Source organism: Streptomyces sp. S4.7, assembly GCF_010384365.1.
GTDB lineage: Bacteria > Actinomycetota > Actinomycetes > Streptomycetales > Streptomycetaceae > Streptomyces.
Genome location: NZ_CP048397.1, coordinates 4,795,108 through 4,852,010 on the forward strand (window position 1 = coordinate 4,795,108; position 56,903 = coordinate 4,852,010).

Consider the following 56,903-nt stretch of genomic DNA (forward strand, 5'->3'; position numbering starts at 1 on the left):
GCACCATCGAGGCGTCCCTCGGTGACGGCGTCAAGAAGGTCTACGAGTCGGAGCTCGGCCCGATGAAGAAGCTCCGCCGGGTCGCCGGTGTCGTCGCCGAGGCCGCGGACGGCGCACAGCCCGTGGCGGTCTGACAGCCATGAGCCGTCCCTCCGGGGTGCGCACCCCGTCCCCTCGCGCCATCGCATTCGTGGAGAGCCCGGTCCAACTCCTGAACGTGCTGGAGTGGGCGCGGGCGAGCGCGACCGGTGAGGAGCTCACCGTGGTCGTCCTGTCGCCGACCGACCCCATGTCGCGCGGCCAGCTCCGGCGGATGGCCGAGCTGGCCCGCGACGCGGGCTTCACCGTGCGCTGGCAGGAGGCCCGCGGCGGCGCGAGCGCGCCGCTGCGGACGATACGGGAGCTCGCTCCGCTGCTGCGCAGGGCGGAGCGGATCGTCATCGGGGACCCGTTCTCCCGCTACGTACAGCTCCTGCTGACGCTCGTCAGCAGCAAGGAGCTGACCGTGGTGGACGACGGGACGGCGACGATGGAGTTCATCGCGCAGCTCGTCCACGGCGAGCCGCTGGTGCGCTGGCACCGGCGCGGCGGCAGGCGCGGGCCGCGCGAGATGGTCCTCGCGCCGGTCTCCGCCGTCGCGCGGCGCCGGCTCACACCGTCGCGCACCCGCAGCGTCGAGGTGTTCACCTCGATGCCCGTGGAGGCGCCGCCGGGCATCACGGTCACGGCCAACACCTTCGAGTGGACCAAGGCCACCTTCGGGCCGCCCCGGATCACCAAGGGCGCCGACATGGTCGGCACCTCGCTCGTGGAGACCGGCGTGGTCGACCTGGAGCGGTACGTGACGGCGGTCGGCTCGCTCGCCCGCGGCCACGGCGCGACCCGGTACTTCGCCCACCGCAGGGAGAGCGTGGAGAAGCTGCACCGGCTCGCCACCGAGACCGGTCTGGAGATCGTCCGGCCCGATCTGCCGCTGGAGCTGATCGCACGGCGCGGCCCCATCGGGTCGACCGTGCTGAGCTTCCCCTCGACGGTCGTGCACACGCTGCCGCTCGCGCTCGCCGGTACAGGTGTGCGGGTGGCGGTGTGGGACATCGCGCCGGAGTGGCTGAAGGACAACGCCTCACCGCGTGCCCACGGCTTCCTTTCCGGTGTCACGGGCACGGCCAGGGACGTAACCAGGCTGCCGAGGCTGCCCGCCTCCGCGTGAGGTGGCGGGCAGCCGCAGCCCGCGGGACGCGCACAGGGATCGCACGGCCGGTCGTCACTGTCCGTCACCAGTTCGCAACGGAAATGCGAGCTTACCCACCCCGAGAAGCGGCTATTCGCTCACGGTCCGGTTTTCTTAGGCCTTTCGGGCTGAAGTTTTGTTGATCGTCGGGCAGGCGCCCCCCCGGGGGGCCTACCCTTCAACAGGTGAACCAGTTGATGTCCCGCGAGTCCGAAGCCGACCTCTCAGGTGAGTCCGGCGCGGCGGCGCTGCCCGGCAAGCTGTCCGAAACGCTGCGTACCGAGCTGATCGCCTTCCGCAGAGACATGCACATGCACCCGGAGCTCGGCAACCAGGAGTTCCGTACCACCGCCGCGCTCAAGCACCGCCTTGAGCAGGCCGGACTCGTTCCGCGGGTACTCAACACCGGCACCGGACTCTTCTGCGACATCGGCACCCGCGACGGCGCCACCGCCGCCTCCGGCGTGCGCCCCATGCTCGCGCTGCGCGCGGACATCGACGCGCTCCCCATCCCGGACACCAAGGCCGGGGTGTCCTACCGCTCCACCGTGCCCGACCGCGCGCACGCCTGCGGTCACGACGTCCACACCACCGCCGTCCTCGGCGCCGGTCTGGTCCTCGCCGCGCTCGACCGCGAGGGCCTGCTGCCCCACCCCGTGCGGCTGATCTTCCAGCCCGCCGAGGAGGTGCTGCCCGGCGGCGCGCTCGACGCCATCGAGTCCGGCGTCCTGGAGGGCGTCGGCCGGATCATCGCGGTGCACTGCGACCCGCGCGTGGACGTCGGCACGATCGGTCTGCGCACCGGCCCGATCACCTCGGCCTGCGACCGGCTGGAAGTCACCCTCGACGGCCCCGGCGGTCACACCGCCCGCCCGCATCTGACCACCGACCTGGTCACCGCCGCCGCGAAGGTCGCCACCGAGGTGCCCGCGCTGCTGGTCCGCCGCGTCGACGCCCGGTCCGGGCTCGCGCTCACCTGGGGCCGTATCGCCGCCGGCCACGCCTGCAACGTCATCCCGCAGCACGCCGAACTGTCCGGCACCGTCCGCTGCCTGGACCTGAAGTCCTGGCGTGAGGCGCCGGACCTGGTGCACGCGGCGATCGACGAGATCTCCGCGCTCTACCACGCCAAGTCGCAGATCAACTATGTGCGCGGGGTCCCGCCGGTCGTCAACGACCTGATGATGGCGGAGCTGCTGCGTGACGCCCAGACCGCGCGCCGCGGCGTGCAGTCGATCGAGGACACCGAGCAGAGTCTCGGCGGCGAGGACTTCTCCTGGTACCTGGAGCAGGTCCCCGGCGCGATGGCGCGGCTCGGCGTACGGACTCCGGGAGACTCCGCCCGGCACGATCTCCACCGGGGCGATTTCGACGCGGACGAACGGGCGATTCAGGTCGGGGTGGAGCTTTTCACCGCCGCCGCGCTCATCGACGGCGACCGTTCGTAACCGGCCGTGCCCCTTCCCGTAATCGGACGTCGCACATCCTGTTCGCGACGATCCGATAACGGCTTCCGTACAGGGCTTTATCTGACATCTACGCGCGTTACGATCGCGGCGAAACCAGCGCCGGAAGAGGCGCTTAGGTCGCTTTGAAGGAGCCTCCCTTGCGCCGGATCACCAGGATCGCAACCGTGGGCGTCGCGTCCGCGGCGCTCGCGCTGACCGCCACCGCGTGTGGCAACACCTCCTCCTCGGACGCCGCGTCCGACTCCAAGGAGAAAAGCGTCGCCATCGCGTACGACATCGGCGGCCGCGGTGACCAGTCCTTCAACGACGCCGCGTACGCGGGTCTCGCGAAGGCCGAGAAGGACCTCAAGGTCAAGGGCAACGACGCCGAGCCGTCCGACGGCGAGTCCGACGCCGACAAGGTCCAGCGCCTGACCGAGCTGGCCCGCTCCGGCAACAACCCGGTGATCGGCGTCGGCTTCGCCTACGCCCCGGCCATCAAGAAGGTCGCCCCGAAGTTCCCGAAGACGACCTTCGGCATAATCGACGACTCGTCGGTGACCGGCAAGAACATCGCCAACATGGTCTTCAACGAGGAGCAGGGCTCCTACCTCGCCGGTGTCGCGGCGGCCAAGGCCACCAAGTCCAAGACCGTCGGCTTCATCGGCGGTGTCGAGACCCCGCTGATCAAGAAGTTCGAGGCCGGCTACGCGCAGGGCGTCAAGGACACCGACCCCTCGGTGAAGGTGCTCTCCCAGTACCTGACCCAGCCCCCGAACTTCGACGGCTTCTCCAAGCCCGACCTCGGCAAGGCCGCGGCGCAGGGCCAGCTCGACAAGAAGGCCGACGTGATCTATGCGGCGGCCGGTCTGGCCGGCTCCGGCTCGATCGAGGCCGTCTCGGCCGCGGGCAAGTGGAACATCGGCGTCGACTCCGACCAGTACAAGCAGGCCGGTCTCGCCCAGTACAAGGACAGCATCCTGACCTCGGTCACCAAGGACATCGCCGACGCGGTGTTCAACCTGATCAAGTCGGTCGAGGACGGCGAGCCGCAGAACGGTGAGATCCGCTACGGCCTCGACAAGGACGGCGTCGGCCTCACCGACTCCAACCCGGCCTACGTCAAGCTGACCGACGTGACCGCCGCGGTGGACAAGGCCAAGCAGGAGATCGTCGACGGCAAGATCACCGTCAAGACGGCTCCGTAACCAGTGTTGTGCACGGGGCCCGGAGCGACGGCGACATCCGCCGCGTTCCGGGCCCCGGTCGCGACGGCGGTACCCGTTTCTCCCCAAGATCTACGCTCACGATTCGGCAGCGCTACGCGTGTAGACGCCCCTCCGGCGCGATAGCTTCACCCCCGCCCTGCCCTCCGCCCCGCCCCAGCTCCTGTCCGGCCAAGGAGAGTGCGTCATCAACGCGTCCAGCAGCCCCCCCGCCGTAGAACTGCACGGCATCACCAAGCGGTTCCCCGGCGTCGTGGCCAACCACGACATCGCCATCACCATCGGCAAGGGCACCGTCCACGCCCTCGTCGGTGAGAACGGCGCCGGCAAGTCGACCCTGATGAAGATCCTGTACGGCATGCAGAAGCCGGACGAGGGAACCATCACCGTCGACGGCACGCAGGTCACCTTCAACAGCCCCGCCGACGCCATCGCGCGCGGCATCGGCATGGTGCACCAGCACTTCATGCTGGCCGACAACCTCACCGTCCTGGAGAACGTCGTCCTCGGGGCCGAGAAGCTGCACGGCATCGGCCAGGGGGCGCGGCGGAAGATCAACGAGATCTCCCAGGCGTACGGCCTCGGGGTCCGCCCCGACGCCCTCGTCGAAGACCTCGGCGTCGCCGACCGCCAGCGCGTGGAGATCCTCAAGGTCCTCTACCGGGGCGCCCGCATCCTCATCCTCGACGAGCCCACCGCGGTCCTCGTCCCGCAGGAGGTCGACGCGCTCTTCGACAACCTGCGCGAACTCAAGGCCGAGGGCCTCACCGTCATCTTCATCTCGCACAAGCTGGGCGAGGTGCTGTCCGTCGCCGACGACATCACCGTCATCCGGCGCGGTACGACCGTGGGCACGGCCGACCCCGCCAACACCAGCACCAAGCAGCTCGCCGAGCTGATGGTCGGCAGCGAACTCCCCTCGCCCGAGACCCGCGAGTCCACCGTCACCGACGTCCCCGTGCTCAAGGTCGTGGACCTGCGGCTCACGGCCACCGACTCCGACGGCGTCGTACGCGAGGTGCTCTCGGACATCGGCTTCACCATCCACCGCGGCGAGGTCCTGGGCATCGCGGGCGTCGAGGGCAACGGCCAGACCGAGCTGATCGAGACGCTGATGGGGCTGCGTGACCCGGACGGCGGAGTCATCACCCTCGACACCGCCGACATCTCGCACGCGCCGACCCGCAAGCGCCGCGAGGGCGGCATCGGCTACATCCCCGAGGACCGGCACCGGCACGGACTGCTGCTGGAGGCGCCTCTGTGGGAGAACCGCATCCTCGGCCATGTGACCGAACGCCCCAACAGCCGGGGCGGACTCCTCGACCCCAAGGCGGCGCGCACCGACACCAAGCGCATCGTGGTCGAGTACGACGTCCGCACCCCCGGGATCGACGTCACGGCCGCCTCCCTGTCCGGCGGCAATCAGCAGAAGCTGATCGTCGGCCGCGAGATGAGCCACAGTCCGAAGCTGCTGATCGCCGCCCACCCGACGCGCGGCGTCGACGTCGGCGCCCAGGCCCAGATCTGGGACCAGATCAAGGCCGCCCGCCGCGACGGGCTCGCGGTGCTGCTGATCTCCGCCGACCTGGACGAGCTGATCGGGCTCTCCGACACCCTGCGCGTGATGTACCGCGGCAGGCTCGTCGCCGACGCGGACCCCGCGACCATCACCCCGGAGGAGCTGGGCACCGCCATGACCGGCGCCGCCACCGGCCACCTAGAGGCAGCCCCGGAGGACGAGGCCCGATGAAGAAGTTCGACAAGGACCGGCTGATCCTGGGCCTGGCCGGCCCGGTGCTCGCGCTGGTCGTCGCCATCGCCCTCACCACGGTGGTGCTGCTCGTCTCGGGCACCAACCCGTGGGAGCCGTACCGCATCATGTTCGAGTCGGCGAGCTACGTCGACGTACAGGTCCTGATCGTCAACCAGGCCGGTACGTACTACCTCGCCGCGCTCGCCGTCGCCGTCGGCTTCCGGATGAACCTCTTCAACATCGGGGTCGACGGCCAGTACCGCCTCGCCGCGATGATGGCGGCGCTCGTCGGTGCCAGCGTGAACCTGCCCGGCCCGCTCCAGATCGCGCTCGTCGTCATCACGGCGATGCTCGTCGGCGCCTTCTGGTCAGGCATCGCGGGCATCCTCAAGACCACGCGCGGGGTGAGCGAGGTCGTCTCCACGATCATGCTCAACTCGATCGCGACCAGCCTCGTCGCCTGGCTGATCCTGCCGAAGAACTTCGGTGAGCAGCCCGTCGGCTCCAACAACCTGACGACCGGTGAGATCCCGGAGTCCGGCTGGTTCCCCGGACTGTCCATGGGCGCCGAGGCCGGCGAGATCTACGGCTTCACCTTCGTCGCCGCGCTCTGCGGTGTCATCTACTGGTTCGTCCTCGGCCGCACCCGCTTCGGCTTCGACCTGCGCGCCACCGGCGCCAGCGAGAGCGCCGCGCAGGCCTCCGGCGTCGACGCCAAGAAGATGATCCTCACGTCGATGCTGATCTCCGGCGGGATCGCCGGTCTGGTCGGCATGCCGACACTGCTGGGCGACACCCACACCTACAGCCTCGACTTCCCCACCGGGATCGGCTTCACCGGCATCACGATCGCGCTGCTGGGCCGCAACCACCCGCTCGGCATCGCCTTCAGCGCGCTGCTGATCGCGTTCCTCGACAAGTCGTCCGCCTCTCTCGACCAGTTCGGGTACGAGAAGGAGATCGCGACGATCATGCAGGGCCTGATCGTGATCTCGGTCGTGGTCAGCTATGAACTGGTCCGCCGCTACGGGCTCCGCCGCCAGCAGCAGAAGGTCGGCGAGGAGCTCGCGGCGGGCGCCGCGATCCGCACCGAGGCCGACTCCGGACCAGGCACCGGGCCGGGCTCCGATTCCCTTTCCAAGAACGACAAGGGGGCTGCCCTGTGAGTACCAGCACCGTTACCGCAGCGAGTGCGGCTCCCAAGAAGGGCGGCGGGCGGCGCAAGCTCACCCTGCCCGTCATTCTGCTGATCATCTCCGGCGGACTCGCGCTGATCTCCCTGGTCCGGCTGATCAGCGGCGCCGAGGACATCACCTCCGTGGGACAGGTGGCCGGCGCGCTCGAACTCGCCGTACCCATCGGCCTCGCCGGACTCGGCGGCCTGTGGGCCGAACGCGCGGGCGTCATCAACATCGGACTCGAAGGAATGATGGTCCTCGGCACCTGGTTCGGTGCCTGGGCCGGCTTCCAGTGGGGCCCCTGGGTCGGTGTCCTGTTCGGCATACTCGGCGGGGCGCTCGGCGGTCTGCTGCACGCGGTCGTCACCGTCACCTTCGGCGTGAACCACATCGTCTCCGGTGTGGCCATCAACATCCTCGCCGTCGGCGTGACCCGCTACCTCTCCAACTTCACCTTCGCCCACGAGGAGGGCGGCTCCTCCAAGCAGTCCCCCCGCATCGACTCGATCACCGAGATCACCATTCCAGGACTCGCCGACGGGCTGGCCGATCTCCAACAGAAACACTGGTTCCTGATCTCCGACATCGCCGGCGTGCTCGGCGGTCTGGTGACGGGCCTGTCCCTGCTGACGATCGTCGCCCTGCTGCTGATCCCCGCCACCTGGTGGATCCTGTGGCGTACGTCCTTCGGGCTGCGCCTGCGCTCCTGCGGTGAGAACCCGATCGCGGCCGAGACGCTCGGCGTCAACGTCTACAAGTACAAGTACATCGCCGTCACCGTCTCCGGCGGCCTCGCCGGACTCGGCGGCGCGTTCCTCGCCATCGTCGCGACCGGCATCTACCAGGAGAACCAGACCGGCGGGCGCGGCTACATCGGTCTCGCCGCGATGATCTTCGGCAACTGGATGCCGGGCGGCATGGCGCTGGGCGCCGGACTGTTCGGCTTCACCGACAGCCTCAAGCTGCGCGGCGGCGCCGAGAACGTGCACGCCATGCTCCTGCTGCTGGCGATCCTGCTGGTGCTCGTCGTGGGCTGGCAGCTCTACAAGCGCAGGTACGTCTCCGCGGTGATCTCGGCGGTCGTCTCCGCGCTGCTGTTCACCTGGTACGCCCTGGTGGACCAGGTCCCGAGCCAGTTCGTCGACGCCGCGCCGTACGTGACGACCCTGCTCGTCCTCGCCCTGTCCGCACAACGGCTGCGGATGCCCAAGGCCAACGGCATGGCGTATCGCAGAGGCCAGGGCACATGACCGGCGCCGACGCCGCCACCGGCGGCGTGGACTGGGAGGCCCTGCGCGCGGCGGCCCGGGACGCCATGTCCCGTGCCTACGCGCCGTATTCGGGCTACCCGGTCGGCGCCGCCGCCCTGGCGGACGACGGCAGGACGGTCACCGGCTGCAACGTCGAGAACGCCTCGTACGGCCTCGGCCTGTGCGCCGAGTGCGGGCTCGTCTCCGCGTTCCACGCGACGGGCGGCGGCCGGCTCACGCACTTCACCTGCGTGGACGGCGCGGGCGCGCTCCTGGTGCCGTGCGGCCGGTGCCGCCAGCTGCTGTACGAGTTCGGCGGCCCCGGCCTGCTGCTGGACACCCCGGAGGGGGTCCTCCCGCTCTCCGAGATGCTGCCCCAGGCCTTCGGCCCGCAGCACCTCTCCTAGAAATCGAGGCACACCATGGACGTCATCTCCGTCATCCGTACCAAGCGGGACCGCGGTGAGCTGAGCCCCGAGCAGATCGACTGGGTCATCGACGCCTACACGCGCGGTGACGTCGCCGACGAGCAGATGTCGGCCCTCGCCATGGCGATCCTGCTCAACGGAATGAACCGCACGGAGATCGCCCGCTGGACCGCCGCCATGATCGCCTCCGGCGAACGCATGGACTTCTCGTCGCTGTCCCGCCCCACGGCCGACAAGCACTCCACGGGCGGCGTCGGCGACAAGATCACGCTGCCGCTCGCGCCGCTGGTCGCCGCCTGCGGCGCGGCCGTCCCGCAGCTCAGCGGACGCGGCCTCGGCCACACCGGCGGCACCCTCGACAAGCTGGAGTCCATCCCCGGCTGGCGCGCCCGGATCTCCAACGCCGAGATGCTGGCCGTGCTGGACTCCGCCGGCGCCGTGATCTGCGCCGCCGGTGACGGACTGGCCCCGGCCGACAAGAAGCTGTACGCGCTCCGCGACGTCACCGGCACCGTCGAGGCGATCCCGCTCATCGCCTCCTCGATCATGTCCAAGAAGATCGCCGAGGGCACCGGCTCACTGGTCCTGGACGTCAAGGTCGGCTCCGGCGCCTTCATGAAGACCGTCGAGGACGCCCGCGAACTGGCCTCGACCATGGTCGGCCTCGGCACCGACCACGGCGTACGCACCGTGGCCCTGCTCACCGACATGGCCACCCCGCTCGGGCTCACCGCGGGCAACGCCCTGGAGGTGCGCGAGTCGGCCGAGGTCCTCGCGGGCGGCGGCCCGGCCGACGTCGTGGAGCTGACGCTCGCCCTGGCCCGCGAGATGCTGGACGCCGCCGGTCTGCCGGACACCGACCCGGCCAAGGCCCTGTCCGACGGCTCGGCCATGGACGTCTGGCGCCGCATGATCGTGGCCCAGGGCGGCGACCCGGACGCGGCGCTGCCCGTGGCACGTGAGCGTCAGGTGGTCACCGCCCCGTCCTCCGGGGTGCTGACCCGGCTGGACGCGTACGACATCGGCGTCGCCGCCTGGCGCCTCGGCGCGGGCCGCGCCCGCAAGGAGGACGTCGTGCAGGCGGGCGCGGGCGTGGAGCTGCACGCCAAGCCGGGGGACACCGTGACGGCGGGGCAGCCGCTGCTCACCCTGCACACCGACACCCCCGAGAAGTTCGACTACGCCCTCGCGTCGCTGACGTCCGCGTACGACATCGCCCCGGCCGGGACCGCGTTCACCCCTGCACCGATCGTCCTCGACCGGATCGCCTGACGGGCCCGCCCGCCGGGCGGCCCTCGCGCACCGTGTCCGGTGCACTGCGATGAGTTCCGGCACCCGTGCCGGTCTCAATGGATGTGGAAGCCACCAAGACGATCCTCCTCGCACTGCGCGGACCGATCACCGCCGCCGATGTCCCCCAGCTCTGCGACCAGCTCGCCGCACGGCTGAGGGACAGCGACGCCACCGACGCGGTCTGCGACGTCGGCGCGCTCGGCAGGCCGACCGCCGTCACCCTCAACGCCCTGGCCAGACTTCAGCTCGTCGCCCGCAGGCGCGGGTGCCGGATCCGGCTGACCGGCGCGGGGCCCGAACTGCTGATGCTGCTGGAGCTCGTCGGCCTGACGGATGTCTTGCGGGCCGGCGGGCCCGGCGGCGGCCCGGTCGAAACGGGTCCCGACCCTCCGCCGGTCAGATCGGCGTGAGGCTCTGCTCGGCCCAGATCGTCTTGCCCGTGTACGTCTGACGGGTGCCCCAACCCTGCGTGAGCTGCGCGACCAGGAGCAGCCCGCGCCCGCCTTCGTCGGAGACCCGGGCGCGGCGCAGATGGGGCGCGGTGCTGCTGCCGTCGGCGACCTCGATGATCAGGTTGCGGTCGCGGATCAGCCGCAGGCGGATGGGGGCGTCGCCGTAACGGATCGCGTTGGTGACCAGCTCGCTGACCACCAGCTCGGTGATGAACACGGCGTCGTCCAGTCCCCACTCGCCCAGTTGCCGGCAGGCGTCCTTACGGACCTTGGCGACGGCGGCGGCCTCGTGCGGCACGTCCCAGGTGGCGACATGGGCCGCGTCCATGGCACGGGTACGGGCCATCAGCAGCGCCACGTCGTCGGCCGGGCGGTCCGGGTCGGGGAGTAGCGTCCGGAGCACGGTGTCGCACCTCTCCTCCAGGGATTCGGCGGGACGTGCCAGCACCTCGCGCAGCGTGTTGGCACCTTCCTCGGGGTCACGGTCGCGGGCCTCGACGAGACCGTTGGTGTAGAGCGTCAGGACGCTGCCCACGGGCAGCTCCAGCTGCGTGGTCTCGAAGGGCAGGCCACCGACTCCCAGGGGCGGGCCCACGGGTATGTCGATGAACTCCACCCCGCCCTCCGGGGTCATCAGGGCCGGTACCGGATGCCCGGCACGGGCCAGGGTGCAGAGCCGGGTGACCGGGTCGTAGACCACGTACAGCATGGTGGCGCCGATGTCGCCGGAGGGGACCTCCGCGCTGTCGGCCTCGGCGGAGAGCCGGATGACGAGATCGTCCAGATGGGTCAGCAGTTCGTCCGGCGGGAGGTCGACGTCGGCGAGGGTACGGACGGCGGTGCGCAGGCGCCCCATGGCCGCCGACGCCTGGATGCCGTGGCCGACCACGTCGCCGACGACCAGGGCGACGCGGGCGCCGGAGAGCGGGATCACGTCGAACCAGTCGCCGCCGACGCCCGCCCGCGCGCTGGCGGGCAGATACCGGGTGGCGATCTCCACCGCGGCCTGCTGCGGCGGCCGTCCCGGCAGGAAACTGCTCTGGAGAGTGAGGGAGGTGCGGCGCTCACGGCCGTAGCGGCGGGCGTTGTCGATGCACACCGCGGCCCGCGCGGTGATCTCCTCGGCCAGCAGCAGATCGTCCTGTTCGAAGGGCTCCGGGCGACGGTGGCGGGAGAAGGTGACGGCGCCGAGGGTGATGCCCCTGGCGCGCATCGGCACGGCGAGCACCGAATGGAAGCCGTACTTCCGCACCCTCTCGGCCCGATCCGGGGCGTTTTTCTCCCATACGGCCAACTTGGCCGGGGTGACCTCCCGGATCAGTGGCCGCCCCGGGGACAGGCACTCGGCGGCCGGCGAGCCCCTCGGGTAGGCGGCCACCGCCCCCTGCGCGACCACGGCCTCGGGGCAGCCCTCCAGGACGGACCGGCAGGCGACCCGGCGCAGTCTGACGGGGCTGCTCAGCGGACCGGCGCGGAGGTCCTCGCCGTCCTCGATGGAGGGAACCAGGTCGACGGTGACGAAGTCGGCGAGCCGCGGGACGGCCACCTCGGCCAGCTCCTGCGCGGTGCGGTCGAGGTCCAGGGTGGTGCCGATACGGACGCTGGCCTCGTTGATCAGGACCAGACGGTTCCGGGCCCGGTGCTCCTCGGTCATGTCCCGGCCGGAGGCGAGTACGCCCCGCACGCTGCCGCCGGGGTCCAGAACCGGCGCGAGGGAGATCGTCCAGGTGCTCCGGCCCCGGCGATCCGCCAGTTTGAGGAGTGCCTGCACCTGGTCCGGCTCGCCGGTCTCCAGCACCCGGCGCATGTGCCGCTCCGTCCGGACGGCCTGCGGGTCGGCCACGATCTCCGAGACACGCAGGCCACGCATCGCCTCCTCGGACAGACCGACCGCCCGCTCCATGTCCGAGTTCGCGAGCCGCAGCCGCAGGTTGGCGTCGTACAGCGAGGCCGTGGCCGGGGACCCGGCGAACGCCCACTTCACCAGCTCGACGTCCTTCGAGGGCGACGAGTCCGGGGCGAGGGCGGAGAACAGGAACCACCCGCCCTCGGCGTCGTCGCTGTCCTGGGTCCGGCGGTGGGCCAGCAGACGCACCGTGAGGCTGTGACCGTCCTGGTGGAGGAGCGTCACCGACCCGTCCCACCTGCGCAGTGACGCGGCGAACGGCGGCGACTCGGCGGACGGCTCCCCGGCGAGCAACTCGCGTGCCTGCCGCCCGACGATCTCCTCGGAGGTATAGCCGAGCAGCCGCCGAGCGCTCTCGTTCCACCCTGTGACAGTGCCGCGCGGGTCCACCGTGACTCTGGCGGTACCCGCTGCCGCGGCGGCGTCCTCCGGCCACGGCACCCGGTTCTTACTGGCGGTTCCGATTGGCGTCATCGTGCCCTTCCCACCGACACCCCGATACATCCACCATGGGCCGGGCCCCGCCCAGGAGCAAACGCAGCCCCGGACGCCTGTCTAGGCCGGGCTCCCGTCCTTCTCCAGGCGCGCCGGGAGATCGAACAGCGGGAACCACCGCTCGGTGTCCAGGAACGATGTGATCCCCCTGACCTTGCCCTCCTCGATCTCGATGACCATCAGCGCCCACGGTGTGAACCCTTCGCCGTCCCGCGCCGGGTGGTAGTGCGCGAACGCGGGCGTGCCGTTGGCGACCGTCGGCACCAGCCGGGAGCCGCGGCAGACCTCGCCGACACCGAGCATCCAGCCCACGATGTCGTCGTGCCCGCGCAGCCACAGGTCGTACGGGGGCATGGAGAGCGTCGCGTCCTCATGGAGGAGCGCGGTCAGCGCCTTCATGTCATAACCCTCGAACGCGGCCACGTAACGCTCCAGGAGCGCCTTCTGCTCCTCGTCGAGCGGGTCCGAGGCGTCCGTCGAGGCCGGCCGCGACTCGGCGATCGTCGCGCGGGCCCGCTGGAGCGCGCTGTTCACCGAGGCGACCGTCGTCTCCAGCAGCTCGGCGACCTCACTGGCCTTCCACGCCAGCACCTCGCGCAGGATCAGCACGGCACGCTGCTTCGGCGGCAGATGCTGGAGGGCGGCCACGAAGGCGAGCCGGATCGTCTCCCGCTCGACCGCCGTCTCCGCCGGGTCGACCACCGACGGCAGGACCCGGCCGTCGGGGACCGGCTCCAGCCAGGTGACCTCGGGTCGTGAGTTCAGTTTCGCCTGGGACACGGGGGTCGCCTCGTTCAGATCCATGGGCCTGGCACGCCGATTGCCCGCGTTGAGCATGTCGAGGCAGACGTTCGTCGCGATGCGGTAGAGCCACGAGCGCAGCGACGACCGGCCCTCGAACTTGTCGAAGCTCCGCCAGGCGCGGACCATCGTGTCCTGCACGGCGTCCTCGGCCTCGAAGGCCGAGCCGAGCATCCGGTAGCAGTATCCGGTCAGCTCCGTCCGGTGCTTCTCCAGCCGGGAGTCGAGATCCTGCGTCGTAGCCGTATCACTCATCGATGGTCACCCCAGTAGCCCCCTTCGAACCCAGTCCTTCGGAAGCTACCGCAGCCCACTGACAATCGGTGCGCCACGGCGAGAACTGCCTGGTCCGCCCAGGGGTGTGGGTCGCGGGCCGCCCCGTTCGGGGTGACCGGCACCGGTTCTACCGTCCGGCCGCCGCCAGGGCCCGCTCCTCCACGCGTGCGGCGTGCGTCCCGTACAGCGTCACCGATACCACCCCGAGCACCGCGAGCAGTCCGAGCCCGACCGTCGCACCCCAGCCGCCGGTGTGGAACGCCACGGCGCCCAGCGTGCCTCCGACGCTGCTGCCCACGTAGTACGCGCTCTGGTAGAGCGCCGACGCCTGTGCGCGGCCCGTCTTCGCCGTACGGCTCACCGCCGACGAGGCGACGGCGTGGCCCGCGAAGAAGCCCGCCGTGATCAGGACCAGACCGAGCAGTACGGCGGCGAGCGAGTCGGTCAGCGACAGCAGCAGACCCGCCGCCGTCGTCCCGACCGCCAGGTACAGCGCGCCGCGCCGCCCCAGCCGCTCCACCAGCTTCCCGGCCGCGGCCGAGGAGAGCGTGCCGACCAGATAGACCAGGAAGATCGAACCGATCACGCCCTGCGGCAGGTTGAACGGGGCCTCCACGAGCCGGTATCCGATCGCCGTGTAGACCGCGCCGAAGACCGTCATGAAGAGCGCGCCGATCGCGTACAGCCTGCGCAGCAGCGGATCCGCCAGATGACGGCCCACGGTCCGCGCCAGCGCACGCGGGTCGAGCGTTCCGGGCGTGAAGTGGCGCGCCTTGGGGAGCAGTACGCGGAAGGCCACCGCGCACACCAGCGCGATCAGCCCGACCGCCGCGAGCCCGGCCCGCCAGCCCCACAGCTGACTGACCCAGCCGGCCACGATACGGCCGCTCATACCGCCGATGCTGTTGCCCGCGACGAACAGCCCGATCGCCCCGACCAGCGCCCTGGGCCGTACCTCCTCCGCGAGATACGCCATCGCGGAGGCGGGCAGCCCGGCCAGCGCCGCGCCCTGGACCGCGCGCAGCGCGATCAGCCACTCCAGATTCGGCGCGAACGGCACGAGCAGCCCGACGACCACCGCGACCGTCAGAGAGACCGTCATCAGCGTGCGCCGCCCGAAGCGCTCGGACAGCGCGCTCAGCGGCAGGACGAACAGCGCGAGCGCGCCCGTGGCCGCCGACACCGTCCAACTGGCCTGCCCGGCCGTCACGCCGAAGTCGGCGGAGACGGCGGGCAGCAGCGCCTGCGTGGAGTAGAGCAGCGCGAAGGCCGCGACCCCGGCGGCGAAGAGACCGAGGCTCATGCGCCGGTAGCCGGGCCGGCCGGGGGAGAGGGATTCGTCGGCCGGGGAGGCCGGGGGCGCGGAGGCGAGGGCACCCGTGGTGACGGGCGCCTCTGTACTGACGTAGGGCATACGACGAACGTACGGACACCCATCTCATGCGTCCAATGCATGGAATCGTCATAATCGTTCCCATGGTGCATCAACGCAGGCCCGGGCCCCGGCTGTCATCAAGCAGTTACGCACAAGACATCGCCCCGTCGATCCCGGCCGCCGCCGCACCGTCGGCCGCGGCGTCGAACGCGCCGCCCACCCGTCTCGACCCCGAGTCCTGGTCCGCGCTGCTGGCCCCCCGACTGGCCCAGTTCGCGGGCGTCGCGCGCCACGAACACGTCACCCGTGCCGCACAGGACATGAACGTCCCGCAGTCCACGCTCTCGCGCGCGATGGTCCGCCTCGAACAGGACCTGGGTGTCGCGCTGTTCGCCCGCAAGGGCCGTACCGTCTCGCTCACCCCCGCCGGCCGCGCCTTCCTCACCTCCGTGGAAGGCGCGCTCGCCGAGGTGGAGAGGGCGGCCGAGGCGGTACGGGCCGACGCCGACCCCGCGTCCGGCAAGGTCGCCTTCGGCTTCCTGCACACGATGGGTTCGGAGACCGTGCCCGAACTGATCCGCGCCTTCCGCGCCGACCATCCGCGCATCCGCTTCCAACTCGTCCAGAACTACGGCGAGGCGATGCTCGAACGCCTGCGCGCGGGCGACCTGGACCTCTGCCTCACCTCGCCGGTCCCCGAGGCCCCCGACCTGGTCGCCCGCCGCCTGGACGAACAGCGGCTGCGCCTCGTGGTCCCCGACGACCACCGGCTGGCCGGCCGCCGACGCATCCGTCTCGCCGAGGCGGCCGACGAGACGTTCGTGACCCTCGAACCGGGCTACGGGCTGCGCCGGATCACCGACGATCTCTGCGAGGTGGCCGGGTTCCGGCCACGAATCGCCTTCGAGGGCGAGGAGGCCGAGACCCTGCGCGGCCTGGTCGCGGCCGGCCTCGGGGTCGCCCTGCTGCCGCCCCCGGCGGTGGCCCGCCCCGGCGTCGTGGAACTGACGGTCACCGCGCCCCGCGCCGTGCGCGAGGTCGGCGTCGCCTGGCTCGACGGCCACCCCGACACCCCGCCGGTGGCGGCCTTCAAACGCTTCCTGCTCTCCCGCCGGGGCCATCTGCTGCCCGGCTGACCCCGGTCGACGCCCCTGGGGCCGGTCTTCACACTGGCGTCGTCCGCCCGCGGGGCGGGGCTCACGGCGTCCGGTGCGTGCGATCGCAAGACGGAGGACCGCTCTCGTACTGGGCGTTCTCGAAGACAGGACCTAAGGCCGCAACGACCGCCCGAAGCCCGCCGCGAGCGGCATCCGCAGGCCCAGCGGCGGCGGCGCGGCCAGCGCGTCGGCCACGGGCCGTGAGTACGTGCGCGAGAGCAGTGCCCCCAGGACGAAGTCCCGGGCCAGCGCCAGGACTTCACTGTGGTGCTGGCGCAGCGCGTGGCCGTCAGAGTGGACCTCGAAGCGGCAGGTGTGCCGGTTCGCCCTCCGGGCGCGCTCCGCGAGCCGGAGCGACAACTCGGGGTCGCTGCGCTCGTCGTTGGTGCCGTGCACGATCAGCACCTGCCTGCCCGCGAGCTGGGTCACCGGCTCCGGCTCCGCACCCGCCGCCTCGTCCGGCAGCCAGGGCGCCATCGCCAGCACCGAGCTGACGGCCGGATGCCCGGCGGCCCGCAGCGCGGCCCGCCCGCCCATACCGTGCCCGGCCAGACAGACCGGTACGTCGCCGTAGCGCCGTACGACCTCCGCCGCCGCCCACCCCGCGTCCGCCGAGAGCTGCGCGTCGGCGCCGTTCCAGCCGCGCGAGCGGTAGCGGACCATGTGCACCAGCAGCCCCTCGGCGGCGCCCGCGCGGGCCAGTGTCCGCGCCAGCGGCAGCATCGACGCGTAGGCGACGGTGGAGGGCCCGCGGGCGGAGACCGGCTCGCCCGGCGGCAGTACGAGAACGACCCCTCCCACCTCCGGCGGCGAGGTCGGAGCGGAGACCGCCCGCCCCAGCCGCGCCTGTGCCTCACCACGACGTCCGCGCACCCCAGCGCCGCGGCCCGGCGCGCGCCCGCCCGGGCCGGGAACTGCCTGCTGTCCCATAGCAGAACAGTCTCAGAAGGTGAGGTGTACGCCACCCGTACGCACGGTCACTGTTACGTATCGGCGAGAGGCGATCTACGCGCGTAGGCTATAAGGTGCGCAGATGACGAGCCAGACCTACCGACCTCCTACGGCCGACCAGATCCGCCGCGCCCCCAAGGTGCTCCTCCACGACCATCTCGACGGGGGCCTGCGCCCCGGCACGATCGTCGAACTCGCCCGTGCGACGGGCTACGAGGGACTTCCCGAGACCGAGCCCGACAAGCTCGGCCTCTGGTTCCGCGAGGCGGCCGACTCGGGCTCGCTGGAACGGTATCTGGAGACCTTCGCGCACACCTGCGCCGTCATGCAGACCCGCGACGCGCTGTTCCGGGTCGCCGCGGAGTGCGCCGAGGACCTGGCGCTGGACGGTGTCGTCTACGCGGAGGTGCGGTACGCCCCCGAGCAGCACCTGGAGGGCGGCCTCAGCCTCGAAGAGGTCGTGGAGGCCGTCAACGAGGGCTTCGAGGAGGGTGAGCGCCGTGCCCGTCAGGCGGGCCGCCGGATCCGTGTCGGCGCCCTGCTGACCGCGATGCGGCACGCGGCCCGCGCCCTGGAGATCGCCGAACTCGCCAACCGCTACCGGGACTCGGGCGTCGTCGGCTTCGACATCGCCGGCGCGGAGGCGGGCTTCCCGCCCACCCGTCACCTCGACGCGTTCGAGTTCCTGAAGCGCGAGAACAACCACTTCACCATCCACGCGGGCGAGGCGTTCGGCCTCCCGTCGATCTGGCAGGCCCTCCAGTGGTGCGGCGCCGACCGGCTCGGCCACGGCGTGCGCATCATCGACGACATCGAGGTCGCCGACGACGGCTCGGTGACACTGGGCCGCCTCGCCTCCTACGTACGCGACAAGCGCATCCCGCTGGAACTCTGCCCGAGCTCCAACCTCCAGACGGGCGCCGCCGCCTCGATCGCGGAACACCCCATCGGGCTGCTGCGCAAACTGCATTTCCGGGCGACCGTGAACACGGACAACCGGCTCATGAGCGGTACGAGCATGAGCCGTGAATTCGAGCTGCTGACCGAGGCGTTCGACTACACGCTCGACGACATGCAGTGGTTCTCGGTCAATGCGATGAAATCAGCATTCATTCCTTTCGATGAACGACTGGCCATGATCAACGACGTGATCAAGCCCGGATACGCCGAGTTGAAATCCGAATGGCTGTTCAAGCAGACCGCCACGACCAGCGAGTCTCAGGGCTGAGTAGGACGATCACTGCTCCGGGGAAGCGGGCCGGGACACACCCTCCGGCTCGCTTCCGGGTGTTTGCGGGCGATACGCGGCGATGACTAACTTGCAGGGCCGCTCGAATTCCCCATTCCCCAAGGGACGTAACTCCTCATGAAGCAGACCGCCGCCAAGACCCTCGGCGTCGCCGCCCTCGGTGCCGCCTTCGCCGCCGCCGCAGCAGGCAGCGCGTCCGCCGCGCCCACCGCTCCGGACGCCGGCGGCGCTCTCGACAGCGTCACCAAGAACCTGCCGACCGAAGGTCTGACCAAGGGCCTTCCCAACGGGACCTCCGAGGGCCTGACCGCCGCGCAGGACGCGGTCGGCAGCGGCGTCGGCACGGTCCGGCAGGTCGCCCCCACGGCGCTGTCCGCCGTCACGACCGCCAACCCCCTCACGGGCCTGCTGGGCGGTCTCCCGGTCGGCACGCTGCCGGTGGGCTGACCCGCTGCCCGCCGTCGATCACCGGGCCGGCCACGTGTTGTGCCATCGACCGCCGGGCGGGCTCATCGAGCCCGCCCGGCGGTCGAGTCGCCTACCAAGCCGTCTCCGCCGCGCGCTTCTCGCTCGGCAGGAACACCCACAGCGCGAGGTAGAGCAGGAACTGCGGGCCGGGCAGCAGGCACGAGGCCAGGAAGATCACACGCATCGTGTTCGCGGAGGTGCCGAAGCGTCGTGCCAGCGCCGCGCACACTCCACCGATCATGCGTCCCTGACTCGGGCGGGCAATCGCGGACATGATGGGCTCCTTCGCGAGTCCGTCGCGGGAGCCTCTCGTCGTGCTCCCGATGACTCAATGGTGGCCCGGAACGGCAGGACAAAGCGTCGCTCTACGGGGCGATGCCGACCCTGGTAATCGTCGGGGTCGCCCCCTGAGGCCCCTGAGGAGCCTTTTCCCGCAGGGCGCGCGGTGGCTCGGCACCCGTCCCGCGCGGTGCCGGCGACGGCGCCGTCCGCCGTCCCCGTCCGCGCCGACGCCGCAGCCGCGCCCGCCCCGCCGGGACGAACAGCAGATGCGCGACGCCCACCCCGGCCGTGTTGAGCAGCAGCGAGTCCACGTCGACTACCTGTCCGGGGATCCCGGTCTGGAGCAGTTCGATCCCCAGCGAGACGAACGCCCCGGCCGCCATCGTGCGGGCCAGCGAGGCCAGCGGGGAGACGGTCAGCTTGCCGCCCGCCATGGGGAGGAGAACCCCGAGGGGGGCCAGCAGCAGAAGCCCTTCGCCGATCCGGCGGACAGCCTGGAGCGGACCGAGGGCGAGATCGGCCTTGATACCCGCGAGCGGCTCGAAGTTCGCCGCCGTCATCCACACCACGTCCAGCGGGCGCAACGTCAGCCACGCGACGAGCAGCAGATGCACGAGGAGGAGGACGACCCCCGCCACGCGGAAACGGAAAGCGGCACTGCCGCCCGAACCTTGGCGCTGCACGAACCCCAAGACGCGGCCACCGCCGGGAACGGTTCCGGAGAGTTCCAAATGGAGGGCCACGTGAGACGGGGGTCACCCGGAAGGAGCCGGCCGGCCCCCCGCACCGGGCGCGTCCTGCCCCGCCGGGCCCGCCTCCTCAGGAAGCGGACGGCAGCGGACCCGTCGTGGGCAGAGCCGACTCGGGGCTCCGCTTGGTGTCGTCGTCGCACCGGTACCCGCGCGCGCCGTACGCCCCCGGCCCGCCCAGCACCACCGAACCGTCCGTCGCCGCGCCCTCGATGAGCGTGCACACGATCTGCGCCAGCGCGGCCGTCGGCAGGTCCTCCGGCTGGCGGTTCAGCCGCAGCGTCCCCAGAGGATCGCCCGCGCGCGCCCCGGCGACCGTCAGGGGCCCGCGTACGTACGACTCGAAGCCCGCGTCCCGCTCCGGGGAGGACGGCTCCTCCGCCAGCTCGTCCAGGAGCGCCTGCGCCACCTGTACGCGGTCGCCGAGCGCCTTCTCGGCCGGGATGGACGCCGCTCGCTCCACCGGCGCCAGCTCCGAGGCGCACACCAGATAGACCCTGACCGCCACCCCCGGCTGCGCCTGGGTGGTCAGATTCCCCTCCGACACCTCGCACGGCACCCGTGAGGGCGCGGCGCCCGCGTTCACCGGCACCGTCGTCGTCCTGATCCCGCAGCCCGTCGCGAGCCCCGCCAGCGCGAGCGTGCCCGCGAGTACGGCGAGGGACCGGCCGACCGGTGTTCCGGACCTCACTGCGCCCCGCCTCCCTCTCCGCGTCCGTGATCGTCGTCGAAGCCTTCCGGGAAACCCTCGGAGGGGTCCTCGGATATCTCGTGCGGCAGCCGCAGGACGAAGACCGCGCCCCCGTCGGGGGCGTTGGCCGCGGTGATGTCGCCTCCGTGGATGTGCGCGTTCTCCATCGCGATCGACAGGCCCAGACCGCTGCCCTCGGACCGCGGCCGTGACGCGCTCGCCTTGTAGAAGCGGTCGAAGACGTGCGGCAGCACGTCCTGGGGAATGCCCGGCCCGTTGTCCCGTACCTCGATGACCAGCTCCTGGCCGACCGTGCGCACCGACACCCGCACCGGCGAACCGCCGTGCTTGAGCGCGTTGCCGATCAGATTCGCCATAATCACGTCGAGCCGGCGCGGATCGAGGCGGGCCATCATTCCGCGCTCGGCGTCCAGCTCCACCGCGTCCAGCCAGGCCCGCGCGTCGATACAGGCGGTGACCTGGTCGGCGACGTCGACGTCGTCGAGGACGAGCCGGGCGGTGCCCGCGTCGAAGCGGGTCACCTCCATCAGGTTCTCCACCAGATCGTTGAGCCTGCGGGTCTCGCTCACAACCAGCGTCACGGCGGGCGCGATCATCGGGTCGAGGGTGTCCGCCTCGTCCTCCAGCACCTCGGTCACCGCCGTCAGCGCCGTCAGCGGGGTGCGCAGCTCGTGCGACATGTCGGCGACGAAGCGGCGGCTCGACTCCTCACGCGCGCTCATGTCGTCGATCTTCTTCTGGAGGGAGGCGGCGGCGTTGTTGAACGTCCTCGACAGATCGGCCAGTTCGTCCGTCCCCGACACCCGCAGCCGGGTGTCGAACTTGCCCTCGCCGAGCCGCCGCGCCGCGTCACCGAGCCGCTGCACCGGCTTCAGCACGGTCGTCGCCGCCGCCTGCGCGAGCAGCGCGGACCCGATGAGCGCCAGGCCCGTCGCGATGGCCAGCGACCACGCCAGCGCGTTGAGATCCTCCCGCTCCTGTTCCAGCGAGAGGAAGACATAACCGGTCGGCCCGCCACCGACGATGCGGGTGCCGCCCACCAGGTAGGGCGTTCCCCCGCGCTGTGTGCGCTGCCAGAAGACGTGGTACGGCGAGGAGTTGCCCGACGTGACCTTCTGCCGGTCGTTCACCGCGGTCCGCAGCGACTGGGGCACGTCGTCCAGCGTGAACGCGTCCTGGTCGGAGACCCCGGCCACCGGCTTGTCCTCGGCGCGCTCACCGATCAGCAGCACACTGAACCCCGAGCCGCCGTCGGCCATCTGCCGCGCCGTGTACTCCAGCTCGGGCTGGGTCGGCCGCAGCGGCAGCCGGGCGGCCTTGTCCCGCATCTCCTGCTTGAACTCCTTGAGTGCGGCCGTCTGCGTACGGGAGAGCACCGACTCGCGGTTGAGCCAGTACGCGATCCCCGACGCCGAGACGGCGGCGGTCAGCGCGACGGCGCCGAAGACGACGACCAGCCGCAGCCGCAGACTCGTCCAGCGCAGCCCGGCGAGAAACGCCCTCTTGCGCGTACGCCGCCGGGCCGCCGCGTCCGCGGCCTCCCCGTCGGCGCCGTCCGGTCCGTCCGGCAGGTCCGCCCCGTCGGTGAACCGGTCGGCCGTGGGTTCCCCGCCGCTCACGAAGGCGCGTCCAGGCGGTATCCCACGCCTCGTACGGTACGGATCAGCGTCGGCGACGACGGAATGTCCTCCACCTTCGCGCGCAGCCGCTGCACACAGGCGTCGACCAGCCGTGAGTCGCCCAGGTAGTCGTGCTCCCACACCAGCCGCAGCAACTGCTGCCGGGACAGCGCCTGTCCGGGCCGCCGGCTCAGCTCCAGGAGCAGCCGCAGCTCGGTGGGTGTGAGCTGGAGGTCGTCACCGTTCTTCGTGACGGTCATCGCGGAACGGTCGATGACCAGGCTGCCGAAGGTCGCCGAATCCGTCGACTCCCGCTCCCCGCGCCGCAGTACGGCCCGGATACGGGCGTCGAGCACCCGGCCCTGCACGGGTTTGACCACATAGTCGTCCGCACCGGATTCCAGTCCGACGACCACGTCGATGTCGTCGCTGCGTGCGGTCAGCAGAATGATCGGCAACTGGTCGGTCCGCCTGATACGGCGGCACACCTCGAAACCGTCAATACCGGGCAGCATCACATCCAGAACGATCAAGTCTGGCCGCTGTTCTCGCAGCAGATTCAGGCCGTCCTCTCCCGTCGCCGCAGTGGCCACTCGGTGGCCCTGGCGTGACAACGAGAGTTCGAGGGCCGTGCGGATGGCGTCGTCGTCCTCGATCAGCAACAGGAAAGGCACAGAGGTCATTCTGGCCCATGGGGGGACCACAGTTCGACAGTCGGAGCGCTCCCACAGTTCCACCACATCTCCCGCCATGATCCATAACCCCTGTGACAGGCCTGTGACAGTCGGCGGACAGGCCCATGAAACTGGCCCGGCAATCTCATTGGCAGAAGGAAACAAGCAGACTCCAGCCGACGGGGGGCGCGAGATGAACTCACTGCACAGCACGACCTCGAGCGCAGTAATCACGCGTCTCCACGATGTCGCACGGAGCACCGAGAAGTCCGGCGCCGTGAACGGGCGGGGGTGCGTTCGCGGCGCCGGGCGTCAGCACCGACCGCCGTACATAGCGGTGGTCGAGGCGGCGCGCAGGCCCACGGCGGACAACGCCGAGGGACGGGGGAACGAGGGCGCGGCGTACGGAGAGGCCACGGGGGAGCGCAACCGGCCGACGGAGGCCACGGACGCCGAGACGGCGTTCACGGCCTACGTCCAGGAGCGCCGGGCCTCTCTGTACGCCACCGCCTACCACCTGACCGGGGACCGCTTCGAGGCGGAGGACCTGCTCCAGAGCGCGCTCTTCTCCACGTACCGCGCCTGGGACCGGATCAGCGACAAGGCGGCCGTCGGCGGCTATCTCCGCCGCACGATGACCAACCTGCACATCAGCGCGTGGCGCAGGCGCAAGCTCAACGAGTACCCGACGGAGGAGCTGCCGGAGACGGCCGGCGACACCGACGCGATGCGCGGCACGGAGCTGCGCACGGTGCTCTGGCAGGCGCTCTCGCGCCTTCCCGAGACGCAGCGCACGATGCTGGTGCTGCGTTACTACGAGGGCCGCACCGATCCCGAGATCGCGGACATCCTCAACATCAGTGTCGGCACGGTGAAGTCGAGCATCTGGCGGTCGCTCCGCCGGCTGCGTGAGGACGAGGTCCTCAGCTTCGGACGTGACGAGGAAGAGTCCTTCGGCGAGCTGGTGGCCTGAAGGCGGCGGGGGAGCAGGACCCGGGGGAGCGACACCGGGGTAAGTGGGGGGACCCGGGGGGGGCCTGCCGTTTCGGGGGAGACGGCAGGAACAGCACGGGGGTTGGGGGCACGGGGGTGCACCGAGCAGGACCGGACAGGCTGGGGGGCCTGTCCGGTCTTCGCGCGTTCCGGAGCCGTCCGTGGCACCCGGGAGGTACGGACGGCGCTCAGCGCCCGGTGTTCGCCGGGCGGACGGACGCGGCCGGGTCCGCCGTCGCCGTACGCGGCCGAGTGCTGCCCGCCGCGGCGTTGGCGATCCGGCCGAGCGCCTCCGCCTTCGCGCAGGGATGCGCCCCCAGTGCCGTCTGACGGCAGACGATGCCGCGCTCCGCGCGCATCAGCCGCCAGCCGCGCCGCAACAGGAACGCCACCGACTTCCGGCCCTCGCGCAGATCCCGCACCAGCCGGCGGCGGAACGTCGTCGAGGGGCGGCCCCGCAGACAGAGCGCGTCGGCCAGCACCCCCAACTCCTCGCAGCGCGCGACGACATCGGCCGCGAAGATGCCCTCGGCGATGAACAGCTGGGTCCGCCCGATGTCCAGCTCCTCGGTGTCGACACGGGAGCTGGTGGCGATCGAGTAGACCGGGACGGTGGTGCGGCCCGTACGGCACAGCTCCAGGATCGCGGCGACCGCCGCGTCCGCGTCCCAGGACAGGGCGGAGTCCCAGTCGATGTCCGAGCTGCCCGCGACCAGCGGCAGCGTCGGGTCGTCGCCCTCTTTGTAGAAGTCGTCGAGACGGAGCACGGGCAGGCCCGCGCGGGAGGCGAGCGACGACTTGCCGGAGCCGGAGGGGCCCGCGAGCAGGACGACGCGCGCGGAGGCGGTTCGGTGGGGACTCACGGGACACCAGTGTGAGGCATGCACCCGCTCAGGGGACCCCCGCCTGCGGCGTTGGTATCGAGCGTCACATCTCAACTACTGTGCGTGTCATTCCGATTACTCGTCTCCCTCGCCCAGGCAGGAATCCCATGGCACGTCACTCAGCTCCCACCTCCCGGCGCCGCGCCCTGCTGCGTGCCGGGCTGACGTTCACCGCGGCGGGCGCCGTCATCGGGCTCGGCGGCGCCGCCGCGCAGGCGGCACCGGCCGCGCCCGTGCCCGCGTCCGGCCCGGACAGCGAACTCGCCGAGGCCGGGGCGGCGGCGGGTGAGGGGCTCGCGGGCGCGGTCGGGCACACCCTCGCCGGGGGTCTGGGGCCGGTCAAGAGCCTTCAGCTCAACCCGCTGGCCAAGACGGGTGTGGACCCGCTGGACAACGCGGTGGGCACGCAGATCGCCGACTTCAGGCCGTTGTCGACGGCGGTGGTGACGGAATCGATCACCGAGGGCGGCGGTCTTCAGGACCTGCCGCTGGTCGGACCGGTGACGAGGCTGCTGCCCGGCTGAGCGCGCTGATCCCGTTCGCCCGATCGCCGTGCGGGCCGCGGGTTGCCCGCACGGCGATCGGGAACGAATCAGTAGCCGGAGCCCGAAGCGCCCAGACTGCCCGTGGGGTGCCAGACGGTCTTCGTCTCCAGGAAGGCCGTCAGACGCCCGATACCGGGATCGGCGGAGAAGTCCACCGGCGACGGGCGCAGCACCCGCTTGAGGTTGTCCGCGGCCGCGATCTCCAGCTCCTTGGCCAGCGTCTCGTCGGCGCCGTACAGGTCGATGCCGTTGACGTCCTGGTGCGCCGCGAGCGGGGCGGCCAGCTCCGCCGTACCGCCCGAGAGGATGTTGACGACGCCGCCCGGTACGTCGGAGGTGGCCAGCACCTCGCCCAGGGACAGGGCGGGCAGCGGGGAGCGCTCGCTCGCCACGACGACCGCCGTGTTGCCGGTGGCGATCACCGGGGCGAGGACCGAGACCAGACCGAGGAACGACGAGTCCTGTGGCGCGAGGACCGTCACGACACCGGTGGGCTCCGGCGTGGACAGGTTGAAGAACGGGCCCGCCACCGGGTTGGCGCCCCCCGTCACCTGGCCGATCTTGTCCGTCCAGCCCGCGTACCAGACCCAGCGGTCCACGGTCGCGGCCACGACGGCCGCCGCCTTCGTCTTCGAGATGCCCTCGGAGGCGGCCACCTCCGCCGTGAACTGCTCGCGGCGGCCCTCCAGCATCTCGGCGACGCGGTAGAGCACCTGGCCCCTGTTGTACGCGGTGGCGCCCGACCAGCCGCCGAACGCCTTGCGGGCGGCGAAGACCGCGTCGCGGGCGTCCTTGCGGGAGGACTTCGGCGCGTTGGCCAGCCACCTGCCCTTCGAGTCGGTCACCTCGTACACCCGGCCGCTCTCGGAGCGGGGGAACTTGCCCCCGACGTACAGCTTGTAGGTCTTGAACACTGACAGTCGCTCGGACTCAGACATCGAGATACGCCTCCAGGCCGTGGCGACCGCCCTCGCGGCCGTGACCCGACTCCTTGTAGCCGCCGAAGGGCGAGGTCGGGTCGAACTTGTTGAACGTGTTGGCCCACACCACGCCCGCGCGGAGCTTGTTCGCGACGGCGAGGATCCGGGAGCCCTTCTCCGTCCAGATGCCGGCGGAGAGGCCGTACTGCGTGTTGTTGGCCTTGGCGACGGCCTCGTCCGGCGTGCGGAAGGTCAGTACGGAGAGCACCGGGCCGAAGATCTCGTCGCGCGCGACGGTGTGCGCCTGTGCGACGTTGGTGAAGAGGGTCGGCGCGAACCAGTAGCCGGACGAGGGGAGTTCGCACTCCGGTGACCAGCGATCGGCGCCCTCGGCCTCGCCCGTGTCGGCCAGCGTCCTGATCCGGGCCAGCTGCTCGGCGGAGTTGATCGCGCCGAGATCCGTGTTCTTGTCCAGCGGGTCGCCGATGCGCAGCGTCGAGAGCCGGCGCTTGAGCGAGTCCAGCAGCTCGTCCTGGACCGACTCCTGGACCAGCAGCCGCGATCCGGCGCAGCAGACCTGGCCCTGGTTGAAGAAGATGCCGGTGACGATGCCCTCGACGGCCTGGTCGACCGGGGCGTCGTCGAAGACGATGTTGGCGCCCTTGCCGCCGAGTTCGAGTGTGACCTTCTTGTCCGTGCCCGCGATCTGCCGGGCGATGGCCTTGCCGACGGCGGTCGAACCCGTGAAGGCGATCTTGTCGACGTCCTCGTGCTCGACGAGGGCGGCGCCCGTGTCGCCGTACCCGGGAAGGATGTTGACGACGCCGCGCGGCAGACCCGCCTGGCGGCAGATGTCCGCGAAGAACAGAGCGCTCAGCGGGGTCGTCTCGGCGGGCTTCAGGACCACCGTGTTGCCCGTGGCGAGCGCGGGGGCGATCTTCCACGCGAGCATCAGCAGCGGGAAGTTCCACGGGATGACCTGGCCGGCGACGCCCAGCGGACGCGGATTCGCCCCGTAGCCGGCATGGTCGAGCTTGTCGGCCCAGCCCGCGTAGTAGAAGAAGTGCGCGGCGACCAGCGGGAGGTCCGCGTCGCGGGTCTCGCGGATCGGCTTGCCGTTGTCGAGGGTCTCCAGGACGGCCAGTTCGCGCGAGCGCTCCTGGATGATCCGGGCGATCCGGAAGAGGTACTTGGCACGCTCGGCGCCCGGCAGCGCCGACCACTTCGTGAACGCCTTGCGGGCCGCCTTCACGGCCCGGTCGACGTCCTCCGCGCCCGCGCGGGCCACCTCGGACAGGACTTCCTCCGTGGCGGGGGAGACCGTCTTGAAGACCTTGCCGTCGGCGGCGTCGGTGAACTCGCCGTCGATGAACAGGCCGTAGCTCGGTGCGATGTCGACGACCGAGCGCGACTCGGGGGCCGGTGCGTATTCGAAAGCCATCGTGTATCAGTCCACCGTGACGTAGTCGGGGCCGGAGTAGCGGCCGGTGGCCAGCTTCTGGCGCTGCATCAGCAGGTCGTTGAGGAGGCTGGAGGCGCCGAAGCGGAACCAGTGGTTGTCCAGCCAGTCCTCGCCCACGGTCTCGTTGACCAGCACGAGGAACTTGATCGCGTCCTTGCTGGTACGGATTCCGCCGGCGGGCTTCACGCCGACCTGGACGCCGGTCTGGGCCCGGAAGTCGCGTACGGCCTCCAGCAGCAGCAGCGTGTTGGCCGGGGTGGCGTTGACGGCGACCTTGCCGGTCGACGTCTTGATGAAGTCCGCGCCGGCGACCATGCCGAGCCAGGAGGCGCGGCGGATGTTGTCGTACGTGGACAGTTCGCCGGTCTCGAAGATGACCTTGAGGCGGGCGGCGCCGCACTCGGCCTTCACGGCCACGATCTCCTCGTAGACCTTCAGGTAGTGGCCCGCGAGGAACGCGCCGCGGTCGATCACCATGTCGATCTCGTCGGCACCGGCGGCGACGGCGTCCCGTACGTCGGCGAGCTTCACGGCCAGGGCGGCGCGGCCGGCCGGGAAGGCGGTCGCGACCGAGGCGACCTTCACATCGCTCCCGGCGAGTGAGGCGACGGCGGTCTCCACCATGTCCGGATAGACGCAGAGCGCGGCGGTCGTCGGGACGGTGCGGTCCGTCGGGTCGGGGCGCAGCGCCTTGGCGGCGAGCGACCGGACCTTGCCGGGGGTGTCGGCGCCTTCGAGGGTCGTCAGGTCGATCATCGAGATGGCCAGGTCGATGGCGTACGCCTTGGCCGTCGTCTTGATCGAGCGCGTACCGAGGGATGCGGCGCGTGCCTCCAGGCCGACGGCGTCGACGCCGGGCAGCCCGTGGAGGAACCGGCGCAGCGAACTGTCGGACGCGGTCACGTCAGCGAGGGGGGCACCGCCCACGGCGGAGCCTGTGGGCGAGGGTGCAGTCGTGGGCATGGTCACCACATGAGCATATCTACGCGCGTAGCAGCATGTACAGGGGGGATGCTGCGCAGGCACGGGAGGAACATCTCACGCTCGGCGCGCCGGTTCGGGGCGATCCCGCCCTCTCGCCGTGAACGATCATGGAGTCGGCGCCGTCGCCGGGGGAACGGGCAGCGGCTGCTCGGTCCAGATGGACTTGCCCGACGCGGTGTAGCGGGCGCCCCAGCGCTGCGCGAGGGCGGACACCAGTTGCAGTCCCCGTCCGCTCTCGTCGGTGGCGGAGGCCCGTCGGACGTGCGGTGTGGTCAGACTGCCGTCCGAGACCTCGCACACCAGGGTCCGGCCACGCAGCAGCCGCAGCCGCACCGGGCCCCGCGCGTGCCGTATGACATTGCTGACCAGCTCACTGGCGAGCAGCTCCGTGGTCATGGCGAGGTCGTCGAGGTCCCAGGCGTCGAGCTGGGTACGGATGTGCTCCCGCGCCTGGCCAGCGGCGACCGGATCCTGCGGCAGCGGCCAGGAGGCGATGTCCTCGGCGGCCAGCCTGCGCAGCCTGGCGATGAACAGCACGGCGTCGTCCGCGGTCTGCTCCCCGGCGGGCAGCAGCGCGGAGACGACGGTGTCGCACAGCTGGTCCAGGCTCAGGTCCCCGTCGGCGCGCAGGGCGGCGGTGAGCACCCGGGTCAGCTCCCGCGTACCGGCCTCGATGTCCCGGCCGGCGGCTTCCACCAGTCCGTCGGTGAACAGGGCCAGCAGGCCGCCGTCGGGCACCGCCAGCTCGACGGTGTCGAAGGGCGGAACCGCGGCGCCGAGAGGCGGGTTGGCGGAGATCTCCGGAACGCGCGCCGTGTGGTCGGGGTGGACGACGACCGGCGGGAGATGGCCGGCGCTCGCGAACACGCAGGTGTGGGTGGTGGGGTCGTACACGGCGTAGAGGCAGGTCGCGTAGAAGTCGTCCCCGAGGTCACTGACGATGCCGTTGAGCTGGCTGAGGATCTCGTCGGGCGGCAGTTCGAGGTCCGCGAGCGTACGTACGGCCGTCCGCAGCCGTCCCATCGTCGCCGCCTCGGACAGACCGTGCCCCATCACGTCACCGATGACGAGGGCGACCCGCTCGGCCGACAGCGGTATCAGGTCGTACCAGTCACCCCCGACGTCCAGGCGCCGGTCGGAGGGCAGATAGCGGGCGGCGGCGGTGGCCGCGGGCGGCGAGGGCAGGTGCCGGGGGAGCAGACCGCGCTGGAGTTCCTTGGCCCGCAGGTGCTCGGAGTCGTACAGCCGGGCCCGCTCCAGGGCCTGCGCGAGGAGCCCGCTGAGCGCGACGAGCAGGGTGCGCTCCTCGTCGCCGAGCAGCCGGGCGATGTCGAAGGAGATGACGCAGCAGCCCGTGGACCGCCCCGAGGCGATCAGCGGCAGGAAGGCCCATGCCTGACGTCCGTTGGCGGGGACGTCGGCCAGAGCGGGATAGCGCATCTTCATCTCCGCCAGGGAGGAGATGAACAGGGGGGCACGGGTGCCGAGCACGTCCGACACGGGTGTGGCCGTGGTGAGCGGGAACGAGAGGATCGTTTCGAGGTCCGCGGCCGGGTATCCGACGGAGCCGACCAGCCGCGTGAGATCGCCCTCGAAGGCCACCACGACCAGACCGGTGGCGCGGAACGGCTGCATGACGTGCTGGGCGACGGCCTTCACCACGTCGTCGGTGGTGAGCGCCTCCGCGAGCGCCGTGGTCAACTCGGCGATGCGGGCGGCCCGTTCGGTGGCGGCCCGGTCCGTGGCCAGGCGCTCCGCCTCGCGCGCCCGCTTCTCCGTGACGTCGGTGAGGTAGACGGTCAGACCTCCCGGCACGGGGACCAGACGCAGGTGGTACCAGCGCTGGTTGGCCGGTGACAGTACGTCGAGACCGACCGGCCGGTGATTCGCGACGGCCTGCCGGCAGAGGTCCTCCAGACCGGGCTCGCGGGCGAAGGGGATGTCCCACAGGACACGGCCGAGGAGTTCGTGCGAGGAGCCGAGTGCGCGCTGGGCCTCGATATTGGTGAAAGTGATCCGCCAGTCGGTGTCGACCGCGAGGAATCCGTCGCTCATGTGCCGCAGCGCGTGGTCCACGTGTTCCCGGGCGACATGGGTCTGCGTCGTGTCCCACACGGTGCCGACCATGTGGTGGGGTTCCCCGTCCTCGCCGAGGATGACCCGGGCGCGTGCCTGGGCCCAGCCGAACGTCCCGTCGGGGCGGCACACGCGGTACTCGACGCCGTACACGCTCCGGGTGCGGATCGCCTCGTCGGTGTCGAGCATCACCCAGGGCAGATCCTCGGGATGGACCAGACCGAGCCATGTCTCGATCCGGTGGTCGAACGTGGTCGGATCGATGCCGAGCACCGTCATCGCCGCCTCGTCCCAGTCCAGCTCACCCGTCCGGATGTTCCAGTCCCAGGCGCCCACCCGGACGGCCTTGAGGGCCTGCTGGAGACGGGAGCCGTCCGGCGGCTCCGGCCACAGCTCGGGGTTCGAGCCGCGCGGGGCCGCGAGAGAGCGGGCCAGATGCCCGGCCGCCCCGCGGGCCACCTCCTCAAGGAAGGCACGCTGTTCGGCGGTCGGCTCCTCGCCCGTGGGCGTCAGTACGGAGAGCACGCCCATCAGACCGAGCGGTCCGGTCGGCGCGAGCAGTGGTACGGAGGCCAGGCCGCAGGAGGCGAGCACGCCCGGAGCCGCGTCCTCGGGGGGCGCGGGGTACTCCGAAGCGGGCGGCCCCGCCGCCGCCCGGCCGCGACCGGAGGGCCGGTCGGCGAAAGCGGGCGCCGGGCTCCACGCGTACTCGCCGCTCCGGGCGGCGCGGGCCGGGACCGTCGAGTCCTTCCCGGACAGGTCCTGCCAGCGCTTCGTACCGGCCGGCGGCAGGCCGTCGGTGAGCATCAGATGAAGCCCCTTGTCCTGCCACAGGCTCCGCAGGTGCACCATCCCGCCCGGTCCGCCGAGGCCGCCGACCGCGTGGTGCAGCGCGCAGCGCAGCGCCTCCGTTTCGGAGACGTCGTCACCCACCGCGGCGAGTATGCGCAGACGATCTGTCGCCGATCGTGCCGCTGTCGGCCGCGGACCTTGTTCGTTTCGTGGGTTCACGGTCATGCACTCGCCCGCCAATCGACCGGGTTCCTTCCACCGGCCCGTCCCGCCCATTGTCTCTCGGCGCCGGGTCCGGGGCGAGGGAGCGGCGTGGAGACCGGTCCCGGTCCGGGCCGTGGCCGGCTCCGGGACTCCCGGCGCGTACGGCAGAATCGAAAGCATGACGAGTCCCGATCAGTCCCCCGAGCCGGCCTACGCAGAGCGCGTCTTCCGGTCGCCCGCCGGTATCGCGGGCGGTGTGCTGCTGCTCGCGCTCGGCGCCTGGGTCGGGATCGACGCGCTGGTCCGGGGCCACGGCAGGACGCCGTGGCTCGCGCTCGCGGCCCTGCTGCTCGCCGTGCCGCTCGTGGTGGCCTTCACCATGCGGCCCGCGGTGTTCGCCAATGACGACCGGCTGCGGATCCGGAACCCGTTCCGCACGATCCTCCTGCCGTGGGCGTCCGTGGCCGATGTACGGGCCAGCTATTCGAGCGAGGTGTTCACCAAGGACGGCGCGAAGTACCAGCTGTGGGCGGTGCCCGTCTCGCTCCGCAGGCGCAAGCGCGCCGCGCGCCGGCAGTCGCAGCGCGCGCACGACGACCCGCACGGCAGGACGTCGGTGAACGTCGACGTGACCGACTCGCTCGCGCGGGCGGCGGACGCGGATCACACGGTCGCGGGGCTGCGAGAGCAGGCGGAGCGCTGCGCGTCGCGGGACACCGCGCGGGGGGAGCCGCAGGTGCGGTGGGCGTACGAGGTGATCGCACCGGCGCTGGCGGGGCTGGTGGTAATGCTGGTGCTGCTCGCGACGGGGTGAACGCGGGTCGGTTCGCACCGGGGTCCGCCCGATGGCCGGTCCGTCCTCGATCGCCGGACGGGCGGAGAAGCCCGTCCGGCGATCGAGGGCAGGGCTTCAGATGCCCGCCGCCTCCGCCAGATCACGCTTGAGGGACGTCAGCAGCTCCGTGCCGACGGTGCGCGCCGACGGCAGGTCCGCCGCGGTGCGGACCGGGATCACGGCCTCCAGGTAGCACTTGAGCTTCGGTTCCGTACCGCTCGGGCGGACGATCACCCGGGCCCGGTACGCCCCGTCCAGGTGGTAGCGCAGGCCGTCCGTCGGCGGCAGGCCCGACGCGCCCGCCGAGAGGTCCTCCGACGACGTGACCGTCAGACCCGCGAGGACCGTCGGCGGGTCGTCACGCAGACGGTCCATCGCCCGCGCGATCAGTGACAGGTCCTTCACACGCGCCGACAGCTGGTCCGTCGCGTGGAGGCCGTGCGCGAGCGCCAGGTCGTCCAGGAGGTCCGCGAGGCCCCGGCCCTGCTCCTTCAGCTCCGACGCCAGCTCCGCGACGAGCAGCGCCGCCGTGATGCCGTCCTTGTCGCGTACGCCGTCGGGATCGACGCAGTAGCCGAGCGCTTCCTCGTAGCCGTAGCGCAGGCCCTCGACGCGGGCGATCCACTTGAAGCCGGTGAGCGTCTCCTCGTAACCGACCCCCGCCGCCTCCGCGATCCGCCCGAGCAGCGACGACGACACGATCGACTCCGCGAACACACCCGTCGCGCCCTTGTTCACCAGGTGTGCGGCCAGCAGCGCGCCCACCTCGTCGCCGCGCAGCATCCGCCAGCCGCTCTCGGCGTCCGCGTCCGGGACGGCCACCGCGCAGCGGTCGGCGTCCGGGTCGTTGGCGATGACGATGTCGGGGGCGGCGCGGCGGGCCGTGGCGAAGGCCAGGTCCATCGCGCCCGGCTCCTCCGGGTTCGGGAAGGCGACGGTGGGGAAGTCCGGGTCGGGCTCGGCCTGTTCGGCCACCGGTACGGGCGCGGGGAAGCCGGCCCGCGCGAAAGCGGCGTTCAGCGTCTGCGTACCGACCCCGTGCAGCGCCGTGTGTACCACGCGCGCCGTACGGGGGGATCCGGCGCTCAGCACGGCGTCCGTGCGCTCCAGATACGCGGCGAGCACCTCGTCGCCGAGGATCTCCCAGCCGTCGTCGGGGCGGGGCACCGAGTCCAGGGGCCCGACGGCGTCGATCCCGGCCGCGATCTCGCCGTCCATGGGCGGCACGATCTGGGAGCCGTCGCCGAGGTAGACCTTGTAGCCGTTGTCCCGCGGCGGGTTGTGGCTCGCGGTGACCTCCACCCCGGCCACGGCCCCGAGGTGCCGTACGGCGAACGCGAGCAGGGGCGTGGGCAGCGGACGCGGCAGTACGGCGGCGCGCAGCCCGGCCCCGGTCATCACCGCGGCGGTGTCACGCGCGAAGTCGGCTGATTTGTGGCGGGCGTCGTAGCCGATGACGACGAGACCGCCGCCCTGACCGGTGGCCTTGAGGTACGCCGCGAGACCGGCGGCGGCGCGGATGACCACCGACCGGTTCATCCGCATCGGCCCGGCGCCCAGCTCGCCGCGGAGTCCGGCCGTGCCGAACTGGAGCGTGCCGCTGAACCGTTCGGCGAGCGAGTCCAGGTCACCGGAGCCGACCAGCTCCCGCAACTCGCGCCGGGTGTCGGCGTCCGGGTCCTCGGCGAGCCACGCCTCGGCCCGCGCGATGAGGTCCTGCTGCACTGTGGGTTTCCCTTCCTGGGCCCGCTCGGAGGTCACACGACAAGCTCTCAGATGCGTTCGAGCACCTGTGCCAGCAGGGCACCCATCTGCGTGGCCGAGTCCCGGCCCGCCTGGAGGACCTCTTCGTGGTTGAGCGGTTCGCCCGACAGGCCGGCCGCCAGGTTCGTCACCAGCGAGATGCCGAGCACCTCGGCGCCCGCCTCGCGCGCCGCGATGGCCTCCAGCACGGTGGACATGCCGACGAGGTCGCCACCCAGCACCCGGACCATGTTGATCTCGGCGGGCGTCTCGTAGTGCGGGCCGGGGAACTGGACGTACACGCCCTCCTCCAGAGCGGGGTCCACCTCCTTGCACAGCGCGCGCAGCCGGGGCGAGTAGAGGTCCGTGAGGTCCACGAAGTTCGCGCCGACGATCGGTGAGGCCGCCGTCAGATTGATGTGGTCGCTGATCAGCACCGGCTGCCCCGGGCGCATGCCCTCGCGCAGCCCGCCGCAGCCGTTCGTCAGGACGACGGTCTTGCAGCCGGCGGCGACCGCCGTACGGACACCGTGGGCGACGGCCGCGACGCCGCGGCCCTCGTAGTAGTGCGTACGGCCCAGGAAGACCAGCGCGCGCTTCTCGGCGATCGCGTAGGAGCGGATCGTCCCGCCGTGCCCGGCGACGACCGGCGGGGGGAAGCCCGGCAGTTCGGTCACCGGGAACTCGGCCTCGGGTGCTCCCAGCGCGTCGACGGCGGGTGCCCAGCCGGAGCCCATCACCAGGGCGACGTCATGGGTCTCGGCGCCGGTGAGTTCGCGCAGGCGCACCGCGGCGGCGGAGGCGGCGGCGTGAGGGTCGGCGGATCCGTCGGCCGTGGCCGGGATAACAGATGCGTTCACGCGGAAGAGGGTAACCGCTCAGGCCCTACGCGCGTAGATGATCGAGCATACGGTCTTCGGATCGTTGTGTTGTCGTTTTCGACGAACGCCCGGGTCAGGCGCCTGTCAGGGCCTGTGCGTGCGGGTCGGGTGCCCGTTCAGCACGCGCGCTTTCGCAGTTCCATCACATAGTCGTGCGGCGCCCCGGCCGATTCCGCCGCCTCCGCCAGCTCGCCGAGATAGCGCGCGGAGGGCAGCCCGCCCTCGTACCCGTTCAGGACGTACAGCCAGGCCGGCTCCTTGCCGTCCAGCGTGTCCACGCGCACCCGCATCCGCCGGTATATGTCGAGGCCGACACCCTCCCAGCGGTCCATCGAGTCCTCGTCCATCGGGGCGATGTCGTACAGCGCCACGAAGACCTGGGAACGGGGCGCCTCCACAAGGGTGACCAGCGCACCCTCCCAGCCCATCTGCTCCCCGCCGAAGGTGAGCCGCCAGCCGTTGAGCCAGCCGGTGCCGCGCAGCGGGGAGTGCGGGGCGCGGCGGGACATCAGCCGCGCGTCGAGGTTGCCGGCGTACGCGGCGTAGAGCGACATGGGGACGAGGGTACGGGAGGGACGCGCGTGCACGGTGAATCACACGGGCGCGGGCCGTGCGTCACCGGCGGGGAGGGACCCGGGGCGAAGCAACTCGAAGAGTGCGGGACAATGGCGTACGTACTGCATCCTCCGGGGGCTCCCCGGACTCCCGGCCGGGACGGCAGACGGGTCGGGTCGACAACGGTAGGCGGACTTTTTCGTGACCCGGATCGTGATCATCGGCGGCGGACCCGGCGGATACGAGGCGGCCCTGGTGGCCGCACAGCTCGGCGCCGAGGTGAGCGTCGTGGACTGTGACGGCCTCGGCGGGGCCTCGGTGCTCACCGACTGCGTACCGTCCAAGACCCTCATCGCGACGGCCGAGGTGATGACCACCTTCGACTCCTCCTACGAGGAGCTGGGCATCATCGTCGCCGACGACACCCCGCCGCTCGAACAGGCCGCCCGTGTGGTCGGCGTGGACCTCGGCAAGGTCAACCGGCGGGTGAAGCGCCTCGCGCTCGCCCAGTCCCACGACATCACCGCCTCCGTCACCCGGGCCGGCGCCCGCGTGCTGCGCGGCCGGGGCCGGCTCGACGGCCGGCAGGCCACCGACGGCTCCCGCCGGGTGATCGTGACCTCGGCCGACGGCTCGGAGGAGTCGCTGACCGCCGACGCCGTGCTGATCGCGACGGGCGCGCACCCGCGCGAGATCCCCGACGCGCTCCCCGACGGCGAGCGCATCCTCAACTGGACGCAGGTGTACGACCTCACGGAGCTGCCCGAGGAACTGATCGTGGTCGGCTCCGGCGTCACCGGCGCCGAGTTCGCCGGGGCCTACCAGGCGCTCGGCTCCCACGTCACGCTCGTCTCCTCGCGCGACCGGGTGCTGCCCGGCGAGGACCCGGACGCCGCCGCCGTACTGGAGGACGTCTTCCGGCGCCGCGGCATGAACGTGATGTCGCGCTGCCGCGCCTCGTCCGCCAAGCGCGTCGGCGACCGCGTCGAGGTGACGCTCGCCGACGGCCGGGTCATCTCCGGCACGCACTGTCTGATGGCCGTCGGCGCGATCCCCAACGCCGAGGGCATGGGCCTGGAGGAGGCGGGGGTCCGCGTCAAGGACTCGGGCCACATCTGGACCGACCGGGTGTCGCGTACGTCCGCGCCCGGCGTCTACGCGGCGGGCGACGTGACCGGCATCTTCGCGCTCGCCTCGGTCGCCGCGATGCAGGGCCGCATCGCGATGTACCACTTCCTCGGCGACGCGGTGGCCCCGCTCAACCTCAAGACCGTCTCGTCCAACGTCTTCACCGACCCGGAGATCGCGACCGTCGGCTACAGCCAGTCGGACGTCGACAGCGGGAAGATCGACGCGCGGGTCGTCAAGCTGCCGCTGCTGCGCAACCCGCGGGCCAAGATGCAGGGCATCAGGGACGGTTTCGTCAAGATCCTCTGCCGGCCGGGCACCGGGATCGTCGTCGGCGGCGTCGTCGTCGCGCCGCGCGCCAGCGAGCTGATTCATCCCATCTCGATCGCGGTCGACAACAATATGACCGTCGAACAGATCGCAAACGCATTCACTGTGTACCCCTCTCTGTCGGGCTCGATCGCCGAGGTGGCGCGGCAGTTGCACAGCCGTAAGAGCGACGACGAGGGTTGACGCAGGTCATGGGCGTGCGTGGGCATCGGCCCACGCTCCCATACCACTTGGCGACGCTTCGAATGTTCACCTTCCGTATTTCGGGGCGAACCGCTGAAAGCAGACGGCCGTCCAGGTTACTGTCGGTTTCGTGTTCGCTGCAGAACGTCGCCAGTTAATCCTCGAAATGGTGCGCGCCAACGGAGCCGTGTCGCTCCGTGAGCTCGCCCGTGTCGTCCAGACCTCCGAAGTGACCGTACGTCGGGACGTGCGGGCGCTGGAGGCCGAAGGACTCCTCGACCGCCGGCACGGCGGTGCGGTACTGCCGGGCGGATTCACGCGAGAATCCGGCTTTCCGCAAAAATCCCATCTCGCCACGGCGGAGAAGACGGCCATCGCCGATCTCGCCGCGAGCCTCGTCGAAGAAGGCGAAGCCGTGGTGGTCGGTGCCGGTACGACCACGCAGGAGCTGGCCCGCCGGCTCGCGCGGATCCCCGGACTGACCGTCGTCACCAACTCCCTGCTGGTCGCACAGGCGTTGGCCCATGCCAACCGGGTCGAAGTCGTCATGACCGGCGGGACCCTGCGCGGCTCCAACTACGCGCTGGTCGGCAGCGGTGCCGAGCAGTCGCTCCAGGGGCTGCGGGTCTCCCGCGCGTTCCTGTCCGGGAGCGGATTGACCGCGGAGCGGGGCCTGTCCACCTCCAACATGCTCTCGGCCAGCGTCGACCGGGCGCTGGTACAGGCGGCGGCGGAGGTCGTCGTGCTCGCCGACCACACCAAACTGGGCACCGACACGATGTTCCAGACGGTGCCGACGGATGTGATCACCCGGCTGGTCACCGACGACCCGCCCGCGCACGACGACCGCGCGGCGACCGAGCTCCAGGCGCTCGCCGACCAGGGCGTACAGATCACGGTGGCGGGCGGGGCCGCGGGCTCGGGGCCCGGTGGTGAAGGCGCCCCGCCGGGGCGCCAGCCCCGACGGGACACCCCACTGCCGGGCCAGCGCCGCACCCATGGGGGCGCCGGCGCGGGCCCCCAGACGCGACGCGGCGCGTCGCCGTCGACGGGAATGCTGGTCGACCAACCGGCCGAACGCGCCCGGGTGGCGGACCTGCGCCACCGCTGACGTCCCGGGCCGGGGCGCACTGGGCCCTGTCCTGCGGGTCTTCGGGGCGCGGGAGGTGCCCCCTGCGTTGTCGGAGTCGTCCGCGTACGGCCGGTCCATCCACAACACCGATCCTCCGCCTTGCGATGCACGGCACCACGTGACACCAGCCGCTCGGCGGTGGGCCCGGGCCGCTAGGTCTGTCTTCGAACTGGCGTCGTCCGCCCTCGGGGCGGGGCTCACGGCGTCCGGTGCGTGCGATCGCAAGACGGAGGATCGCATCCGTACCGGGCGTACGTGGGCGAGTCCGACAACGCGGCGGGCGTGCCAGGCGTCGTGAGCCAGACGCCAGTGTGAGGACAGGACTTTGAGCGCGTGGCCACGGCCCAGCGCGCTCCGTGCGGCGAACGGGCCCCTCCGGGCAGGCTTTTCGGCGTGCTGCGCCGCCAGGTCCGGCGGTCTCGCCCGGTGCGTCGGCCCGGTCGGCTTGCCGGGCTTTCACCGTGCCTGCTCTCCTGCGTATCGGCGGGGAGCCCGGTCCCGCCGGGCGATCTCACTCGGTCCGCTCACCCGGCAGGGCCAACGTGCCCGTTCACCAAGGGTGTTCGGCGCGGGCGCGTCGACCGGGCGGGTTTGCCAGGGGCCGCGGTTTCGCCGCGTTCGCCCGGTGCGCCGGCCCGGCAGGGTCAACGTGCCCGTTCACCAGGCGTGTTCGGCGCGGCAGCGGGGTCGGCGGGGCCCTTCAGGCCCGTCAGGGTCAGTGTCAGGAGGCGGTCCGCCAGTTCCGGGTCCGTCGGGGACTGTTCGGCGGCCAGTGCGATCGCGTTCGTCAGTTGCATCAGGTCGTCGATCGAGGTGTCCGCCCGTACCGCGCCGCTCTCCTGCGCCCGTACGAGCAGCAGCTCGCCCGCCGTACGGAGGCCCGAGCTGCACTGCGTCAGGGCCGAACTCGCGTCGTGCGACGCCGACATGAGCGCGCGGGAAAGGCCGCGGTACTCACCCGCGTGAGTGATCAGCGCGCGCAGCCAGGCCACCAGCGCGTGGCAGGGCCGGTCGGCGTCGGCGAGTTCGCGCGAGCGGTCGAGCAGATCGGCCAGCGCCTCCTGGAAGACCGCGTTCATCAGGGCGTGCCGGGTGGGGAAGTGCCGGTACAGCGTGCCGATGCCGACTTTGGCGCGGCGCGCGACATCCTCCAGCGAGGCGTCGGTGCCGTGCTCGGCGAACGCGGAACGGGCCTCGCCGAGCACCCGCTCGTAGTTACGCCGCGCGTCGGCCCGCATGGGCCGGGGCGGCGCGCCGCTGCTGCTCGCCATCGCCGTCCTTCCTGTCGCTACGGGTGGGGCCCACGGGCCCGTTCTGGTGTGCGTCCCAGGATGCCACCGCGGGCCCGATCCGTCCGCATACACCGACGGCCCCGCCGGTTGAGCCCGGCGGGGCCGTCGGTGTATGCGGACGGTCAGTCCTTGATCTCGCAGATCGTCGCGCCCGAGGTGAGCGAGGCGCCGATCTCGGCGGTCAGGCCCTTGATCGTGCCCGAGCGGTGGGCGTTGAGCGGCTGCTCCATCTTCATGGCCTCAAGGACGACGACGAGGTCGCCCTCGCTGACCTGCTGCCCCTCCTCGACCGCCACCTTCACGATCGTGCCCTGCATCGGCGAGGCGAGGGTGTCGCCGGTCGCCGCCGAACCGGCCTTCTTCGTGGCGCGGCGCTTGGGACGCGCGCCGGCGGCCAGGCCCGTGCGGGCCAGGCTCATGCCGAGACTGGAGGGCAGCGAGACCTCCAGGCGCTTGCCGCCGACCTCGACGACGACCGTCTCGCGGCCCGGCTCGTCCTCCGTGTCCCCGTCGGCGGGGGCGGCGAAGGCCGGGATGGTGTTGACGAACTCGGTCTCGATCCAGCGGGTGTGGATGGTGAACGGATCGGCGGTGAAGGCCGGGTCGGTCACCACCGCGCGGTGGAACGGGATGGCGGTGGCCATGCCCTCGACCTGGAACTCGCCCAGCGCACGCGCGGCGCGCTGGAGCGCCTGCTCACGCGTGGCGCCCGTGATGATCAGCTTGGCCAGGAGCGAGTCCCAGGCGGGGCCGATGACCGAGCCGCTCTCCACACCCGCGTCCAGCCGCACACCGGGGCCGGTCGGGGGCCGGAAGAGGGTGACGGTGCCGGGGGCGGGCAGGAAGCCGCGGCCGGGGTCCTCGCCGTTGATACGGAACTCGATCGAGTGACCGCGGACCGGCGGGTCGTCGTAGCCCAGCTCCTCGCCGTCGGCGATGCGGAACATCTCCCGGACGAGGTCGATGCCGGTGACCTCCTCGGTGACCGGATGCTCCACCTGGAGGCGGGTGTTGACCTCCAGGAAGGAGATCGTGCCGTCCGTCCCGACCAGGAACTCGACCGTGCCGGCGCCGACGTAGCCGGCTTCCTTGAGGATCGCCTTCGACGCGGCGTACAGCTTCTCGTTCTGCGCCGGGGAGAGGAACGGCGCCGGGGCCTCCTCCACCAGCTTCTGGTGGCGGCGCTGGAGGGAGCAGTCGCGGGTGGACACGACGACCACGTTGCCGTGGGTGTCGGCCAGGCACTGCGTCTCCACGTGGCGGGGCTTGTCGAGGTAACGCTCGACGAAGCACTCGCCGCGGCCGAACGCCGCCACCGCCTCACGGACGGCGGAGTCGTACAGCTCGGGGACCTCCTCCAGCGTGCGCGCGACCTTCAGCCCGCGTCCGCCACCGCCGAACGCGGCCTTGATCGCGATGGGCAGACCGTGCTCGCGGGCGAACGCGACCACTTCCTCGGCGCCCGAGACCGGGTCGGGGGTGCCCGCGACCAGCGGGGCGCCGGCGCGCTGGGCGATGTGCCGCGCGGCGACCTTGTCACCCAGATCGCGGATCGCCTGCGGCGGCGGCCCGATCCAGGTCAGTCCCGCGTCCAGCACCGCCTGGGCGAACTCGGCGTTCTCGGACAGGAATCCGTAGCCGGGGTGGATCGCGTCGGCGCCGGAGTCCTTGGCCGCCTGGAGGACCTTGGCCATGTCGAGGTAGCTGGCCGCGGGAGTGTCACCACCCAACGCGAACGCCTCGTCGGCCGCCCGCACATGCGACGCGTCCCGGTCCGGATCGGCGTACACAGCCACCGAACCGATCCCGGCGTCCCGGCACGCACGAGCAACACGGACAGCGATTTCGCCACGATTGGCGATGAGCACCTTGCGCACGATGGCTCCCTCCTGGAAACAAGCTGAGTTTAGGGACTGCCGACACGACCGATCGACCCGTCCCCAATGGTGAGCTTGCCCACACGGAGTGTGACCCGAGGCCCGCTCAAGTCGCGAAATCCCTTGTGACGCCAGGGTACGCCCGGACGCATAGGCGCACAGTAATCGCCGTATGTGGCCAAGGTCTCTGTCAAAGCGCCCCGGCGCGTCTCGCGAATCTTTGTGGAGTTCCAACTAACGCGTGCCGGATTCTTTGCCTCTGTCCGGGCTCTTGTCCGGGGGTTTACCGGTGAGTAGCCTTCCCGGTGCCGTACGTACTTCGGGTAACAGGGAAAGAGGGTGGGTGCCGTGGTGCGCAGACCGGTGGCATGGGTGGCCGCGATCGTGCTGCTCGCGGAGGCCGTCGGCTTCGTCTTCGTCAACGGTCTGATGGCGACCGTCGTGGACAACCAGCAGATGTCACTCGCCGGACTGGACCCTGACGCCATGTCCAACGGGGCCTGGGCGGCGGGCGTTGGCCTCGGCCTCTACCTGGTCGTGTGCGCGGTCCTGCTGGTGCGTGCGGCGCTCACCGACCGCGGGTTCGGCCGCGTCGCGCGACCCGTCCTGATCAGCTGCGCCGTCCTGCACGCGGTGCTCGGGGCGCTGGCGGTGGGTCTGCTGGGCTGGACGGCGTTCCTGTTCATGATGGTCGTACTGGCGCTGCTCGTGCTGACGCTGGTCGCGTACGGCGAGCAGGTGAACGACGGCGAGCGCAGCCCCGGAGCGGGGGCCGGGACCGGAGCCGGGACCGGGACGGCCGGGCCCGCCGAGACGGGGGCCTCCGCCGCCTGAGGGCTCACCCCCAGAGATCGGTGATCGCGACGCCGTGCTCCGACAGGAGCTTGCGCAGCAGCGGCATCGACAGCCCGAGTACGTTCCCGTGGTTGCCGTCGATCGAGTCGACGAACGGCGCCGAGAGCCCGTCCAGCGTGAACGCCCCCGCCACGTACAGAGGTTCACCCGTCGCGACGTACGCGGCGATCTCCGCGTCCGTCGGCTCGCCGAAGCGGACCGTGGTCGAGGCGGTCTCCGACACGCTGCGCCCCGTCGCCGTGTCGATCACGCAGTGCCCGCTCCGGAGCACGCCCGACCGGCCGCGCATCGCCTTCCAGCGCGCGGTGGCCGCCTCGGCGTCGGCGGGCTTGCCGTGGGCCTCGCCGTCCAGCTCAAGCACCGAGTCGCAGCCGACGACGAGCGCGTCCGCGGCCTCCGGGCGGGCGGCGACAGCCGCGGCCTTGGCCTCGGCGAGCACCCGCGCCAGGTCGGCGGGTGTGGCGGCGGACAGCGCGTCCTCGTCCACGCCGCTGACGATCACTTCGGGCGCGAGACCCGCCTGCCTGAGCAGCCCGAGGCGGGCGGGGGAGGCGGAGGCGAGGACGAGACGGCGGCGCTGATCGGTCATGACGAGCAGGGTAGCCACCGGAGGGGTGCCGGGATTCCGGGGGAGCGTCCGGGAGGGACGGCGGTCCTCAATCGCCGGACGGACTCAAGATGCGAGCCGGGCGGGCTGCGGTGTGCACGTGCCGGTGGGTGGTGTCCTCAATCGCCGGACGGGCTTGAACAGGCCCGTCCGGGCGGGGCGGGGCGGGATGCGCGTGCGGGGCGGTGGGTGGTGTCCTCAATCGCCGGACGGGCTTGAAAGTCCGCCGGGCGGGCTTGAAAAGGCACGCGGGGCGGGGGCGGGATGCGCGTGCGGGGCGGTGGGTGGTGTCCTCAATTGCCGGACGGGCTTGGGAAAGCCCGCCGGTCGGAGGTGGAGAAACCCGCCGGACCGGTTTGAACGGGCCCTCCGGACGGGCTGAAAAGCCCGTCCGGGCAGGGGAAAGAAGCCGACCGGGACGTGGGCGAAGAAGCCTGCCGGACCGGCTTGAAAAGGCCAGCCGGGCAGGGGTGAAGAAGTCGGCCGGGCAGGGGTGAAGAAGCCCGGCGGATGGGCTTGGAGAAGGCAGCCGGGCGACCTGCCGGACGGGCTTGGGAAGGCCCGCCGGGCCGGGCAAGAAGGCCGGCGGGTGGGGCTAGCGGATGCCGGCTGCCAGCATTGCCAGGATCATCGCCAGTGCGAGGACGACGCCGGCGCGGCGCATCATCGCCTGCATGTCCCGCATGTCCTCGGGGGGTTCGTTCTCAGGATCGGACCAGAGCATGCCTTCGATCCTGGGGGCGTGGCGGGCGGGACGCCTGAGTACCCGTACTCAAAGCCTCCCGCCCGACCGATCCGCTACCCCGGCCAGTACGTACGCGCCCACGCCCGCGGCCCCGGGCGGCGGGTCTCGCGGCGGGCGACGCGGGCCGGGTCCGACCACCCCGGTGCGGGCGGCGCGGCGCCCGGCGTCAGCTCGGCCCCGGCCGCCGCGCGGGCCCGGACCACCGCGAGTGCGGCGGCCAGCTCCTCGGCGGTCGGATTGCCTCGTACAACCTTGATCATTTTGGCCTCCTGCCGTCCTACAGAGGGATGTTGCCGTGCTTCTTCGGGGGCAGGCTCTCCCGCTTCGTACGCAACTGCCGCAGCCCCTTCACCAGATGCGCCCGCGTCTCGGACGGCAGGATGATCGCGTCGACATAGCCGCGTTCGGCCGCGACGTACGGGTTCAGCAGCGCGTCCTCGTACTCCGCGATCAGACCGGCCCGCGTCGCGTCCTGGTCCTCGGCGGCGGCGATCGTGCGCCGGTGCAGGATGTTGACCGCGCCCTGCGCGCCCATCACCGCGATCTGCGCCGTCGGCCAGGCCAGATTGAGGTCGGCGCCCAGGTGCTTGGAGCCCATCACGTCGTACGCGCCGCCGAACGCCTTGCGCGTGATCACGGTGATCAGCGGGACCGTCGCCTCCGCGTACGCGTAGATCAGCTTGGCGCCGCGCCGGATGATGCCGCCGTACTCCTGGTCGACACCCGGCAGGAAGCCCGGTACGTCCACGAACGTGATGACCGGGATGTTGAACGCGTCGCAGGTGCGGACGAACCGCGCCGCCTTCTCGGACGCGTCGATGTCCAGACAACCCGCGAACTGCAGCGGCTGGTTGGCCACGATGCCGACCGGATAGCCCTCGACCCGGCCGAAACCGGTGATGATGTTCGGCGCGAACAGCGCCTGCGTCTCCAGGAATTCGGCGTCGTCCAGCACGTGCTCGATGGCGGTGTGCATGTCGTACGGCTGGTTCGCCGAGTCCGGGATGAGCGTGTCCAGCTCCAAGTCCTCGGCGGTGGCGTCGAGTTCGGCCACCTCCGGGAAGGCGGGCGGCTCGGAGAGGTTGTTCGACGGCAGATACGACAGCAGCGACTTCACGTACTCGACGGCGTCCTTCTCGTCACCGGCCAGGTGGTGCGCGACGCCTGACGTCGTGTTGTGCGTACGCGCCCCGCCCAGCTCCTCGAAGCCGACGTCCTCGCCGGTGACCGTCTTGATGACGTCGGGCCCGGTGATGAACATGTGCGAGGTCTGGTCCACCATCACCGTGAAGTCGGTGATCGCCGGGGAGTAGACGGCGCCGCCCGCGCACGGACCCACGATGAGGCTGATCTGCGGGACGACACCCGACGCGTGCACGTTGCGGCGGAAGATCTCGGCGAACAGGCCGAGCGCGACCACGCCCTCCTGGATACGGGCGCCGCCGCCGTCGTTGATGCCGATGACCGGACAGCCGGTCTTCAGCGCGAAGTCCATGACCTTGACGATCTTCTCGCCGTAGACCTCGCCGAGCGAACCGCCGAAGATCGTGAAGTCCTGCGAGTAGACGCAGACCGGGCGGCCGTCGACCGTGCCGTAACCGGTGACGACACCGTCTCCGTACGGGCGGTTCTTCTCGATGCCGAAATTGGTGGACCGGTGCCTGGCGAACTCGTCGAGCTCGACGAACGACCCCTCGTCGAGGAGCAGCTCGACCCGCTCGCGGGCCGTCAGCTTGCCTTTGGCGTGCTGCTTCTCCACCGCCCGCGCGGAGCCCGCGTGCGTGGCCTCCTCGATACGGCGCTGGAGGTCCGCGATCTTGCCCGCGGTGGTGTGGCTGTGCTCTGTTCCGCGGTCGATTTCCGGCTCGGACATGGGGATGCGGCTCCCTGCGGGTCTGCGGATCTGTCTGCTGCGGCTCGGCGTGTGGCTACTGATCCGTAGCGTATCGGCGGGTCCGGCGATCGGCAGTGCGTCGTTGGCCACACCGCCCCGGCCCGCGAGCCCGCCCGGTCGCACCGCGTTCGGCCACGCCGCGCCCGACCGCACCGCAGACCCTAGGGTGGCGCGCATGACGGAGCACAATGCCGCGGGCAGCCGCTGGACCGATCTCGAACGCCCCCCGCTGAACACCCCCGCGCTGCGGCGCGGTCTGATCGTGCCGGGCCGCCTGTGGACCTCGCTCGACGTCGTCACGGCGACGGGTTCCACCAACTCCGACCTCGCCGCCCGCGCCGACGAGCTCCCCGAGGGCGCGGTGCTGGTCGCCGAGGAGCAGACGCGGGGGCGCGGGCGGATGGACCGGAAGTGGTCGGCGCCCGCCCGGTCAGGGCTGTTCCTCTCCGTACTCCTGCGGCCGGGGCCGGACGTCCCCGTCGAACGCTGGGGATGGCTGCCGCTGCTGACCGGTGTCGCGGTGGCGACGGCCGTCGCGCGCGCGGCGGGTGTGGACACGGCGCTGAAGTGGCCCAACGACCTGCTGGTGAAGGTCGGCGGCGAGGAACGCAAGGCGGGCGGGATCCTCGCGGAGCGCGCGGCCGACGACGCGGTGGTCGTCGGCATCGGCCTGAACGTCAGCCTCACCGAATCGGAGCTGCCCGTCCCCGGCGCGGGGTCGCTCGCGCTCGCGAACGCGGTGTCCGTCGACCGAGATCCGCTGCTGCGGGCGGTGCTGCGCGGGGTGGAGCACTGGTACGGCACGTGGCGGGACGCGGCGGGCGACCCGGCGGCGTCGGGACTCCAGGAGGCGTACGCGGCGGGCTGCGCGACGCTGGGCCGCCCGGTGCGCGCCGAGCTGCCCGGGGAGCGGCAACTGGTGGGGGACGCGGTGGCGATCGACGGTGACGGACGGCTGGTGATCGCGACGGAGGGCGGCGGACAGGAGGCCGTGGGCGCGGGGGACGTGGTGCACCTGCGTGCGGCATAGGGCGCCCGGTGCCGCGGTGCTTCGTTCTGCCGGGTCCGGCCGGCAGGCGGGTGTCCTCGATCGCCGGACGGCTTGAAACGCCCGCTCCGCCGCCGCGCGACCGCACCCCGGAGAACCCCCGGTCGAGCAGCCGTAATGCCCGCGTCCGAAGGCGGCCCCGACAGCCCCGACCTGCCGTATCGTTGAGGCGACCCACGACAGATCGGCAGGGCAGTGCGCAGGGAACGGGCAGGAGGCGGCTGGTGAGGGTCGACGACACGACCTCCGGTGGTGGGGACGAAAAGCCGCCGTCGGACTCCTCCGGTCACCCCACCCCGCACCACGCCGTCGACCACACGGCCGAGCCCACCGACGACCCCCTCGCCATCCGGCTCGAACAGCTGATCCTCGGCGCCGAGCGCCGCTACACCCCCTTCCAGGCCGCCCGCACCGCCGGTGTCTCGATGGACCTCGCGTCCCGTTTCTGGCGGGCCATGGGCTTCGCGGACATCGGCCAGGCACGGGCCCTCACCGAGGCCGACGTCCTGGCGCTGCGGCGGCTCGCCGGTCTCGTCGAGGCCGGTCTGCTGAGCGAGCCGATGGCGATCCAGGTCGCCCGGTCGACCGGACAGACCACCGCCCGCCTGGCGGAGTGGCAGATCGATTCCTTCCTCGCCGGGCTCACGGAGCCGCCCGAGCCCGGGATGACCCGGACCGAGGTCACGTATCCCCTGGTCGAGCTGTTGCTCCCGGAGCTGGAGGAGTTCCTGGTGTACGTGTGGCGGCGCCAGCTCGCCGCCGCGACCGGACGTGTCGTCCAGGCCGCCGACGACGAGGAGATGGTGGACCGCCGTCTCGCCGTAGGCTTCGCCGACCTCGTCGGTTTCACCCGGCTGACCCGCCGCCTGGAGGAGGAGGAGCTCGGCGAACTGGTCGAGGCGTTCGAGACGACCTGCGCCGACCTGGTGGCCGCGCACGGCGGCCGGCTCATCAAGACCCTCGGCGACGAGGTCCTGTACGCGGCGGACGACGCGGGTACGGCCGCGGAGATCGCGCTGCGGCTCATCGAGACCATGACGCACGACGAGTCGATGCCCGCGCTGCGCGTCGGCATCGCGTTCGGCACCGTCACCACCCGGATGGGCGACGTGTTCGGCAACACCGTGAATCTGGCGAGCCGGCTCACCTCGATAGCTCCCAAGGACGCCGTCCTGGTCGACGGCGCGCTCGCGGAGGAGCTGATCCGGACGGGCGACACCCCGGCCTCCGAGGCCGAGGCGGCGGAAGAGGCCGCGACCGCCGAGAAGGCGGGCGAGGAGCCGCCGTCGTACCGCTTCGCCATACAGCCGATGTGGCAGCGGCCGGTGCGCGGGCTCGGTGTCGTGGAGCCCTGGCTCCTGACGAGGCGGCCCAAGCCCGACGCCTGACGGGCGGCGCCCTATGATCCCGGTCAACGATCGTTAACCGGGAAGCGGGTGGGTGCGGTGGGCGCGGAGAGTGATCAGCGGTTCGGGGAGTTCGTCGCGGTGCGCAGGCACGGGCATGTGGCCGAGCTGGTGCTCGACCGGCCCAAGGCCATGAACGCGGTCTCGACGGAGATGGCACGCTCCATCGGCGCGGCCTGCGCGGCGCTCGGCGCGGACCGGGAGGTACGGGTCACCGTCCTCACCTCGACCCACGCGCGGGCCTTCTGCGTGGGCGCGGACCTCAAGGAGCGGAACTCGCTGAGCGACGCCGAGCTGGTACGTCAGCGGCCCACCGCCCGCGCCGCGTACACCGGCGTCCTGGAGCTCCCGATGCCGACCATCGCGGCCGTGCACGGCTTCGCCCTCGGCGGCGGGTTCGAGCTGGCGCTCTCCTGCGACCTGATCGTCGCCGACCCGACGGCGGTCGTCGGACTGCCCGAGGTCTCCGTGGGTGTGATCCCCGGCGGCGGCGGTACGCAACTGCTGCCGCGCCGCGTCGGGGCGGCCCGCGCCGCCGAACTCATCTTCACCGCACGGCGGTTGGAGGCGCGCGAGGCGCACGAGCTGGGCCTCGTCGACCAGCTGGCGGCCGAAGGGGCCGACCGTGACGAGGCGCTGGCGCTGGCCTCCCGTATCGCCGGGAACTCGCCGGTCGGACTCCGGGCGGCGAAGCGCGCACTGCGGCTGGGGCACGGGCTGGACCTGCGGGCCGGTCTGGAGGTCGAGGACGCGGCGTGGCGTTCGGTGGCCTTCTCCGGGGACCGTACGGAGGGTGTCGCCGCGTTCAACGAGAAGCGGAAGCCGCAGTGGCCGGGCGAGTAGTCCGCAGGTTCTGTGTACGGAGTGTGACGACTCCTCGCTCCGAGTGATCAAATCATTCCGAAGCGTCCTAAGGTGGGGTGATGGGAGAGGATGCGCGCCTACGCGCCGTGGTGGAACTTGCCCAGGCGATGGCCTCGGCGCAGACCTCGAACGAGTCCTGGCGGGCCGCCGCGCTCGGCGCGCGCGACGCGCTGGCCGGCAGCTTCGCCGCGCTGTCCGTGTGGGAGCGGGACCTGGGGCGGCTCAAGGTCCTGGTGAACGCCGGGGACCTGGCGGAGGGGGAGGAGGAGTTCCCCGGGGACGAGTCGTATCCCGTGCACCGGTTCCCCGAGATCGCGGAGTTCCTGCACGAGCGGTGGGCGGGCGGCGGCGAGCCCAACGCCTGGGTCGAGACGGTCGACGGCCCGGCCACCGCGACCGGTCGGCCCGGCTACTGCCACCAGCGGGTCGCCGCGCTGCGCCGGCGCGGCCGGGGATGCTGCGTGGTGGCGCCGATCGTCCTGCACGGGCGGGCGTGGGGGGAGCTGTACGTGGCGAGGCCGCTCGGGGGGCGGGTCTTCGGCCGCGACGACGCGGATTTCGCGACCGTCATCGCCTCGGTCGTGGCGTCGGGGATCGCCCAGACGGAGCGCCTCGAAGAGGTCCGCCGGCTGGCCTTCACGGACCCGCTGACGGGGCTGGCGAACCGCCGCGCGGTGGACGCGCGCCTCGACGAGGCGGTCGCGCGGCACCGCGGGGACGGGGCGGTGGTCAGCCTGGTCGTCTGCGACCTCAACGGGCTCAAGCGGGTGAACGACACGCACGGGCACGCGGTGGGTGACCGGCTGCTGGAACGATTCGGCTCGCTGCTCTCCGTGTGCGGGGCGCGGCTGCCGGGGGCGCTCGCCGCGCGGCTCGGCGGCGACGAGTTCTGTCTGCTGACGGTGGGACCGCCGGCGGACGCCGTGGTGGAGGTCGCGGACGAACTGTGCCGCCGGGCCGCGGAGTTGGAGCTGGGCGAGGGGGTGGCGTGCGGGGTCGCGTCGACGGGGGACCCGATCGGGCCGCTGCCGTCGGCCCGCCGGCTGTTCCGTCTCGCGGACGCGGCGCAGTACCGGGCGAAGGCGGCGCGGTCGGTGGGGCCGGTGGTGGCGGGTCGGGACGGCGGGGTGGTCCGCCTGGCGGACGAGCCGCCGCGGGCGCCGTCGGGGGTGTCGTCGGGGGAGCGGAGACGGTTCCGGGGCATGACCAGGGGGTCGGGGTGACGGGTCCCTCCGGGGGTGGGGTTGCGGTTGTCGGGTGCCGGTCGGGGGTCACGCCGTCCGGGCATGACCCCTGAGCGTCCCCCGGCCCCCGACCCGCACCAACCGAGCCCGGCCCGCAGGGCCACCCCCGCCGGGGACGGCGACCCCGCCTAGTGACACGTTGAGTTTCAATCCGTACGCTCCTGAATATGGATATGCACACTGTCGTCGTGGGGCCGGCCGGCACCACCGCCGAGGACGTCGTCGCCGTCGCCCGCGGCAACGCCCGCGTCGAGCTCTCCGCCGACGCCCTCTCCGCCCTCGTCGCCGCCCGCGAGATCGTCGACGCGCTCGCCGCCAAGCCCGAGCCCGTGTACGGCGTCTCCACCGGCTTCGGCGCGCTCGCCAGCCGTGCCATCGGGCCGGACCTGCGCGGGCGGCTCCAGCGCAACATCGTGCGGTCGCACGCCGCCGGCATGGGCCCCCGGGTCGAGCGCGAGGTCGTGCGGGCGCTGATGTTCCTGCGGCTCAAGACCGTCGCGTCCGGGCACACCGGCGTACGCCCGCTGGTCGCGCAGACCATGGCGGACGTACTGAACGCCGGGATCACGCCCGTCGTGCACGAGTACGGCTCCCTCGGCTGCTCCGGCGACCTCGCGCCGCTCTCCCACTGCGCGCTGACGCTGATGGGCGAGGGCGACGCGGAGGGGCCGGACGGCGTCCTGAAGCCCGCGGGCGAGCTGCTGGCCGCGCACGGCATCAGGCCCGTCGAGCTGCGGGAGAAGGAGGGACTCGCGCTCCTCAACGGCACCGACGGAATGCTCGGCATGCTGGTCATGGCGCTCGCCGATCTCCAGCGGCTCTACACCTCCGCCGACATCACCGCCGCGCTGACACTGGAGGCCCTGCTCGGTACGGACAAGGTCCTCGCCCCCGAGCTGCACGCCATCCGCCCGCACCCCGGCCAGGGCGCCAGCGCCGACAACATGCTGCGGGTGCTCGCCGGGTCCGGGCTGACCGGGCACTTCCAGGAGGACGCGGCGCCCCGGGTGCAGGACGCGTACTCCGTGCGCTGCGCCCCGCAGGTCGCCGGCGCGGGCCGGGACACCCTCGCGTACGCCCGGATCGTCGCGGACCGCGAGCTGGCCTCCTCCGTCGACAATCCGGTGGTGCTGCTCGGGGGTACCTCCCAGGGCGAAGTCTCTGGGGGAGGCCGCGTGGAGTCCAACGGAAACTTCCACGGCGCCCCCGTCGCGTACGTCCTGGACTTCCTCGCGATCGTCGCCGCCGACCTCGGCTCCATCGCCGAGCGCCGCACGGACCGGCTGCTCGACAAGAACCGTTCGCACGGTCTGCCCGCCTTCCTCGCGGACGACCCCGGTCTCGACTCGGGCCTGATGATCGCCCAGTACACACAGGCCGCGCTGGTCAGTGAGATGAAGCGGCTGGCCGTCCCGGCGTCCGTCGACTCCATCCCGTCCTCGGCGATGCAGGAGGATCACGTGTCCATGGGCTGGTCGGCGGCGCGCAAGCTCCGTACGGCAGTCGGGAACCTGACCCGCGTCGTGGCCGTCGAGCTGTACGCGGCGACCCGCGCGATCGAGCTGCGCAGGGGCCTGATGCCCGCGCCCGCCTCGCTCGCGGTCATCGAGGCGCTGCGTGCGGCGGGGATAGAGGGTCCGGGTCCCGACCGGTTCCTGGCCCCGGATCTCGCGGCGGCCGACGCGTTCGTGCGCGAGGGCCGGCTGGTGGCGGCGGTGGAGCCGGTGACCGGCCCGCTGGCCTGAGTCACGGCATACGCGGAGAGGGCCGCCCGGCTGCCGGGCGGCCCTCTCCTTCTGCTTGCCGCCGCGTCAGAGCGCGGACGCGCCTCTGCGTGAGTGCGCGACGAAGGCCGCGCCCACGCAGAGGAACGCCGTCCCGGCGATCAGGTAGGGCGTGGTGTCCACGCCCGCTCCCGTATCGGCGAGGGCGAGCCCGGCCGAGTCCTCCTGGTCGGCTGCGGCGGACTGCTGCCGGCCCGTGCTCTGCTCGCTCGTGGCGTTCGCCGAGGGGACGAACCACATGGCGCAGAGCAGGATTCCGGCGGCGACGGCCGTGAGCAGCGGTCGGCGTACGGACACGTACACGTAATCGATCTCCCTTGGGAAAACGCCGAATTGGCTGGGTGCGCCGATGCTAGTGAAAGCAGCGGGTCGCGGGAAAGTCGCGTGGGGCGGGGGGCCTACTCTCCGGTTATGAGCACTCCTGACACATCCCGCTTTGTCCGTCTGCACGTTGAATTGGTGCTGGAGATCGGTGATCCACAAGCGCTGACCGCCGCCGCGCTGACCCGTATCGCGACGGACGATTCCATGCCGGACGAGGAACGCGAGCATGCCGGGTCGGCGGTGGGGGAGGACGCGGCCGAGGCCCTCGCGTATCTCGTGGAGCCGTCCGAGCTGGTCGGCGAGGTGCCCGGGGTGGAGCTGACCCAGGCGTCGTGGAGCAGTGAGCTGATCGACTACGACCCGGAGACGGTGGAATGGGATCTGGACGGGTACGACGAGGCGGAAGGTGACAATGGTGACGTGGACGACGGTCGGTAACGTGTCGACGGTGTCGGCGGCGGGAAGACCGGACGCCACGGCGGGATTCGGTCCGCGAGCGTGACACCCTTGTTCCCGGGGCGCTGTGTGAAGCGCGCCCCGGGACTGACAGAGGCGCCGCTCGTGTACATCCCGAAGCGCGAGTGGCGTTGCACACATCTTCGTCCGATGTGGAACCGGACGAACCGGTACGGGTGTTCTTAAAGGTCATGGGCAGGGAATCGGCGACGATGGAGAAGCGTGTGATGACGAACGGCAAGCGGCGCAAGGGCCTGACGGCCGCGTCCGCACTGCTCGGCGGGGTGCTGGTGCTCTCGGCCTGCAGCGGTGGCGACGGTGGCAAGGACTCCGGAGCCGAGCGTTCGAAGGATTCGCAGGCGCAGGTGGACGAGGCCGCGGCGAAGGACACGTCCGAGGCCCAGATAACCATCTCGCCCAAGAACGGCGCCGACAACGCGGGCATCAACAACGACGCGAAGGTCACCGTCACCAAGGGCACGCTCACCAAGGTCGAGATGACCACCGAGGACGGGGCCGCCGTCAAGGGCACGCTGGCCGCCGACGCGAAGAGCTGGAAGCCGGACGGCCAGCTGGAGCGCTCGACGACGTACAAGATCGTCGCCACGGCGAAGGACTCCAAGGACCGCGAGGCCCACGAGAACTCCTCCTTCACCACCGTCTCGCCGAACAACAGCTTCATCGGCAACTTCACGCCCGAGGACGGTTCGACCGTCGGCGTCGGAATGCCGGTCTCGCTCAACTTCGACAAGGGGATCACCAACAAGGCCGCCGTGCAGGGCGGGATCACCGTCACGTCGAGCAGTGGCCAGGAGGTCGTCGGTCACTGGTTCAACTCCCAGCGCCTGGACTTCCGCCCCGAGCAGTACTGGCAGGGCGGCTCCACCGTCACCCTGAAGCTGGCGCTCGACGGCGTCGAGGGCGCGGACGGTGTCTTCGGTGTCCAGCAGAAGACGGTCACCTTCAAGATCGGCCGTAACCAGGTCTCCACCGTCGACACCAAGGCCAAGACGATGACCGTCCAGCAGGACGGCAAGACGATCAGGACCATCCCGATCTCCGCCGGCTCCCCGGAGAACCCGACGTACAACGGCCAGATGGTGATCTCCGAGAAGTTCAAGGAGACCCGGATGAACGGTGCCACGGTCGGCTTCACGGACGACGACGGCAAGGGTGAGTACGACATCAAGGACGTCCCGCACGCGATGCGGCTCTCCACGTCGGGCACCTTCATCCACGGCAACTACTGGGGCGCCGACTCGATCTTCGGTTCGACCAACACCAGCCACGGCTGTGTCGGTCTGAACGACGCGAAGGGCGCGAACGACCCCGACCAGCCGGGTGCCTGGTTCTTCGACAACTCCATCGTCGGTGACGTGGTCGTCGTCAAGAACTCCCCGGACAAGACCATCCAGCCCGACAACGGCCTCAACGGCTGGAACCTGAGCTGGGCGGACTGGCAGGCCGGCTCCGCCGCCTGATCCCGTCCCTCCCCGTCCCGTCCCACACCGCGGCGGCACCCGATCCGGGTGCCGCCGCGGCGCGTGTGGGTAGGACTTATGAGGATTGTGTGGCCCCCCGCGCAACCAACGGCGCGGAAAGGCGGTCTCACTGTCCGGGAAGCGCTGACAACTCGGGGGCACGGACCGGGTAGTGAGCGTAGGTTCGGATCATGCTGATGACTCTGGGGACCCCGCCGTCCGAGGCGGAGACAGACGCCTGGCATGACGTGATCGCGGCTGCCCATCTCCAGGACGTGCCCGCGTCCGTCCCGGAACCCGGCCGCACCGAGACCGCCGGGAAGCTGCGCGTGCGGTCGCCCAACGCGCGGATGCTCCATCTGGTGTCGGTCGCTGCCGACGGCTCGTACGACGGCGTGGCCGCGCTGCTGCTGTTCACCGAGGAGAGCAACCGGCACACCGCCTTCCTCGACGCCCTGGTCGTCCGTCCCGAGGCCAGACGCCGGGGCGTGGGCGCCGCGCTGTGGGGCGCGATACGGGCCGAACTGACCGCCGACGGGCGCAGTTCGGTCTCCACCATGCTCGAAGTGGGCGGCGCCGGTGAGGCGTTCGTCGACGGGCTGGGCTTCGGCAAGGTGCTGCCGCTGGCCTGGTACGTCCAGCGGGTCCGGGAGGCGGACGCCGCGCTGCCCGAGGCACGACTGCCCGACGGCTACCGCTTCGCGGACTGGGACGGCGTCGTACCGGACGCGCTGGCGGACGAGTTCGCGCGGGCGCACGACGTGATGCGCGACGCCCCCGCCGGTGGTGTGGACGAGCGGACGCCGAGATGGGACGCGGAGCGGGTACGCGGCGCCGCCCGGCTCGTCGACGACCGGGGCGGCATCATCCTCACCTCCGTGGTGCTGGCGGAGGCCGAGGACGGTGGCGCCGAGAGCATCGCCGCGTACAGCGAACTCGTCCTGCGCGACCCGTCCCACACCCGGGCGCTCCAGTACGACACGGTGGTCGTCTCGGAGCACCGCGGGCGCGGACTCGGCCGGGCGGTCAAGCGCCATCTGCTGGGCACGCTCGCCGAACGCCATCCCGGAGTAAGGGAGATCAGCACCAGCGTCGCCGACGACAACGCGCCGATGCTGGCCGTGAACGCGGCGCTCGGCTACCGGCGCGAGAGGCCCGCCGGGATCTTCCAGGCCAAGCTCTAGGTCCTGCCTTCAAACTGGCGTCGTCCGCCCGCAGGCCGGACGCCGGTTCGATGACAGGACCTAGGTGTATTGACCCGGAGGGTTGTTGACGCGGGTGATGGGCGGGTGTCCGTCGAGTGCGGTGTGGCAGCGGTGGTGGTTGTAGGTGTGGAGGAAGTCTGTCAGGGCTTCGGTCCGCTCGGTGTTCGAGGTGTAGGGCCGCAGGTAGGCCCATTCGTCGAGCAGGGTGCGGTTGAAGCGTTCGACTTTGCCGTTGGTCTGGGGCCGGTAGGGGCGGGTGAGTTTGCCGGTCGCTCCGAGCTGGGCCAGGGCGGCCTTCCAGGCGAGGCCCTTGCGGTAGGCCCACGCGTTGTCGGTGAGGACCCGTTCGATGCGGGGGATGCCGTGGGCGTGGAAGAACGCGGCGGCGCGGGTGAGGAAACCGGCGCAGGTCGTGACCTTCTCGTCTGCGTGGATCTCGCTGTAGGCGAGGCGGGAGTGGTCGTCGACGGCGGAGTGGACGTAGTCGAAGCCCATGCCGCGGACCGGCCGGCCCGCTTCACGGCCCAGGGCACGGTGGCCGCCGCCGTCGGGAATGCGGCCGAGCTTCTTCACGTCCACGTGGACGAGTTCGCCCGGACGCTCGCGTTCGTAGCGCCGGATCACGGTGCCGGTGGGCCGGTCGGGCCAGGCCAGCCGGCTGAGACCGTGGCGGGCCAGGATCCGGTGGACGGTCGAGGCGGGCAGTCCCAGGACCGGGCCGATCCGGGCGGGACCGAGTTTGCGCTCCCGGCGCAGGTCACACACCCGGGCCTCGATACCGGCCGGGGTCCGGTGCGGCGTCGTGCGCGGCCGGCTGGACCGGTCGTGCAGCCCGGCCTCGCCTTCCGTCCGCCAGCGGCGGACCCACTTGTGGGCCGTGGCCCTCGATACACCCATCTCGGCCGCGACATGCGCGACCGGGCGGCCCGAGAAGACACGTTCGACCAGTAGACGCCTACCGAACACGGTCAGCCGGGCATTACGGTGGGACACGAAGACCTCCGAGTGGTGCGTTCCTAGACAGCTCCACCACACCGGAGGTCTTCGCCATGATCAAGCCCGACCAGTGTCAACAACGCTCGTGATCAATACACCTAGAGCTTCGCCGCCAGCTCGAAGGCGTGGGACGACACCCACGTGTACGCGGCCCGTACGTCGTCCACCACGCCGCGCTCGCGCAGCGCGGCCATCGCCGGATCGC

Annotated in this window: 53 protein-coding genes (2 of these 53 only partly in view); 27 read left to right on the forward strand and 26 right to left on the reverse strand. The window is 71.5% G+C overall.

Going from position 1 to position 56,903, the window contains the following annotated elements:
* The 10 genes from SSPS47_RS21540 to SSPS47_RS21585 form a co-directional block, all read left to right on the forward strand.
* On the forward strand, positions 1-134 hold the 3' end of the coding sequence (locus SSPS47_RS21540) for an N-acetylneuraminate synthase family protein (protein ID WP_147874217.1). It extends 796 nt beyond the left edge of the window; only the last 134 of its 930 coding nucleotides appear in the window; its start codon lies off the left edge, out of view; the stop codon is at positions 132-134.
* 5 nt (positions 135-139) lie between these two features.
* Positions 140-1,210, forward strand: coding sequence for a hypothetical protein (locus SSPS47_RS21545; RefSeq protein WP_164252495.1), 1,071 nt, complete (start codon positions 140-142; stop codon positions 1,208-1,210).
* 218 nt (positions 1,211-1,428) lie between these two features.
* A complete protein-coding gene (locus SSPS47_RS21550; protein WP_164254806.1) occupies positions 1,429-2,679 on the forward strand; it encodes an amidohydrolase in 1,251 nt (416 codons plus the stop codon).
* A gap of 158 nt (positions 2,680-2,837) precedes the next feature.
* Positions 2,838-3,887 carry a BMP family ABC transporter substrate-binding protein gene (locus tag SSPS47_RS21555; RefSeq protein ID WP_164252496.1) on the forward strand — a complete coding sequence of 350 codons (1,050 nt, stop codon included), beginning with the start codon at positions 2,838-2,840 and terminating at the stop codon, positions 3,885-3,887.
* A 181-nt stretch (positions 3,888-4,068) separates the two neighbouring features.
* A complete protein-coding gene (locus SSPS47_RS21560; protein ID WP_164254808.1) occupies positions 4,069-5,655 on the forward strand; it encodes an ABC transporter ATP-binding protein in 1,587 nt (528 codons plus the stop codon).
* Positions 5,652-6,824 carry an ABC transporter permease gene (locus SSPS47_RS21565; RefSeq protein WP_239065006.1) on the forward strand — a complete coding sequence of 391 codons (1,173 nt, stop codon included), beginning with the start codon at positions 5,652-5,654 and terminating at the stop codon, positions 6,822-6,824. Before SSPS47_RS21560 ends, SSPS47_RS21565 begins: the two co-directional genes overlap by 4 nt.
* Positions 6,821-8,086: an ABC transporter permease gene (locus SSPS47_RS21570; RefSeq protein ID WP_164252497.1), complete on the forward strand. Its 1,266-nt coding sequence runs from the start codon at positions 6,821-6,823 to the stop codon at positions 8,084-8,086. The genes SSPS47_RS21565 and SSPS47_RS21570 overlap by 4 nt, the downstream gene beginning before the upstream one ends.
* A complete protein-coding gene (locus tag SSPS47_RS21575) occupies positions 8,083-8,493 on the forward strand; it encodes a cytidine deaminase (protein ID WP_147874212.1) in 411 nt (136 codons plus the stop codon). Before SSPS47_RS21570 ends, SSPS47_RS21575 begins: the two co-directional genes overlap by 4 nt.
* Before the next feature lie 15 nt (positions 8,494-8,508).
* A complete protein-coding gene (locus SSPS47_RS21580) occupies positions 8,509-9,786 on the forward strand; it encodes a thymidine phosphorylase (protein WP_164252498.1) in 1,278 nt (425 codons plus the stop codon).
* Positions 9,787-9,851: 65 nt separating this feature from the next.
* Positions 9,852-10,217 carry an STAS domain-containing protein gene (locus tag SSPS47_RS21585; protein ID WP_239065007.1) on the forward strand — a complete coding sequence of 122 codons (366 nt, stop codon included), beginning with the start codon at positions 9,852-9,854 and terminating at the stop codon, positions 10,215-10,217.
* Here the strand turns inward: SSPS47_RS21585 and SSPS47_RS21590 are convergent.
* The 3 genes from SSPS47_RS21590 to SSPS47_RS21600 form a co-directional block, all read right to left on the reverse strand.
* Complete coding sequence (locus SSPS47_RS21590) at positions 10,204-12,639, reverse strand: SpoIIE family protein phosphatase (RefSeq protein ID WP_164252499.1); 2,436 nt, start codon at positions 12,637-12,639, stop codon at positions 10,204-10,206. The two genes, SSPS47_RS21585 and SSPS47_RS21590, sit on opposite strands and share 14 nt — an antisense overlap.
* An 81-nt stretch (positions 12,640-12,720) precedes the next feature.
* On the reverse strand, positions 12,721-13,716 hold the full coding sequence (locus SSPS47_RS21595; protein WP_164252500.1) for a sigma-70 family RNA polymerase sigma factor: 996 nt from the start codon (positions 13,714-13,716) through the stop codon (positions 12,721-12,723).
* A 148-nt stretch (positions 13,717-13,864) separates the two neighbouring features.
* Positions 13,865-15,151, reverse strand: a complete 1,287-nt coding sequence (locus tag SSPS47_RS21600; RefSeq protein WP_164252501.1) for an MFS transporter — start codon at positions 15,149-15,151, stop codon at positions 13,865-13,867.
* Between the two features lie 62 nt (positions 15,152-15,213).
* Here SSPS47_RS21600 and SSPS47_RS21605 point away from each other — a divergent pair, with 62 nt between their 5' ends.
* Positions 15,214-16,248 (forward strand): LysR family transcriptional regulator, encoded by a 1,035-nt coding sequence (locus SSPS47_RS21605; protein WP_239065008.1) that lies wholly within the window; start codon positions 15,214-15,216, stop codon positions 16,246-16,248.
* A gap of 132 nt (positions 16,249-16,380) precedes the next feature.
* Here SSPS47_RS21605 and SSPS47_RS21610 read toward each other — a convergent pair whose 3' ends face one another.
* Complete coding sequence (locus SSPS47_RS21610; protein ID WP_239065009.1) at positions 16,381-17,142, reverse strand: alpha/beta hydrolase; 762 nt, start codon at positions 17,140-17,142, stop codon at positions 16,381-16,383.
* A gap of 160 nt (positions 17,143-17,302) precedes the next feature.
* Between SSPS47_RS21610 and SSPS47_RS21615 the strand changes: the two genes are divergently transcribed.
* Together SSPS47_RS21615 and SSPS47_RS21620 are read left to right on the forward strand one after the other, a co-directional pair.
* Positions 17,303-18,448 (forward strand): adenosine deaminase, encoded by a 1,146-nt coding sequence (locus SSPS47_RS21615; RefSeq protein WP_147874207.1) that lies wholly within the window; start codon positions 17,303-17,305, stop codon positions 18,446-18,448.
* A 138-nt stretch (positions 18,449-18,586) separates the two neighbouring features.
* The gene (locus SSPS47_RS21620; protein ID WP_164252502.1) at positions 18,587-18,916 is read left to right on the forward strand and encodes an ATP-binding protein; all 330 of its coding nucleotides are present in this window, start codon (positions 18,587-18,589) and stop codon (positions 18,914-18,916) included.
* A 91-nt stretch (positions 18,917-19,007) separates the two neighbouring features.
* On the opposite strand, the gene SSPS47_RS21625 is transcribed toward SSPS47_RS21620, so the two are convergent.
* From SSPS47_RS21625 to afsQ1, 5 genes are all read right to left on the reverse strand, one after another.
* Complete coding sequence (locus SSPS47_RS21625) at positions 19,008-19,211, reverse strand: PspC domain-containing protein (protein ID WP_147874205.1); 204 nt, start codon at positions 19,209-19,211, stop codon at positions 19,008-19,010.
* A 91-nt stretch (positions 19,212-19,302) separates the two neighbouring features.
* Entirely contained in the window at positions 19,303-19,857 is a 555-nt protein-coding gene (locus tag SSPS47_RS21630) for a VanZ family protein (RefSeq protein WP_164252503.1), read from the reverse strand.
* 181 nt (positions 19,858-20,038) lie between these two features.
* Positions 20,039-20,659, reverse strand: a complete 621-nt coding sequence (locus SSPS47_RS21635) for a hypothetical protein (RefSeq protein ID WP_164252504.1) — start codon at positions 20,657-20,659, stop codon at positions 20,039-20,041.
* Positions 20,656-22,164: a HAMP domain-containing sensor histidine kinase gene (locus tag SSPS47_RS21640; protein ID WP_239065313.1), complete on the reverse strand. Its 1,509-nt coding sequence runs from the start codon at positions 22,162-22,164 to the stop codon at positions 20,656-20,658. Before SSPS47_RS21640 ends, SSPS47_RS21635 begins: the two co-directional genes overlap by 4 nt.
* A gap of 131 nt (positions 22,165-22,295) precedes the next feature.
* Positions 22,296-22,973: a two-component system response regulator AfsQ1 gene (afsQ1, locus tag SSPS47_RS21645; RefSeq protein ID WP_187280095.1), complete on the reverse strand. Its 678-nt coding sequence runs from the start codon at positions 22,971-22,973 to the stop codon at positions 22,296-22,298.
* A 193-nt stretch (positions 22,974-23,166) separates the two neighbouring features.
* On the opposite strand from afsQ1, the gene SSPS47_RS21650 reads away from it, so the two are divergent.
* On the forward strand, positions 23,167-23,946 hold the full coding sequence (locus SSPS47_RS21650; RefSeq protein ID WP_147874202.1) for a SigE family RNA polymerase sigma factor: 780 nt from the start codon (positions 23,167-23,169) through the stop codon (positions 23,944-23,946).
* 208 nt (positions 23,947-24,154) lie between these two features.
* Here SSPS47_RS21650 and SSPS47_RS21655 read toward each other — a convergent pair whose 3' ends face one another.
* Positions 24,155-24,829 (reverse strand): hypothetical protein, encoded by a 675-nt coding sequence (locus SSPS47_RS21655; RefSeq protein ID WP_239065010.1) that lies wholly within the window; start codon positions 24,827-24,829, stop codon positions 24,155-24,157.
* A 128-nt stretch (positions 24,830-24,957) separates the two neighbouring features.
* Here SSPS47_RS21655 and SSPS47_RS21660 point away from each other — a divergent pair, with 128 nt between their 5' ends.
* Positions 24,958-25,374, forward strand: a complete 417-nt coding sequence (locus tag SSPS47_RS21660; RefSeq protein ID WP_164252506.1) for a hypothetical protein — start codon at positions 24,958-24,960, stop codon at positions 25,372-25,374.
* 68 nt (positions 25,375-25,442) lie between these two features.
* On the opposite strand, the gene SSPS47_RS21665 is transcribed toward SSPS47_RS21660, so the two are convergent.
* The 4 genes from SSPS47_RS21665 to SSPS47_RS21680 all read right to left on the reverse strand — a co-directional run bounded on the left by SSPS47_RS21665 (position 25,443) and on the right by SSPS47_RS21680 (position 31,770).
* Positions 25,443-26,333, reverse strand: a complete 891-nt coding sequence (locus SSPS47_RS21665; RefSeq protein ID WP_164252507.1) for an aldehyde dehydrogenase family protein — start codon at positions 26,331-26,333, stop codon at positions 25,443-25,445.
* A complete protein-coding gene (locus SSPS47_RS21670; protein WP_164252508.1) occupies positions 26,326-27,756 on the reverse strand; it encodes an aldehyde dehydrogenase family protein in 1,431 nt (476 codons plus the stop codon). Before SSPS47_RS21670 ends, SSPS47_RS21665 begins: the two co-directional genes overlap by 8 nt.
* A 6-nt stretch (positions 27,757-27,762) precedes the next feature.
* Positions 27,763-28,740, reverse strand: a complete 978-nt coding sequence (gene deoC, locus SSPS47_RS21675; RefSeq protein WP_147874197.1) for a deoxyribose-phosphate aldolase — start codon at positions 28,738-28,740, stop codon at positions 27,763-27,765.
* 126 nt (positions 28,741-28,866) lie between these two features.
* Positions 28,867-31,770: a SpoIIE family protein phosphatase gene (locus SSPS47_RS21680; RefSeq protein WP_239065011.1), complete on the reverse strand. Its 2,904-nt coding sequence runs from the start codon at positions 31,768-31,770 to the stop codon at positions 28,867-28,869.
* Between the two features lie 241 nt (positions 31,771-32,011).
* On the opposite strand from SSPS47_RS21680, the gene SSPS47_RS21685 reads away from it, so the two are divergent.
* The gene (locus SSPS47_RS21685; RefSeq protein WP_147874196.1) at positions 32,012-32,647 is read left to right on the forward strand and encodes a PH domain-containing protein; all 636 of its coding nucleotides are present in this window, start codon (positions 32,012-32,014) and stop codon (positions 32,645-32,647) included.
* A 96-nt stretch (positions 32,648-32,743) separates the two neighbouring features.
* Here the strand turns inward: SSPS47_RS21685 and SSPS47_RS21690 are convergent, their stop codons facing one another.
* The 3 genes from SSPS47_RS21690 to SSPS47_RS21700 form a co-directional block, all read right to left on the reverse strand.
* Complete coding sequence (locus SSPS47_RS21690) at positions 32,744-34,393, reverse strand: phospho-sugar mutase (protein ID WP_164252509.1); 1,650 nt, start codon at positions 34,391-34,393, stop codon at positions 32,744-32,746.
* 47 nt (positions 34,394-34,440) lie between these two features.
* Positions 34,441-35,271, reverse strand: coding sequence for a purine-nucleoside phosphorylase (locus SSPS47_RS21695; RefSeq protein WP_147874194.1), 831 nt, complete (start codon positions 35,269-35,271; stop codon positions 34,441-34,443).
* Between the two features lie 137 nt (positions 35,272-35,408).
* Positions 35,409-35,846, reverse strand: a complete 438-nt coding sequence (locus tag SSPS47_RS21700) for a gamma-glutamylcyclotransferase (protein WP_031229841.1) — start codon at positions 35,844-35,846, stop codon at positions 35,409-35,411.
* A 202-nt stretch (positions 35,847-36,048) separates the two neighbouring features.
* Between SSPS47_RS21700 and SSPS47_RS21705 the strand changes: the two genes are divergently transcribed.
* Together SSPS47_RS21705 and SSPS47_RS21710 are read left to right on the forward strand one after the other, a co-directional pair.
* Positions 36,049-37,488: an NAD(P)H-quinone dehydrogenase gene (locus SSPS47_RS21705; RefSeq protein WP_164252510.1), complete on the forward strand. Its 1,440-nt coding sequence runs from the start codon at positions 36,049-36,051 to the stop codon at positions 37,486-37,488.
* 130 nt (positions 37,489-37,618) lie between these two features.
* Positions 37,619-38,599, forward strand: coding sequence for a DeoR/GlpR family DNA-binding transcription regulator (locus SSPS47_RS21710; protein WP_164252511.1), 981 nt, complete (start codon positions 37,619-37,621; stop codon positions 38,597-38,599).
* A 665-nt stretch (positions 38,600-39,264) separates the two neighbouring features.
* Here the strand turns inward: SSPS47_RS21710 and SSPS47_RS21715 are convergent.
* Positions 39,265-39,891, reverse strand: coding sequence for a TetR/AcrR family transcriptional regulator (locus SSPS47_RS21715; protein WP_164252512.1), 627 nt, complete (start codon positions 39,889-39,891; stop codon positions 39,265-39,267).
* Between the two features lie 143 nt (positions 39,892-40,034).
* Positions 40,035-41,789 (reverse strand): biotin carboxylase N-terminal domain-containing protein, encoded by a 1,755-nt coding sequence (locus SSPS47_RS21720; RefSeq protein WP_164252513.1) that lies wholly within the window; start codon positions 41,787-41,789, stop codon positions 40,035-40,037.
* Between the two features lie 339 nt (positions 41,790-42,128).
* Between SSPS47_RS21720 and SSPS47_RS21725 the strand changes: the two genes are divergently transcribed.
* Positions 42,129-42,623, forward strand: coding sequence for a hypothetical protein (locus SSPS47_RS21725; RefSeq protein WP_239065013.1), 495 nt, complete (start codon positions 42,129-42,131; stop codon positions 42,621-42,623).
* Positions 42,624-42,627: 4 nt separating this feature from the next.
* On the opposite strand, the gene SSPS47_RS21730 is transcribed toward SSPS47_RS21725, so the two are convergent.
* From SSPS47_RS21730 to SSPS47_RS21740, 4 genes are all read right to left on the reverse strand, one after another.
* Complete coding sequence (locus tag SSPS47_RS21730) at positions 42,628-43,233, reverse strand: nucleoside triphosphate pyrophosphatase (RefSeq protein WP_147874190.1); 606 nt, start codon at positions 43,231-43,233, stop codon at positions 42,628-42,630.
* Between the two features lie 613 nt (positions 43,234-43,846).
* Complete coding sequence (locus tag SSPS47_RS36020) at positions 43,847-43,975, reverse strand: hypothetical protein (RefSeq protein ID WP_275405166.1); 129 nt, start codon at positions 43,973-43,975, stop codon at positions 43,847-43,849.
* 74 nt (positions 43,976-44,049) lie between these two features.
* Entirely contained in the window at positions 44,050-44,256 is a 207-nt protein-coding gene (locus SSPS47_RS21735) for an acyl-CoA carboxylase epsilon subunit (protein WP_164252514.1), read from the reverse strand.
* Between the two features lie 17 nt (positions 44,257-44,273).
* Complete coding sequence (locus tag SSPS47_RS21740; RefSeq protein ID WP_164252515.1) at positions 44,274-45,869, reverse strand: acyl-CoA carboxylase subunit beta; 1,596 nt, start codon at positions 45,867-45,869, stop codon at positions 44,274-44,276.
* A 196-nt stretch (positions 45,870-46,065) separates the two neighbouring features.
* Between SSPS47_RS21740 and SSPS47_RS21745 the strand changes: the two genes are divergently transcribed.
* The 5 genes from SSPS47_RS21745 (at position 46,066) to hutH (ending at position 52,197) form a co-directional block, all read left to right on the forward strand.
* Complete coding sequence (locus SSPS47_RS21745; RefSeq protein ID WP_164252516.1) at positions 46,066-46,920, forward strand: biotin--[acetyl-CoA-carboxylase] ligase; 855 nt, start codon at positions 46,066-46,068, stop codon at positions 46,918-46,920.
* Positions 46,921-47,162: 242 nt separating this feature from the next.
* Positions 47,163-48,326, forward strand: coding sequence for an adenylate/guanylate cyclase domain-containing protein (locus tag SSPS47_RS21750; protein ID WP_164252517.1), 1,164 nt, complete (start codon positions 47,163-47,165; stop codon positions 48,324-48,326).
* 48 nt (positions 48,327-48,374) lie between these two features.
* Positions 48,375-49,187 (forward strand): enoyl-CoA hydratase-related protein, encoded by an 813-nt coding sequence (locus SSPS47_RS21755; protein ID WP_164252518.1) that lies wholly within the window; start codon positions 48,375-48,377, stop codon positions 49,185-49,187.
* An 80-nt stretch (positions 49,188-49,267) separates the two neighbouring features.
* Positions 49,268-50,431, forward strand: coding sequence for a sensor domain-containing diguanylate cyclase (locus tag SSPS47_RS21760; RefSeq protein ID WP_164252519.1), 1,164 nt, complete (start codon positions 49,268-49,270; stop codon positions 50,429-50,431).
* Between the two features lie 188 nt (positions 50,432-50,619).
* Entirely contained in the window at positions 50,620-52,197 is a 1,578-nt protein-coding gene (gene hutH, locus SSPS47_RS21765; protein ID WP_164252520.1) for a histidine ammonia-lyase, read from the forward strand.
* Positions 52,198-52,263: 66 nt separating this feature from the next.
* On the opposite strand, the gene SSPS47_RS21770 is transcribed toward hutH, so the two are convergent.
* Complete coding sequence (locus SSPS47_RS21770) at positions 52,264-52,533, reverse strand: hypothetical protein (protein ID WP_164254820.1); 270 nt, start codon at positions 52,531-52,533, stop codon at positions 52,264-52,266.
* A 114-nt stretch (positions 52,534-52,647) separates the two neighbouring features.
* Between SSPS47_RS21770 and SSPS47_RS21775 the strand changes: the two genes are divergently transcribed.
* The 3 genes from SSPS47_RS21775 to SSPS47_RS21785 all read left to right on the forward strand — a co-directional run bounded on the left by SSPS47_RS21775 (position 52,648) and on the right by SSPS47_RS21785 (position 55,681).
* The gene (locus SSPS47_RS21775) at positions 52,648-52,998 is read left to right on the forward strand and encodes a hypothetical protein (protein ID WP_164252521.1); all 351 of its coding nucleotides are present in this window, start codon (positions 52,648-52,650) and stop codon (positions 52,996-52,998) included.
* 230 nt (positions 52,999-53,228) lie between these two features.
* The gene (locus tag SSPS47_RS21780) at positions 53,229-54,497 is read left to right on the forward strand and encodes an Ig-like domain-containing protein (RefSeq protein ID WP_164252522.1); all 1,269 of its coding nucleotides are present in this window, start codon (positions 53,229-53,231) and stop codon (positions 54,495-54,497) included.
* Positions 54,498-54,688: 191 nt separating this feature from the next.
* Positions 54,689-55,681, forward strand: coding sequence for a GNAT family N-acetyltransferase (locus SSPS47_RS21785; protein WP_164252523.1), 993 nt, complete (start codon positions 54,689-54,691; stop codon positions 55,679-55,681).
* Between the two features lie 60 nt (positions 55,682-55,741).
* On the opposite strand, the gene SSPS47_RS21790 is transcribed toward SSPS47_RS21785, so the two are convergent.
* Positions 55,742-56,695, reverse strand: a complete 954-nt coding sequence (locus tag SSPS47_RS21790; RefSeq protein ID WP_164248580.1) for an IS481 family transposase — start codon at positions 56,693-56,695, stop codon at positions 55,742-55,744.
* Positions 56,696-56,796: 101 nt separating this feature from the next.
* Positions 56,797-56,903 carry the final stretch of a phosphotransferase gene (locus tag SSPS47_RS21795; RefSeq protein ID WP_164252524.1) on the reverse strand. 601 nt of this gene lie beyond the right edge of the window, so the window shows 107 of its 708 coding nt (coding positions 602-708); its start codon lies beyond the right edge, outside the window — the gene reads right to left on this strand; its stop codon occupies positions 56,797-56,799.

Excerpts from the sequence above, each read along its gene's own strand:
- deoC (WP_147874197.1), bottom strand. The coding sequence starts at position 28,740 with ATGCCCACGACTGCACCCTCGCCCACAGGCTCCGCCGTGGGCGGTGCC.
- hutH (WP_164252520.1), top strand. The coding sequence starts at position 50,620 with ATGGATATGCACACTGTCGTCGTGGGGCCGGCCGGCACCACCGCCGAG.
- SSPS47_RS21735 (WP_164252514.1), bottom strand. The coding sequence starts at position 44,256 with ATGATCAAGGTTGTACGAGGCAATCCGACCGCCGAGGAGCTGGCCGCC.
- SSPS47_RS21700 (WP_031229841.1), bottom strand. The coding sequence starts at position 35,846 with ATGTCGCTCTACGCCGCGTACGCCGGCAACCTCGACGCGCGGCTGATG.
- SSPS47_RS21740 (WP_164252515.1), bottom strand. The coding sequence starts at position 45,869 with ATGTCCGAGCCGGAAATCGACCGCGGAACAGAGCACAGCCACACCACC.
- SSPS47_RS21565 (WP_239065006.1), top strand. The coding sequence starts at position 5,652 with ATGAAGAAGTTCGACAAGGACCGGCTGATCCTGGGCCTGGCCGGCCCG.
- SSPS47_RS21615 (WP_147874207.1), top strand. The coding sequence starts at position 17,303 with ATGACGAGCCAGACCTACCGACCTCCTACGGCCGACCAGATCCGCCGC.
- SSPS47_RS21550 (WP_164254806.1), top strand. The coding sequence starts at position 1,429 with ATGTCCCGCGAGTCCGAAGCCGACCTCTCAGGTGAGTCCGGCGCGGCG.
- SSPS47_RS21625 (WP_147874205.1), bottom strand. The coding sequence starts at position 19,211 with ATGTCCGCGATTGCCCGCCCGAGTCAGGGACGCATGATCGGTGGAGTG.
- SSPS47_RS21745 (WP_164252516.1), top strand. The coding sequence starts at position 46,066 with ATGACGGAGCACAATGCCGCGGGCAGCCGCTGGACCGATCTCGAACGC.
- SSPS47_RS21685 (WP_147874196.1), top strand. The coding sequence starts at position 32,012 with ATGACGAGTCCCGATCAGTCCCCCGAGCCGGCCTACGCAGAGCGCGTC.
- SSPS47_RS21650 (WP_147874202.1), top strand. The coding sequence starts at position 23,167 with ATGAACTCACTGCACAGCACGACCTCGAGCGCAGTAATCACGCGTCTC.
- SSPS47_RS21545 (WP_164252495.1), top strand. The coding sequence starts at position 140 with ATGAGCCGTCCCTCCGGGGTGCGCACCCCGTCCCCTCGCGCCATCGCA.
- SSPS47_RS21600 (WP_164252501.1), bottom strand. The coding sequence starts at position 15,151 with ATGCCCTACGTCAGTACAGAGGCGCCCGTCACCACGGGTGCCCTCGCC.
- SSPS47_RS36020 (WP_275405166.1), bottom strand. The coding sequence starts at position 43,975 with ATGCTCTGGTCCGATCCTGAGAACGAACCCCCCGAGGACATGCGGGAC.
- SSPS47_RS21760 (WP_164252519.1), top strand. The coding sequence starts at position 49,268 with ATGGGAGAGGATGCGCGCCTACGCGCCGTGGTGGAACTTGCCCAGGCG.
- SSPS47_RS21715 (WP_164252512.1), bottom strand. The coding sequence starts at position 39,891 with ATGGCGAGCAGCAGCGGCGCGCCGCCCCGGCCCATGCGGGCCGACGCG.
- SSPS47_RS21620 (WP_164252502.1), top strand. The coding sequence starts at position 18,587 with ATGAAGCAGACCGCCGCCAAGACCCTCGGCGTCGCCGCCCTCGGTGCC.
- SSPS47_RS21670 (WP_164252508.1), bottom strand. The coding sequence starts at position 27,756 with ATGGCTTTCGAATACGCACCGGCCCCCGAGTCGCGCTCGGTCGTCGAC.
- SSPS47_RS21590 (WP_164252499.1), bottom strand. The coding sequence starts at position 12,639 with ATGACGCCAATCGGAACCGCCAGTAAGAACCGGGTGCCGTGGCCGGAG.
- SSPS47_RS21775 (WP_164252521.1), top strand. The coding sequence starts at position 52,648 with ATGAGCACTCCTGACACATCCCGCTTTGTCCGTCTGCACGTTGAATTG.
- SSPS47_RS21575 (WP_147874212.1), top strand. The coding sequence starts at position 8,083 with ATGACCGGCGCCGACGCCGCCACCGGCGGCGTGGACTGGGAGGCCCTG.
- SSPS47_RS21665 (WP_164252507.1), bottom strand. The coding sequence starts at position 26,333 with ATGTCTGAGTCCGAGCGACTGTCAGTGTTCAAGACCTACAAGCTGTAC.
- SSPS47_RS21730 (WP_147874190.1), bottom strand. The coding sequence starts at position 43,233 with ATGACCGATCAGCGCCGCCGTCTCGTCCTCGCCTCCGCCTCCCCCGCC.
- SSPS47_RS21660 (WP_164252506.1), top strand. The coding sequence starts at position 24,958 with ATGGCACGTCACTCAGCTCCCACCTCCCGGCGCCGCGCCCTGCTGCGT.
- SSPS47_RS21780 (WP_164252522.1), top strand. The coding sequence starts at position 53,229 with ATGGAGAAGCGTGTGATGACGAACGGCAAGCGGCGCAAGGGCCTGACG.
- SSPS47_RS21785 (WP_164252523.1), top strand. The coding sequence starts at position 54,689 with ATGCTGATGACTCTGGGGACCCCGCCGTCCGAGGCGGAGACAGACGCC.
- SSPS47_RS21580 (WP_164252498.1), top strand. The coding sequence starts at position 8,509 with ATGGACGTCATCTCCGTCATCCGTACCAAGCGGGACCGCGGTGAGCTG.
- SSPS47_RS21605 (WP_239065008.1), top strand. The coding sequence starts at position 15,214 with ATGGTGCATCAACGCAGGCCCGGGCCCCGGCTGTCATCAAGCAGTTAC.
- SSPS47_RS21595 (WP_164252500.1), bottom strand. The coding sequence starts at position 13,716 with ATGAGTGATACGGCTACGACGCAGGATCTCGACTCCCGGCTGGAGAAG.